The organism is Mycobacterium sp. IDUB_17 (assembly GCF_055419465.1).
Genome location: NZ_JBVAXS010000011.1, coordinates 1 through 57,671 on the forward strand (window position 1 = coordinate 1; position 57,671 = coordinate 57,671).

At 67.4% G+C, this 57,671-nt stretch carries 52 protein-coding genes, 1 tRNA gene and 1 pseudogene (1 of these 54 running past the window's edge); 30 read left to right on the forward strand and 24 right to left on the reverse strand.

The window, feature by feature from the left end:
• Positions 1-137: 137 nt before the first annotated feature.
• Positions 138-1,331, reverse strand: a complete 1,194-nt coding sequence (locus tag ACZYZ7_RS30890) for a nucleoside triphosphate pyrophosphohydrolase (RefSeq protein WP_463742484.1) — start codon at positions 1,329-1,331, stop codon at positions 138-140.
• Positions 1,332-1,333: 2 nt separating this feature from the next.
• Positions 1,334-4,972, reverse strand: coding sequence for a transcription-repair coupling factor (gene mfd, locus ACZYZ7_RS30895; protein ID WP_463742485.1), 3,639 nt, complete (start codon positions 4,970-4,972; stop codon positions 1,334-1,336).
• Between the two features lie 67 nt (positions 4,973-5,039).
• On the opposite strand from mfd, the gene ACZYZ7_RS30900 reads away from it, so the two are divergent.
• From ACZYZ7_RS30900 to lysA, 9 genes are all read left to right on the forward strand, one after another.
• Positions 5,040-5,609 (forward strand): hypothetical protein, encoded by a 570-nt coding sequence (locus ACZYZ7_RS30900; protein ID WP_463742486.1) that lies wholly within the window; start codon positions 5,040-5,042, stop codon positions 5,607-5,609.
• Positions 5,610-5,695: 86 nt separating this feature from the next.
• Positions 5,696-7,267 carry an alpha/beta hydrolase gene (locus ACZYZ7_RS30905; RefSeq protein WP_463742487.1) on the forward strand — a complete coding sequence of 524 codons (1,572 nt, stop codon included), beginning with the start codon at positions 5,696-5,698 and terminating at the stop codon, positions 7,265-7,267.
• A 56-nt stretch (positions 7,268-7,323) separates the two neighbouring features.
• The gene (locus tag ACZYZ7_RS30910) at positions 7,324-7,842 is read left to right on the forward strand and encodes an LppA family lipoprotein (protein WP_463742488.1); all 519 of its coding nucleotides are present in this window, start codon (positions 7,324-7,326) and stop codon (positions 7,840-7,842) included.
• A 121-nt stretch (positions 7,843-7,963) separates the two neighbouring features.
• Positions 7,964-11,527, forward strand: a complete 3,564-nt coding sequence (locus ACZYZ7_RS30915; protein WP_463742489.1) for a DUF4132 domain-containing protein — start codon at positions 7,964-7,966, stop codon at positions 11,525-11,527.
• A complete protein-coding gene (locus ACZYZ7_RS30920) occupies positions 11,520-12,596 on the forward strand; it encodes an ATP-binding protein (protein WP_450072982.1) in 1,077 nt (358 codons plus the stop codon). The genes ACZYZ7_RS30915 and ACZYZ7_RS30920 overlap by 8 nt, the downstream gene beginning before the upstream one ends.
• Before the next feature lie 35 nt (positions 12,597-12,631).
• Positions 12,632-14,896 carry a DUF5682 family protein gene (locus tag ACZYZ7_RS30925; RefSeq protein ID WP_450072983.1) on the forward strand — a complete coding sequence of 755 codons (2,265 nt, stop codon included), beginning with the start codon at positions 12,632-12,634 and terminating at the stop codon, positions 14,894-14,896.
• Positions 14,893-16,014: a VWA domain-containing protein gene (locus tag ACZYZ7_RS30930; RefSeq protein ID WP_450072984.1), complete on the forward strand. Its 1,122-nt coding sequence runs from the start codon at positions 14,893-14,895 to the stop codon at positions 16,012-16,014. Before ACZYZ7_RS30925 ends, ACZYZ7_RS30930 begins: the two co-directional genes overlap by 4 nt.
• Positions 16,011-17,909, forward strand: a complete 1,899-nt coding sequence (locus ACZYZ7_RS30935; RefSeq protein WP_450072985.1) for an SWIM zinc finger family protein — start codon at positions 16,011-16,013, stop codon at positions 17,907-17,909. Before ACZYZ7_RS30930 ends, ACZYZ7_RS30935 begins: the two co-directional genes overlap by 4 nt.
• 93 nt (positions 17,910-18,002) lie before the next feature.
• Positions 18,003-19,343, forward strand: coding sequence for a diaminopimelate decarboxylase (gene lysA, locus ACZYZ7_RS30940; RefSeq protein WP_450072986.1), 1,341 nt, complete (start codon positions 18,003-18,005; stop codon positions 19,341-19,343).
• 39 nt (positions 19,344-19,382) lie between these two features.
• On the opposite strand, the gene ACZYZ7_RS30945 is transcribed toward lysA, so the two are convergent.
• The 3 genes from ACZYZ7_RS30945 to ACZYZ7_RS30955 form a co-directional block, all read right to left on the reverse strand.
• Positions 19,383-19,706, reverse strand: a complete 324-nt coding sequence (locus tag ACZYZ7_RS30945) for an ArsR/SmtB family transcription factor (protein ID WP_450072987.1) — start codon at positions 19,704-19,706, stop codon at positions 19,383-19,385.
• The gene (locus ACZYZ7_RS30950) at positions 19,699-20,148 is read right to left on the reverse strand and encodes an SRPBCC domain-containing protein (RefSeq protein ID WP_450072988.1); all 450 of its coding nucleotides are present in this window, start codon (positions 20,146-20,148) and stop codon (positions 19,699-19,701) included. The genes ACZYZ7_RS30945 and ACZYZ7_RS30950 overlap by 8 nt, the downstream gene beginning before the upstream one ends.
• 129 nt (positions 20,149-20,277) lie before the next feature.
• On the reverse strand, positions 20,278-20,871 hold the full coding sequence (locus tag ACZYZ7_RS30955; RefSeq protein ID WP_167858178.1) for a TetR/AcrR family transcriptional regulator: 594 nt from the start codon (positions 20,869-20,871) through the stop codon (positions 20,278-20,280).
• Between the two features lie 85 nt (positions 20,872-20,956).
• Between ACZYZ7_RS30955 and ACZYZ7_RS30960 the strand changes: the two genes are divergently transcribed.
• The 8 genes from ACZYZ7_RS30960 (at position 20,957) to pth (ending at position 27,074) form a co-directional block, all read left to right on the forward strand.
• Positions 20,957-21,028 (forward strand) — tRNA-Gln (locus ACZYZ7_RS30960).
• Between the two features lie 87 nt (positions 21,029-21,115).
• Complete coding sequence (glmU, locus tag ACZYZ7_RS30965) at positions 21,116-22,576, forward strand: bifunctional UDP-N-acetylglucosamine diphosphorylase/glucosamine-1-phosphate N-acetyltransferase GlmU (RefSeq protein WP_450072989.1); 1,461 nt, start codon at positions 21,116-21,118, stop codon at positions 22,574-22,576.
• Positions 22,577-22,781: 205 nt separating this feature from the next.
• Positions 22,782-23,762, forward strand: coding sequence for a ribose-phosphate diphosphokinase (locus ACZYZ7_RS30970; protein ID WP_135457833.1), 981 nt, complete (start codon positions 22,782-22,784; stop codon positions 23,760-23,762).
• Complete coding sequence (gene arsC / locus ACZYZ7_RS30975) at positions 23,763-24,101, forward strand: arsenate reductase (glutaredoxin) (RefSeq protein ID WP_135457834.1); 339 nt, start codon at positions 23,763-23,765, stop codon at positions 24,099-24,101. It begins immediately after the preceding gene.
• Positions 24,098-24,742, forward strand: coding sequence for an LpqN/LpqT family lipoprotein (locus ACZYZ7_RS30980; protein WP_450072990.1), 645 nt, complete (start codon positions 24,098-24,100; stop codon positions 24,740-24,742). Before arsC ends, ACZYZ7_RS30980 begins: the two co-directional genes overlap by 4 nt.
• A gap of 40 nt (positions 24,743-24,782) precedes the next feature.
• Positions 24,783-25,655, forward strand: coding sequence for an oxidoreductase (locus ACZYZ7_RS30985; protein ID WP_450072991.1), 873 nt, complete (start codon positions 24,783-24,785; stop codon positions 25,653-25,655).
• Positions 25,656-25,824: 169 nt separating this feature from the next.
• Positions 25,825-26,478: a 50S ribosomal protein L25/general stress protein Ctc gene (locus ACZYZ7_RS30990; RefSeq protein ID WP_450072992.1), complete on the forward strand. Its 654-nt coding sequence runs from the start codon at positions 25,825-25,827 to the stop codon at positions 26,476-26,478.
• Between the two features lie 20 nt (positions 26,479-26,498).
• Positions 26,499-27,074, forward strand: coding sequence for an aminoacyl-tRNA hydrolase (pth, locus tag ACZYZ7_RS30995; RefSeq protein ID WP_135457840.1), 576 nt, complete (start codon positions 26,499-26,501; stop codon positions 27,072-27,074).
• A 7-nt stretch (positions 27,075-27,081) separates the two neighbouring features.
• On the opposite strand, the gene ACZYZ7_RS31000 is transcribed toward pth, so the two are convergent.
• Both ACZYZ7_RS31000 and ACZYZ7_RS31005 read right to left on the reverse strand, forming a co-directional pair.
• Complete coding sequence (locus ACZYZ7_RS31000; RefSeq protein WP_450072993.1) at positions 27,082-28,167, reverse strand: hypothetical protein; 1,086 nt, start codon at positions 28,165-28,167, stop codon at positions 27,082-27,084.
• A gap of 69 nt (positions 28,168-28,236) precedes the next feature.
• A complete protein-coding gene (locus ACZYZ7_RS31005; protein ID WP_135457844.1) occupies positions 28,237-29,271 on the reverse strand; it encodes a 4Fe-4S binding protein in 1,035 nt (344 codons plus the stop codon).
• A gap of 108 nt (positions 29,272-29,379) precedes the next feature.
• Here ACZYZ7_RS31005 and ACZYZ7_RS31010 point away from each other — a divergent pair, with 108 nt between their 5' ends.
• Entirely contained in the window at positions 29,380-29,907 is a 528-nt protein-coding gene (locus ACZYZ7_RS31010; RefSeq protein WP_450072994.1) for a DUF6611 family protein, read from the forward strand.
• Positions 29,908-30,305: 398 nt separating this feature from the next.
• Here the strand turns inward: ACZYZ7_RS31010 and ACZYZ7_RS31015 are convergent, their stop codons facing one another.
• From ACZYZ7_RS31015 to ACZYZ7_RS31025, 3 genes are all read right to left on the reverse strand, one after another.
• Positions 30,306-30,737 (reverse strand): DUF4189 domain-containing protein, encoded by a 432-nt coding sequence (locus ACZYZ7_RS31015; RefSeq protein ID WP_135457847.1) that lies wholly within the window; start codon positions 30,735-30,737, stop codon positions 30,306-30,308.
• 259 nt (positions 30,738-30,996) lie between these two features.
• Positions 30,997-32,631 (reverse strand): fatty acyl-AMP ligase, encoded by a 1,635-nt coding sequence (locus tag ACZYZ7_RS31020; RefSeq protein ID WP_135457849.1) that lies wholly within the window; start codon positions 32,629-32,631, stop codon positions 30,997-30,999.
• Between the two features lie 310 nt (positions 32,632-32,941).
• Positions 32,942-33,910, reverse strand: coding sequence for a 4-(cytidine 5'-diphospho)-2-C-methyl-D-erythritol kinase (locus ACZYZ7_RS31025; protein WP_167857966.1), 969 nt, complete (start codon positions 33,908-33,910; stop codon positions 32,942-32,944).
• Between the two features lie 55 nt (positions 33,911-33,965).
• Here ACZYZ7_RS31025 and ACZYZ7_RS31030 point away from each other — a divergent pair, with 55 nt between their 5' ends.
• Positions 33,966-34,826, forward strand: a complete 861-nt coding sequence (locus ACZYZ7_RS31030) for a serine/threonine-protein kinase (RefSeq protein WP_463742490.1) — start codon at positions 33,966-33,968, stop codon at positions 34,824-34,826.
• A gap of 58 nt (positions 34,827-34,884) precedes the next feature.
• Here the strand turns inward: ACZYZ7_RS31030 and rsmA are convergent, their stop codons facing one another.
• The 3 genes from rsmA to ACZYZ7_RS31045 all read right to left on the reverse strand — a co-directional run bounded on the left by rsmA (position 34,885) and on the right by ACZYZ7_RS31045 (position 37,841).
• Entirely contained in the window at positions 34,885-35,784 is a 900-nt protein-coding gene (rsmA, locus tag ACZYZ7_RS31035) for a 16S rRNA (adenine(1518)-N(6)/adenine(1519)-N(6))-dimethyltransferase RsmA (RefSeq protein WP_450073028.1), read from the reverse strand.
• Positions 35,781-36,908 carry a transglycosylase family protein gene (locus tag ACZYZ7_RS31040; protein ID WP_450072996.1) on the reverse strand — a complete coding sequence of 376 codons (1,128 nt, stop codon included), beginning with the start codon at positions 36,906-36,908 and terminating at the stop codon, positions 35,781-35,783. The genes rsmA and ACZYZ7_RS31040 overlap by 4 nt, the downstream gene beginning before the upstream one ends.
• A 78-nt stretch (positions 36,909-36,986) precedes the next feature.
• Positions 36,987-37,841, reverse strand: coding sequence for a TatD family hydrolase (locus tag ACZYZ7_RS31045; protein ID WP_450072997.1), 855 nt, complete (start codon positions 37,839-37,841; stop codon positions 36,987-36,989).
• Between the two features lie 24 nt (positions 37,842-37,865).
• On the opposite strand from ACZYZ7_RS31045, the gene metG reads away from it, so the two are divergent.
• The 5 genes from metG to ACZYZ7_RS31070 all read left to right on the forward strand — a co-directional run bounded on the left by metG (position 37,866) and on the right by ACZYZ7_RS31070 (position 44,307).
• The gene (metG, locus tag ACZYZ7_RS31050) at positions 37,866-39,413 is read left to right on the forward strand and encodes a methionine--tRNA ligase (RefSeq protein ID WP_135457862.1); all 1,548 of its coding nucleotides are present in this window, start codon (positions 37,866-37,868) and stop codon (positions 39,411-39,413) included.
• 1 nt (position 39,414) lies between these two features.
• Positions 39,415-40,764: an NADP-specific glutamate dehydrogenase gene (gene gdhA, locus ACZYZ7_RS31055; protein ID WP_135457864.1), complete on the forward strand. Its 1,350-nt coding sequence runs from the start codon at positions 39,415-39,417 to the stop codon at positions 40,762-40,764.
• 101 nt (positions 40,765-40,865) lie between these two features.
• Positions 40,866-42,056 carry an NAD(P)/FAD-dependent oxidoreductase gene (locus ACZYZ7_RS31060; RefSeq protein ID WP_463742491.1) on the forward strand — a complete coding sequence of 397 codons (1,191 nt, stop codon included), beginning with the start codon at positions 40,866-40,868 and terminating at the stop codon, positions 42,054-42,056.
• Entirely contained in the window at positions 42,056-42,979 is a 924-nt protein-coding gene (sigJ, locus tag ACZYZ7_RS31065) for an RNA polymerase sigma factor SigJ (protein WP_463742492.1), read from the forward strand. The genes ACZYZ7_RS31060 and sigJ overlap by 1 nt, the downstream gene beginning before the upstream one ends.
• 89 nt (positions 42,980-43,068) lie before the next feature.
• The gene (locus ACZYZ7_RS31070) at positions 43,069-44,307 is read left to right on the forward strand and encodes an aminodeoxychorismate synthase component I (protein WP_463742493.1); all 1,239 of its coding nucleotides are present in this window, start codon (positions 43,069-43,071) and stop codon (positions 44,305-44,307) included.
• Here ACZYZ7_RS31070 and rsmI read toward each other — a convergent pair.
• Positions 44,277-45,113: a 16S rRNA (cytidine(1402)-2'-O)-methyltransferase gene (rsmI, locus tag ACZYZ7_RS31075; protein ID WP_450073001.1), complete on the reverse strand. Its 837-nt coding sequence runs from the start codon at positions 45,111-45,113 to the stop codon at positions 44,277-44,279. The two genes, ACZYZ7_RS31070 and rsmI, sit on opposite strands and share 31 nt — an antisense overlap.
• A gap of 24 nt (positions 45,114-45,137) precedes the next feature.
• Here rsmI and ACZYZ7_RS31080 point away from each other — a divergent pair, with 24 nt between their 5' ends.
• Positions 45,138-46,688, forward strand: coding sequence for a dolichyl-phosphate-mannose--protein mannosyltransferase (locus ACZYZ7_RS31080; protein WP_135457874.1), 1,551 nt, complete (start codon positions 45,138-45,140; stop codon positions 46,686-46,688).
• Between the two features lie 108 nt (positions 46,689-46,796).
• Here ACZYZ7_RS31080 and arcA read toward each other — a convergent pair whose 3' ends face one another.
• Positions 46,797-48,002, reverse strand: coding sequence for an arginine deiminase (gene arcA, locus ACZYZ7_RS31085; protein ID WP_450073003.1), 1,206 nt, complete (start codon positions 48,000-48,002; stop codon positions 46,797-46,799).
• A gap of 33 nt (positions 48,003-48,035) precedes the next feature.
• Here arcA and soxR point away from each other — a divergent pair, with 33 nt between their 5' ends.
• Complete coding sequence (gene soxR, locus ACZYZ7_RS31090; protein ID WP_450073004.1) at positions 48,036-48,467, forward strand: redox-sensitive transcriptional activator SoxR; 432 nt, start codon at positions 48,036-48,038, stop codon at positions 48,465-48,467.
• Positions 48,468-48,501: 34 nt separating this feature from the next.
• Positions 48,502-49,098 (forward strand): alpha-ketoglutarate-dependent dioxygenase AlkB, encoded by a 597-nt coding sequence (locus tag ACZYZ7_RS31095; RefSeq protein ID WP_135457879.1) that lies wholly within the window; start codon positions 48,502-48,504, stop codon positions 49,096-49,098.
• Positions 49,099-49,104: 6 nt separating this feature from the next.
• On the opposite strand, the gene ACZYZ7_RS31100 is transcribed toward ACZYZ7_RS31095, so the two are convergent.
• Positions 49,105-49,779 (reverse strand): DUF5642 family protein, encoded by a 675-nt coding sequence (locus ACZYZ7_RS31100; RefSeq protein ID WP_135457881.1) that lies wholly within the window; start codon positions 49,777-49,779, stop codon positions 49,105-49,107.
• 29 nt (positions 49,780-49,808) lie between these two features.
• Positions 49,809-50,492, reverse strand: a complete 684-nt coding sequence (locus tag ACZYZ7_RS31105) for a DUF5642 family protein (protein ID WP_286175127.1) — start codon at positions 50,490-50,492, stop codon at positions 49,809-49,811.
• A gap of 153 nt (positions 50,493-50,645) precedes the next feature.
• Here ACZYZ7_RS31105 and ACZYZ7_RS31110 point away from each other — a divergent pair, with 153 nt between their 5' ends.
• Positions 50,646-50,912 carry a hypothetical protein gene (locus ACZYZ7_RS31110; RefSeq protein WP_463742494.1) on the forward strand — a complete coding sequence of 89 codons (267 nt, stop codon included), beginning with the start codon at positions 50,646-50,648 and terminating at the stop codon, positions 50,910-50,912.
• A gap of 145 nt (positions 50,913-51,057) precedes the next feature.
• Positions 51,058-51,751 (forward strand): annotated as a pseudogene (gene lpqN, locus ACZYZ7_RS31115) (envelope biogenesis lipoprotein LpqN).
• Here the strand turns inward: lpqN and ACZYZ7_RS31120 are convergent.
• From ACZYZ7_RS31120 to ACZYZ7_RS31135, 4 genes are read right to left on the reverse strand one after another with little or no spacing between them, the layout of a single operon-like run.
• On the reverse strand, positions 51,741-52,577 hold the full coding sequence (locus ACZYZ7_RS31120; protein ID WP_463742495.1) for a shikimate 5-dehydrogenase: 837 nt from the start codon (positions 52,575-52,577) through the stop codon (positions 51,741-51,743). The pseudogene lpqN and the gene ACZYZ7_RS31120 overlap by 11 nt on opposite strands.
• Entirely contained in the window at positions 52,574-53,575 is a 1,002-nt protein-coding gene (locus tag ACZYZ7_RS31125; protein WP_135457889.1) for a GNAT family N-acetyltransferase, read from the reverse strand. Before ACZYZ7_RS31125 ends, ACZYZ7_RS31120 begins: the two co-directional genes overlap by 4 nt.
• 32 nt (positions 53,576-53,607) lie before the next feature.
• Complete coding sequence (gene modA / locus ACZYZ7_RS31130; RefSeq protein WP_463742511.1) at positions 53,608-54,375, reverse strand: molybdate ABC transporter substrate-binding protein; 768 nt, start codon at positions 54,373-54,375, stop codon at positions 53,608-53,610.
• An 11-nt stretch (positions 54,376-54,386) separates the two neighbouring features.
• Positions 54,387-54,794, reverse strand: a complete 408-nt coding sequence (locus ACZYZ7_RS31135; RefSeq protein WP_135457892.1) for a TOBE domain-containing protein — start codon at positions 54,792-54,794, stop codon at positions 54,387-54,389.
• Between the two features lie 143 nt (positions 54,795-54,937).
• Here ACZYZ7_RS31135 and ACZYZ7_RS31140 point away from each other — a divergent pair, with 143 nt between their 5' ends.
• On the forward strand, positions 54,938-56,395 hold the full coding sequence (locus ACZYZ7_RS31140) for an aldehyde dehydrogenase family protein (RefSeq protein WP_463742496.1): 1,458 nt from the start codon (positions 54,938-54,940) through the stop codon (positions 56,393-56,395).
• 15 nt (positions 56,396-56,410) lie between these two features.
• Here the strand turns inward: ACZYZ7_RS31140 and ACZYZ7_RS31145 are convergent, their stop codons facing one another.
• From ACZYZ7_RS31145 to ACZYZ7_RS31155, 3 genes are all read right to left on the reverse strand, one after another.
• Positions 56,411-56,965 carry a hypothetical protein gene (locus ACZYZ7_RS31145; protein WP_463742497.1) on the reverse strand — a complete coding sequence of 185 codons (555 nt, stop codon included), beginning with the start codon at positions 56,963-56,965 and terminating at the stop codon, positions 56,411-56,413.
• Positions 56,962-57,237, reverse strand: coding sequence for a hypothetical protein (locus ACZYZ7_RS31150; RefSeq protein ID WP_463742498.1), 276 nt, complete (start codon positions 57,235-57,237; stop codon positions 56,962-56,964). The genes ACZYZ7_RS31145 and ACZYZ7_RS31150 overlap by 4 nt, the downstream gene beginning before the upstream one ends.
• A 139-nt stretch (positions 57,238-57,376) precedes the next feature.
• On the reverse strand, positions 57,377-57,671 hold the 3' portion of the coding sequence (locus tag ACZYZ7_RS31155; protein WP_463742499.1) for an SDR family NAD(P)-dependent oxidoreductase. 443 nt of this gene lie beyond the right edge of the window; 295 of the gene's 738 nt are visible here — the last part of the coding sequence; its start codon lies off the right edge, out of view; the stop codon is at positions 57,377-57,379.

Here is a 57,671-nt window from a genome sequence, read left to right on the forward strand (position 1 = left end):
ACCCCAGCCCAACGCCTCGCCACCCTCCTCAATCAAGCTGCGTAGCCACGTTGCACTAGCCACTTGACTTTGAGGGCTCGAATTCGCCCTGGCGTTACGCGCGCGGCAGACTCGACTTGGCAGCGACGCGTCCGCCGTCAGTCGCGGGGGTGATCGTCCTCGTCGGGTTCAGACTCCGACTCGCCCTCGTCAGCCGATTCATCCTCAGCCGCTTCATCCTCGGCCGGGCCCTCCGCGTCGGCGTCGGACGCGGACTCAGCTTCTGCCTCTGCGTCTTCGTCGTTCGCGGCTTCCACCGCGGGCTCGGGCTCGGGCTCGGCGTCAAGCTCGTCATCCGCCTCGAACTCGTCGTCCGCATCGGGCTCAGGCTCGGGCTCGACAACCGCACCCGGCCAGTACGCCCGCCACTCGTCCTCGGTGATCGAACCCAGCGGTGTCACGTCGAGTTCCTCGGGAACGTCCTCGCCCCGCCGGCCGGCGGCCACGTCGGACTCCACCACTCGGACGGTATCCATGAACTCCAAAATCGCACTGCGCAAGTCATTCTCGGCATCAGCATCCGCCGAAACGACCACTGAGGTCAGCGCGGCAGGTACCAGGTCTGCGGGCAGCCCGGCCTGGGCCACCCGGGCCAGCACCTTCTGCGCCAGCGCCAGAGCCGGCTGCCCGGTGGGCACGTCATCCATCGACGACCCGCGGGCCTTCACCTTCTGCTCCTGAGCCTTGCGCTCCTCCCACTGAGCCAGCTGCTCGTCCAGTGAAATCGACTCTCCGGCAAGCACTGCCGGCACGCGGTTGCCGAGCTTGCGCACGAGCGAATCGGCGACGTCATCGATGTTGAACGGATGAACGGGTGCATCCTCGGCGATGCGGGCGTGGAACAGCACCTGCAGCAGTACATCGCCGAGTTCTTCGCGCAGTTCGTCGGCATTGCCGCCGCGCACCGCGTCGAACAGCTCGTAGGTCTCCTCCAGCAGATAGCGACGCAACGAATCGTGGGTCTGCTCGCTCTCCCACGGCCCGTCGGTGCGCAGCTGGTCCATCATCGCCACGGCGTCCACGAGCCGCTCCCCCGCCTGCGCCTGCGGAGCCGCGATCAACCGGTCGCCGGCCGCCAAACGGGCCTTGACCGCCGGATGCTCAGGATCCGAGGACAGCAGCACCGGGGCCGGGTTGTCTTCGTCATCGCCGTAGATGGGCCGGGCCGCGGGCAGCGTCCACGGCACCTTGATCGGCATTTCCTCGGTGTACTGCACGTCGCCGGTCAGGAATTCGATCGCTTCGACCGGGACCAGCGAGGGGCGGCGGGGATCAACCAGAACAACAGTCATGGTCATACCTCCCCAGTTACCTGCGAGAACTTCGTTATATCAACATCCGACTGGCCTTTGCCATGAAGAACCAGCACCAGACCGGCAACCATTTGGACAATGTCCAGGTCGCGGATCCGCGGCGAGCCGATTCCGTCGCTCTCGCGTGGGATCGGCACCTGCACCACCGAGGTGGTGGCCCGGTAGTGCGCACCCGGGTACATCCGCTTGAGTCGCAACTGCGCGGAGTCGGGAAGCACCAGCGGCGACAAGCGGATCGTCGACGCCGACATCGCACCGATCTCGGTGATGCCGTACTCCCGGCACAACAGTCGCAACCGCGCCACCGCAATCAGGCGCTGCGCAGGCTCGGGCAACGGGCCGTACCGGTCGACGAGCTCGTCCACGACGGCCCGGACAGCGTCCTCATCCGAAGCCGCGGCCAGCCGTCGGTAGCCCTCCAGCCGCAGCCGGTCACTGCCGATGTACTCCGGGGGCAGGTGTGCGTCGACCGGCAGGTCGACCCGTACTTCCTTCGGCTCCTCCGCTGTGGCAACGGTTTTCCCGTCGACAGCGGCTCGATACGCCTCGACAGCCTCGCCCACCAGCCGCACGTACAGATCGAATCCCACACCGGCCACGTGGCCGGACTGCTCGGCGCCAAGCACGTTGCCCGCACCGCGGATCTCCAGATCCTTCATGGCCACGGCCATACCGGCACCCAACTCGTTGTTCTGCGCGATCGTGGCGAGCCGGTCGTAGGCGGTCTCGGTCAGTGGTGAATTGGGCGGATAGAGCATGTAGGCGTATCCGCGTTCGCGGCTGCGGCCCACCCGGCCGCGCAGCTGATGAAGCTGTGACAACCCGAAGGTGTCGGCCCGCTCGACGATCAGCGTGTTGGCGTTCGAGATGTCCAGGCCGGTCTCGACGATCGTGGTGCAGACCAGGATGTCGTACTCGCGGTTCCAGAAGCCCTCGACGGTCTTCTCCAGCGTCTCCTCGTTCATCTGCCCGTGCGCGACGACGACCCTGGCTTCGGGCACCATTTGACGAATCCGCGCCGCCGCCTGGTCGATCGTGCGCACCCGGTTGTGGATGTAGAACACCTGCCCGTCACGCAGCAGCTCACGACGCAACGCCGCGGCCACCTGCTTGTCGTCATGCGGACCGACGTACGTCAGCACCGGATAACGCTCCTCGGGCGGGGTCAGGATCGTCGACATCTCGCGGATGCCGGCCAGGCTCATCTCCAGGGTGCGCGGGATCGGGGTGGCGCTCATCGTGAGCACGTCGACGTGCGTACGCATCGATTTGATGTGCTCTTTGTGCTCGACGCCGAACCGCTGTTCCTCGTCAACGATGATGAGACCCAGGTCTTTCCAGGTCACACCGGTCTGCAACAGCCGGTGTGTGCCGATCACGACGTCGACCGAACCGTCCTTCATACCCTCCATCGTGGTCCGCGACTCCGCCGGATCGGTGAACCGCGACAACCCCTTGACCGTCACCGGGAAACCGGCCATCCGGTTGGTGAAGGTCTGCAGATGCTGATCGGCCAGCAGCGTCGTCGGCACCAACACCGCCACCTGCTTACCGTCCTGCACGGCCTTGAACGCCGCTCGCACCGCGATCTCGGTCTTGCCGTAACCCACGTCGCCGCAGATCACCCGGTCCATCGGAACCGGCTTCTCCATATCGGATTTGACCTCGGTGATCGCGGTCAGCTGGTCAATGGTCTCGGTGAAGCCGAACGCGTCCTCCATCTCGTTCTGCCATGGAGTGTCTGGGCCGAACGCATGCCCGGGCGCCGACTGCCGCTTGGCGTACAGCGCGACCAGTTCACTGGCGATCTCACGAACAGCCTTGCGCGCCTTGGTTTTCGTGTTGGCCCAGTCGCTTCCGCCGAGCTTGGACAGCGACGGTGCCTCACCGCCGACGTACCGCGACAGCTGATCGAGTGAATCCATCGGCACGTACAGCCGGTCCGATCCGCCACCGCGTTTGGACGACGCGTACTCCAGCACCAGGTATTCGCGGCGGGCTCCGCCGACCACCCGCTCGGTCATCTCGACGAACTTGCCGATGCCGTGCTGATCATGCACCACCAGATCCCCGGCGGACAGCGCCAGCGGATCGACGACGTTACGTCGTTTGGCCGCAAGCCTTTTACCCTCCGACGCCGTCACCCGGTTACCGGTCAGATCGGTCTCGGTGATGACCACGAGGTTGACCCCGGGCAGGATCACACCGTCGTGCAGCGGTCCCTTGAGCACCCCGACCACGCCGGCCTTGGGTGCCGCACCCGGCTCGAGCATCGTCGCCGCAATGTCGGATTCGCCGAGCTGCTCGACGACGCGGTGTGCGGTACCGGCGCCCGGGGTGACCACCGCGGCGTACCCGCCGGTGGCGACGTGGGCGCGCAACATGGCGAAGATCTCGTCGAGACTCTGCTGACTGCGCGCCGACGGCGACGGCCGCAGGTCGAGTTCGATGGCCTTGCCGTCGGGCAGCTGGCTCAACGTCCACCACGGGTGCCCACCGGCTACGGAGTCTTCACGCGCCTGGTCGAACGGGACGAATCCCGACGCGCCCAGTGCCTCGATGTCGATGGGCGCATCCCCGCCGACCGCGGCCGTCGACCACGATGCCTCGAGGAACTCCTGCCCGGTCTTGATCAGGTCGGCCGCCCGGGTCCGCACCTTCTCCGGGTCGCACAGCAGGACCGGGGCCCCGTCGGGCAGGTGATGCGTCAACGTCGTGGGCTGCACCGGATGCAGCAGCGGCATCAGCGCCTCCATGCCGTCGACCGGGATGCCCTCGGCGAGTTTGGCCAGCATGTCGGGCACGCTTCCGGTCACGCTGTTCTCGTGGGTGGGGTGCTCGGCGGACAGGACCGCGGCACGCTCGCGCACATCGGCGGTCATCAGCAGTTCGCGGCACGGCACGGCGACCACGTTCTGCACCGGGATCTCGGGAATCGAGCGCTGGTCGGCGATCGAGAACATCCGTATCTCGGATATCTCGTCGCCCCAGAACTCGACGCGCACCGGGTGCTCGGCGGTGGGCGGGAACAGATCGAGGATGCCGCCGCGCACGGCGAACTCCCCGCGTTTGCCGACCATGTCGACGCGGGTGTAGGCCAGGTTGACCAGCCGGGTGATGACCGCCTCGAACTCCGCTTCGGCACCGACGGTGAGGGTGACGGGCTCGGTGCCCACAACGTCGGGGGCCATGGGTTGCAGCAATGAACGGGTCGTGGTGACCACCACGCGCAGCGGCGAGCCCAGTGCCGTGTCCTCGGGATGGGCCAGCCGACGCAGCAGCAACAACCGGGCACCGACGGTCTCGACACCCGGGGACAACCGCTCGTGCGGCAGCGTCTCCCAGGACGGGAACAGGGCGACAGCGTCGCCGAACACGCCGCGCAACTCGGCGGTCAGATCGTCGGCTTCCCGGCCGGTGGCGGCGACCACCAGCAACGGGCCCTGCTGGGCCAGGCCGGCCGCGACCAGCACGCGGGCACTGGCCGGCCCGACGAGTGCGAGATCGGCGGGCCGGTCGGCGGCGCGGTGAAGGACGTCCTGCAGGGACGGATCGGTTAATGCCAGCTCGACGAGACCCGCAATCGGGGTCTGAACATGGTTGTGCCCCGGTGCGGTCATGATGGGGCCATTCTACGGGCCCGGGATTTCGGCTCCGCCCCGATCTGTCCGGGGCGATCATGTAGCGATGAAGCGTTTGGCGGCGGCGCTCGTTGTGGTCCTGACGGCGGTGTTCGCGGTGATCTGGCTCACCAGCCGGCACACGTCGGACTCCCAGCACGAGTCGGTGCCGACGCATCTCGGGCCGGACGGCATACCTGACTTCGCCGCCTACCCCGCCGTCGACGCGGCGCAGTATGTCCTGCGCGAGGGCGAAGGATTTCCGGTGCAGGGGTTCCGCACGCCCGAGGGCTTCGTCTGCATGACCACCCAGCACCGGGCGATGTACGCGCTGGACTGCCGCGGGCCGTTCGTCGGCGCCCCCAACGACGCCAACCTCGCGCACCTGTTCAGCTACGGCACCACCAACGGCGCGATTCCGATGAGTTTCTCCCGCACCGAAGAGCCACTCAGCCCGGTCGACGGCATCACCGAGGACGAGGCGCCGATGCTGCCCGCAGGCCAACGCTTCGATCTGGGCAACGCCATGTGCATCCACACCGACGACATTCTGTTGGCCTGCCGGATGGCCGACCCGCAGAGGGGCAACGGGTTCATCGCCACCACCACTGACACGAGGCCCTTCGGTAGGACCTGATTTTGGCGCGTCGAGCCCCGTCCGGATGCTGCTAGCGTTCTGACAGCAGATCTTCAGACAGGAGTAGTGATGGGCGGAGCTCGCCGATGACCGTCACGATCTCCACCGTCACCGCCAGCAATCCGACCGCGTTGTCTGATGCCGCAAACCAATTGCAGGGCAAGATCGATCAGTTGGACGGGCTGATCAACAGCCAACGAAACACCCTGACTGATCTGGCCGGTGCGTGGAAAGGCACCGCTTCTGACGCGGCAATTGCCCGCGGCAACAAGAACTTGGACGATCAGACCCGCCTCCGGACCCGCCTGCAGAACACCCAGTCCGCGTTGCGGGTGGGCGGCGCCAACCTCACGCCGCTGCGCACCGAGATCCTCAACGTCGCCAAACAAGCGGTGAGCCTGGGCGCCACTGTCGCCGACGACGGCACCGTCACGGGCGCCGGAAAGCTCATGACACCCAAGCTGGCCGCGGCGTACACCGCCACACTGAAAGCCCTTCTCCAGCAATTCGATTCCGTCGACGCAGCGACGGCCAACGCCCTCAAAACTGGTTCCTCGAACGATGGCCCGCAGGCAAGCAACATATTGGGCGACCCGCCTGCATCGCCGGTCAAGCGCGATCTCGACACCCTGAAGCCACCCGACGGTGCCACCGATACCGAGGTGAACCAGTGGTGGGACTCGTTGAGCGAAGACGAGCAGAACCGCATCATCGTCGAGCGGCCAGATTGGGTCGGAAATCTCGACGGGGTGCCCGGTACGGCGCGCGACTCGGCCAACCGCAACCGGCTCGCCAAGTTGCGCAACGACACCGACCTGACCTCCGAGGAGAAGGGCACCATCGCCGCCATCGACGACGCCCTGTCCAAGAACGACCGGCAGCTTCTTGTCCTCGATTTCGACGGCGAGCACCCGAAGGTCGCGGTCGCGACCGGCAACGTCGACACCGCCGACCATGTCAGCGTCTATGTGCCGGGAACCGGCTCGGTGACCTACGACAAGCCCAACGAGGGCAATGACCTGCCGACGTACATCGAGCAGTCCGAATGGCTGAAGAGCGAGACCGAGCGGGTGCTCGACAAGGCGGGCAAGGGCAACGAGACCGTGGCCACCGTGGCCTGGCTGGGCTACGAGCCGCCGGCCAATCTGGCCCAGGCCGGCAGCGCCCACTACGCCGACGACAACGCGCCCAAACTCGCGTCGTTCATCAACGGGCTCGACAGCTCCCGCGACACCGACCCGCATCTCACCGTCCTCGGCCACTCCTACGGTTCGACCCTGGCCAGTGAGGCCCTGCAGCGCGGCACGGCCGCCGACGACGCCGTGTTCATGGGGTCGCCCGGATTGGAGACCAATCCGTGGCAGTTCTTCGGCCAGACCACACCGTCGGATCTGCACCTCACAGAGGGCCACGTGTTCGTCGAACATGCCAAGAATGACGTCGTCGCCGACCTGGGCCGATTCGGTTCCTCGATCCCGTCGAGCCTGCCCGGTTTCATCGACTTGTCCACGAACGCCGAGACCACCGCGCTGGGCTCCCGCAACGAGTCGACGGGCCACAGCAAGTACTCGTTCGTCGACACCACAGCGCTCTACAACCAGGCCGTCGTCGTGGCAGGGTTGGGACAGGACAAGAACTTTGTGAAGGTGGAGGATTGATGTGGCGTCTGGTGATCACTTTGCTGCTGGCCTTCACGTTGACAGGCTGCGGTCCGATGTTTGAGTCCGAGTACAAAGGTCCCGCCGAAGGCGATTACGGCTTCGGCACCCCTGAGGAACTCGGCACCCTGCTGGCCCGCCGTGATGCCGAAGAGGTCCTCGCCGACCGCGACAAGATGATCACCGAGATCACCACCGAGCTATCGCGGATTGTGCCGGGTTCGCGATGGCTGCCCCATCGCGAAGAGCGCAGCAGCAACTGCGGCGAGTTCGGATCCACCGACGGCGAACGCTACTTCGGCCAGAACTTCGTCTCCGAGGTCCCGGTGCCTGCCACGTTGTGGGGGCAGGCGTCGCAGGCCGTCATCGACATCGCCGCCAGGCACGGCTACACCAACGTGACCGGACGAACCGAGAACCCCGTCGGCGACGAGTCGACTGATCTCACCATCACCGACAGCGAGGACGGCAGATTGTCGTTCGGCTCGCAGACCAACGCGGTCCTGCAGGTGGTGACCGGCTGCTACCTCACCGCCGAGAACAAGCGCAAGGCACGCGAAGCCGCACCCAAGTAGCGATATGCACGCTCGACGAAACCCGTAGCGGGGCCGAAAATCTCCGCGATTGGACCCGCCCGAGCAGCCTTACGATGTTTAACTCCCGGTGGCGAACAGCGCCGCGGATGAGGGGAATTCAGTGGAGTCAAAGAGCACCGCGTCACAGGACATCCCGCCCTGGTTGGCAGACGGCGATCCCGTACACCTCGACGACGCATTCATCGACACAGCGCTCCCCACCCGCGCCCACCCACCGAGCAGCCTTCGGGAACCCGACTGGCAGGCCGCGGCAAACGTGGTCGCTGAATGCCGAGAAGCGATCGACCTGGATCAGACCGATCCGGCGATCCGCGACACGGTGATCTCGGCCATGGACCGGCAGCCGAACGAGCACACGCGGGCTGAGAACGCTGTGCTGCTGGCCGCGAGTCGCTACAGCGGCCTGCTCTATGTGATCGCGGCCAAGAACGGACTTCTTGAGGCGGTCGATACCCTGATCGAATCGCTGCGCATCAGCCGCATCCAGACCTGGGACAGTTCCACTAGAAGTCATCGCTTCCACCTGCTCAACCAGCCCAGCGACCGAAGCTACACACATGACCCGCTAGACCCTCATTTCGAGGTGCTACGTCGGTTGGCCTGCCTGGCCTCCGACGAGGAATACGCGCAGGTCGTCGCCGCTGTACGGGCGGCCGCGGTGCACATGGAACCCGTGCGCCGGGCCGCCTTTGCCCTGGCTCTGCCCGATACCCCGGACCTCAGCGACGAGCTGATCGCCGAGTTCGCCGACTCCGACTCGGAGTGGCTGCCCTGGCTGCCCTGGCTGCAGGCCACCGCGGCCGACGCGAAGCTGATCGACCGGGCCCGGCCACGAAAGCGACCCGAATACGGGGCCTTCGAGTACACCCCGCGGTACCTCAACGCCCTGGTGGTCAACCATGGCTCGGCGGCGCTGAGCACTTTGGTCCCGCACGCGTCCGTCGAAGCGGCGGGCGACGCACTGGCGCGGATCGGGTTGCCCGAGGCCATCCGGGCGCTGGCCGGTGTTGCCAGCGCCAGCAAATCCAATCAGCTACGGCTGCGCACCGCCATCGACCGCTGGCCTGCGGCCGCCGTCGCTGGGCTTGCCCAGGCAGTCGGCGACGGTGGTCGCGACGCCGCCACGTCCCGGATGTTGCTCGGCGGTCTGGTGGCTGAACATCGCGAGCTGGCGGAAGCGGTGCGCCCCTGGTTGACGGGCAACGCTGCCGGTGCCTTCGACAGCGTCACCGAGCAGATCAGTGGCCACCACGACGAGGCCGCACCCGACGAACTGCCGCAGGTGCTGGCCGATCCTCCCTGGTTGCGGCCCAAGCGGAAACAGCTTCTGGTCGAGGGTCTGGAGCCACTGCCGCTGGCGCCCGTGGCGCGCTGGCGCGACGGTGAACGCGAAAGATGGGCACGACGTTCGAGATACGGCACACCCAGCCGCCAAGACGATCCGACGTCCGGTGGCGCGAACCAAGGTCGATTACGGGGTCTGTTTCAGAAGCTGAACACGCGCGTTCGGGGCGAAGTCACCGCCGCCGAAGTGGCCGAGGTAGCGGAGGCGATGTGCAGCGCCCGCTACACCTGGAACTCGACCAGCGACGTCCCGCCGCAGCTGGTGCAGAATGTCGCCGCGGCACTGCAGACCGGCGACGTCACGGCAAGCGTCGCGGCCTTCCATGCCTGGGCCCAGGCCTACCGGGACACCACACGGTGGGCCTCGGTGGCTGTCCGCGGCGAGTCGCTGTGCGGCGACCACGCAGACGTACTCGACCGCATCACCCCCGGGTTCGGGTTACGACTGTGGAATGCGCTGGCGGGGACCGTGGAAACCGATTACGGCGAGACATACGTACTGGCCAAGCACGGAGTCGACGCGCTGCCCGGGCTGGTTTCGGTCGTGCGCCGCCGTCCCTCCGAACACCTTTCCACGGCAATCGTTTTCGGCGCGGTCGAGCTTGCCCCCTTGGCCGCGCGCGCCTTCCGTCTCTCGAAAACCCTGCGCAGCGAGGCCGACACCTGGTTGCGCACCCACCCCGAACACGCTGCCGCCGGGCTGATCCCCGCGGCCATCGGCAAACCGGGCGAGTCCAGGGACAATGCCGCAACAGCCTTGCGGGCCATGGCTGTCCAGGGACACCGCGAGCTGATCCTGTCCACCGCGGCGGCGTACCACCGCGACGACGTGACCGCAGCCGTGACGGCCATGCTCGACGAGGACCCCACCGACCTGTACCCGACGAAGCGCAGCAAGTTGCCGGCCTACTGGGCACCGGCCGCATGGCGGCGACCAAAACTGCACTCCGGCAAGCCATTACCGCTGAACGCCGTCGACCACCTCGGCACCATGCTGGCCTTCCCCACCGGGGACGGCGTCTACGCCGGGATCGGCCATGTCGTCGACGCCTGCACCGCGGACTCACTGGCCGACTTCGGCTGGGACCTGTTCTCGGCGTGGCTGGCTGCGGGTGCACCCAGCAAGGACAGCTGGGCCATGACCAGCCTGGGGTTGTTCGGCAACGACGACACCGCGCGACGGTTCACGCCGTTTGTGCGGGCCTGGCCCGGCGAATCTCAGCACAAGCGAGCCGTCGTCGGCCTGGACGTGCTGGCCGGGATCGGCTCCGATGTCGCGCTGATGATGCTCAACGGCATCGCCAGTAAGGTCAAATTCAAGGCGTTGCAGGAACACGCCCGGGAGAAGATCACTCAGATCGCCGACGACCGGGGCCTGACGACCGCCGAACTGGAAGACCGCCTGGCGCCCGACCTGGGGCTGCAACCGGACGGCACCATGCTGCTGGATTTCGGTCCGCGGCAGTTCAGGGTCGGCTTCGACGAAGCCCTCAAACCGTTTGTGCGCGACAGCGATGGGGCCCGGCTCAAGGAGCTTCCCAAGGCGCGTCGTGACGACGACGCCGAGTTGGCCACCGCCGCCACGGCCCGGTGGAGGGCACTCAAGAAGGACGCCCGCACCGTTGCGGGGCAGCAGGTGCTGCGCCTCGAGTTGGCGATGTGTGCACGCCGCCGCTGGAGCGTGCCGGTGTTCGAGCAGTTCCTGGCCGGCCATCCGTTGGTGCGGCACCTGGTGCAGCGGCTGGTGTGGGCCACCTACACCGACGCCGGAATCGACCGGTGCTTCCGCGTCGCCGAAGACGGTCAGTACACCGACGCCGACGACGAGCCGATCACGCTGGCCGACGATGCCGTCATCGGACTGCCGCACGCACTGGAGCTTCCCGAGGCCGACGCCGGCGGTTTCGGTCAGCTGTTCACCGATTACGAACTGCTGCAGCCCTTTACCCAGCTCGGCCGCGACACCTACCGACTCACCGAGGCCGAGAAGTCCAGCACCGAACTCACCCGGTGGAGCAATATCGTCGTCCCCACCGGAAAGATCCTCGGCCTGACCAATCGCGGCTGGGAACGCGGTATGCCACAGGATGCCGGCGTGATCCACGAAATGGAGAAGCCGCTGCCGGGTGGCTGGAGAGCGGTCGCCGGGCTCTCCGAAGGCCTTGCCGTCGGGGCCCTCGATTTCTTCCCCGAACAGAGCATCGACGGCGTCGTTGTCGGTACTCCCGGGAAGTGGACCGTCGACGCGAAGCCCTTCGGCAAGCTCGACGAGATCACCGCGAGTGAACTGATCCGTGACCTGGAGGGCCTACGTGGCTGACCAGAACTTGCAACGTGCCCCGGCCGAGATCGATTACGCCGCCGAGCTGGCAAGGCTGACCGCAGACACTTCCGAACCCCGGCCACCCGGCTGGAGCATGGGGCTGCGGTCTGCACGCGCCTTCGTCCTGGGCGAGCGGGCGCGTGGCATCACCGCAAAGGTCGTCGTGCCGGTCGCCGCGGTCGAACGCATGCTCGTCACCCTGGCCACCGGGCGCGGCCTGATGCTGGTCGGCGCGCCGGGCACGGCCAAGTCGCTGCTGTCCGAGTTGCTGGCCACCGCGATCAGCGGGTGTTCCACGTTGACCATCCAGGGCGGGGCGTCGGTCACCGAGGACCAGATCAAGTACTCGTGGAACTATGCGTTGCTGATCAACGAGGGTCCGAGCCTCAACGCTCTTGTCCCTGCCCCGCTGTACACCGGCATGCGCGAGGGCAAAGTGGTGCGGTTCGAGGAGATCACCCGCACCCCGCTGGAAGTGCAGGACAGTCTGCTGAGCATGCTCAGCGACCGGGTCATGGCGGTGCCGGAGCTCGCGGGTGAACACGGCATGCTCTATGCCCGCGAAGGTTTCAACATCATCGGTACGGCCAACACCAAGGACCGCGGCGTCAACGAGATGAGCGCGGCGCTCAAGCGCCGGTTCGACTTCGAAACCGTCTTTCCCATCCTCGATTTCGATGTCGAGCTGGACCTGGTGGCCCGCGCGTCGCAGACGCTGCTGGAACGTAGCGGCGTCCCGGTGACGGTGCCCGAGCCCGTACTCGAACTGCTGGTGCGCACGTTCCGTGACCTGCGCGACGACGGGGGCAGTGCGATGGACCGGCTGAGCGCGGTGATGTCGACCGCCGAGGCCGTCAACGTCGCGCATGCCGTGGGGGTCAGAGCCTGGTATCTGGGCCAACGCCAGGGCAGTCCAGCCGATCTGGCCGAGAGCATCGGCGGCACCGTGGTGAAAGACGACGCCGACGACCGGGCGAAGCTGCGGCGCTACTTCGAACAGAAGGTCGCCGAACGCCGAGGGCGGCATTGGCGGGAGTTCTACGCCGCGCGCGACCTGCTGCCGTGACCATGGCAGCCCTTGATGAGCCCAGAATTGTTGGAGTGCGCCATCATTCGCCGGCATGCGCCCGCATGGTGGTCGCCGAGATCGAGCGGCTGCGCCCGGCGCACGTGCTCATCGAGGGACCATGCGATTTCAACGGCAGGATCGATGAACTCGACGCCGCGCACCGGCTGCCGATCGCGATCTACAGTTACCTGTCCGCGCCAGGAGTGCATCGCGGCTCATGGTCGCCGCTGGCCGAACACTCACCGGAGTGGCAGGCGCTACGGACGGGCCGCCGCGTCGGCGCGCAGGTCCGGTTCATCGACCTACCCGCGTGGCACGACGCCTTCGCCGAATTCACCAACCGGTACGCCGACGACCCCGACGAAGCGTCCGAACACCGCGCCGCGGACTACACTGCGGCGGTAGCCCGCGAACTCGGCATCGACAGTCGAGATGCGTTGTGGGACCACCTGTTCGAATCCGAAGAAGATCCCGCGGTGGTGGCGCAGCGGTTGTCGGTGTGGTTCACGGGCCTGCGCGGCGACGATCCCGGATCGACGGGCAATGCCGCCCGCGAAGACCTGATGGCGCGCTGGATCGCGTGGGCCGTCCGCCGGAATGAGGGTCCGGTTCTCGTGGTGTGCGGCGGCTATCACGCACCCGCACTGGCCCAGCTGTGGCCTCGACTACCGGAATCCGAGACACCGCCGGCAGTTCCCGTCCCCGAAGCGGATTCCCGGCACGGCTCGTATCTGGTGCCGTTCAGCTTCCACCAACTCGATGCGTTCACCGGGTACGCATCGGGCATGCCGTCGCCCTCCTATTACCAGTGGGCCTGGGAGAACGGTGTCGCGGCCGCAGGGCGACAGCTCTTACACCGTACGCGAGACCGCTTGCGGAACAAGAAGTTACCGGTGTCGACCGCGTCCCTGCAGAACGTGTACACGCACGCGCACGGGTTGGCCCGGCTGCGTGGGCACCAGGTTCCGCTGCGCTGTGACTGGCTGGACTCGGTCGCGGCCTGCTGGGTCACCGAGGCGCTCGTGGTGCCGTTGCCGTGGAGCTACCCCGGCCCGCTGGCGCCCGGCACGGATCCGGTGCTGGTCGAGGTGATGGACGTGCTCTCGGGCGAGGCGGTCGGTGCCCTCGCGGCGGGTACGCCGCAGCCGCCGTTGGTGGCGGCGGTTGCCGCCGAACTGGCCGCCCACGACCTGCCCGGGACAGGTGAAGTCACCCTGGACCTGTTGTCCGACAACGACCGTCGGCGCAGCCGGGTGCTGCACCGCCTGGCGCTGCTGGACATACCGGGAACCCAGCGCCGTGCAGGACCACGATGGGCCCTCGACGCCGGCCGCGAACCCACCGAGCAGTGGCACCTCGGCGATCCGCCCAGCCGCTTGGCCGCACTCATCGAAGCCGGCGCGTGGGGGGCCACCCTGCTCGACGCTGCCCGCAACAAATGGGGCTCCATGATCAGCGGCCCCGACATCGGCGTTGCCGAACTCGCCGCTGCGGTAGACGCTGCGGCCGCGGCCGGGCTGGGCTCGGTACAGGCCGATGTGATCGGCCGACTCCGCGAGACGGTGGCCGCCGAGACCGATCTCGGGGCACTGGGCGCGGCGCTGCGGGTGCTGCTGCCGTTGGCCCGTAATCCGCAATTGCTCGGTCTCGACGACGTGCCCGGATGTCTCGACGCCGTCGAGGCGATCGCCGACCGTGCGGTGTGGCTGTTGGAGCCGCCTGCTGCCGTGGCCCCCGCACAGATCGACGGTCACCTCCGGTTGATGATCGGTTTACGAGATCTGGTGCGCGCGCAGCTGTTCGCCTCCATGGACGATCGGATCGTGGCGGTGCTGCACCGCAAGGCGGCGTCGCACCGGTCGGATCCGGCGAGCCGGGGCGCGGCGCTCGGCGCCGTGATCAGCCTCGGTTCAGCGGCCGACGCCGATCCGCTGGCCGTGCTGGACTCGGTCTCGGTGGCCCGGCTCGGCGATGCGCTGGCGGGATTGCTCGCGCTGGCCCGCGAGGAGTTGATCTCCGATGCCGGCTTCGTGGCCGGACTCGACAGGCTGATCGGCGGATTGCACGGCGACGATTTCGTCGGCGCCCTCCCCGCCCTGCGCGCCGCGTTCGCGTGGTTGCCGCCCCGGGAACGCGGCGACGTGGCCGACGCGGTGCTGGAGCTTCACGGCGCGGCCAACGTGTCGCGGCGCGTGCTGCTACGCCGTCTCGACGCGGATCCACAGGCCGTGGCCGCGGCCGCTGCCGACGAACGCCGCGCCGTCGACCGGCTGCGGTCCTGGGGGGTGTGGCCGTGATCGACGTCCCAGAACCCTTGCAGCGGTGGCGATTACTCCTGGGCGCGGCCGCCGACGGCGCGCTCGGTTCTGCCACCGGAGAGCTCGGCGCGGCCGATGCCGCACTGGAGTGGCTCTACGGCCGCGATCCGGACCGCGCCGAACGGGGTGAGCGGTCCGGCGGTCAGGGGGACTCGACGCTGAGCGTGCCGGACTGGATCGACGCCGTGCACACGCTGTTTCCGCAGGAGGTGATCGAACGGGTCGAACGCGATGCGGTCGAGCGGTTCGGCATCACCGAGGTGGTGACGCGACTGGACGTGCTGGAACGCATCGAACCCTCCGAGTCGCTCCTGCGGGCCGTCATGCAGACCAAGCACCTGATGAATCCGGAGGTGCTGGCGGCGGCGCGGCGACTGATCGCCGAAGTGGTGCGTCGGCTCCTGGCCGAACTGGACACCGAGGTGCGCCGGGCGTTCACCGGCAGCCTGGACCGTCGCCGGCGCTCACCCGTCCCGATCGCCCGCAACTTCGATTTCCGCGGCACCGTCAAAGCCAACCTGGACCGCTGGGACCCGCAGCGGCAGCGGCTCTACCTGCAGCGGCCGCTGTTCTCCAGCCGCACGCAGCGGCACACCGAACGGTGGCGGATCGTGCTGCTGGTGGATCAGAGCGGGTCCATGGTGGATTCGGTGATCCACTCGGCGGTGCTCGCCAGTTGCCTGTGGCAACTACCCGGCATGGACACCAGCCTGGCGGCGTTCGACACCCAGGTGGTGGACCTGACCGACGAGCTGGTCGACCCTGTCGAGCTGTTGATGAAAGTCCAGTTGGGCGGCGGCACCGACATCGCCGCAGCCGTGGGTTGGGCAGCCGGACGGATCAGTAGCCCGCATCGTTCGGTCGTGGTGGTCATCTCCGACTTCTACGAAGGCGGTTCGGCGCCGTTGCTGGTCCGCCGGGTGCGCGAGTTGGTGGCCGGCGGGACGAAGGTGCTGGGGCTGGCCGCCCTCGACCGCCACGCCAACCCGGCCTACAACCACGAGCTGGCCGGGGAACTGGTGGCGGCCGGTGCGGAGGTGGCCGCCATGACCCCGGGTGAGTTGGCCGTTTGGCTCGCCGAGAAAGTTCGCGAATGAGCGCCCGGGCCGATCTGCTCGACCTGACCACCGACGCGCTCACCGCGTTGGCCAACCCCGGCTTCGTCAAACGCGCACGGAAGGATCTCGACGCGGGCCGCGGGCCCATCCTCGATATCGGCGACGACGGCGCGGTCACCGCACGCTTCGACGACGGCGTCGTCACCACGCTGCCGGTGGGGACGGCCGTCCGCGATGCCGCGTGCAGTTGTCCGGCCAGCGGCTGGTGCCGGCACCGCGTGATGCTGGTACTGGCGTACCAGGACGGGCACCATGACGCCCCGAAGGAGACCAAAGGCCATTGGAGCCCAGCAGAATTCACTGATGAAAGCCTGACGCAGGCACTGGCTCCGGCGACGCTGGCCGCGGCGCGGCGGATGGCACGCGGCACGGTGCGCCTGTCGGCACCGGACGGTATTCCGACCGCCCGCCTGCCGCTGAACACCGTGCAGTTCTTCTCGCCGTCCGCGCTGGCCCATGCCCGTTGCGACTGCCGCGACGTCAGCGGCTGCGCCCACCTGGCCGTGGCAGTGTGGGCGTTTCGAGCGGCCGGGGATGCCGGCTCGACGATGGCCCGCGAAATGGTGGTCTCCCTCGGTAGTGACACGGATCGCCGACCCGAAGTCGACGGGTTCGCCGCCGACCTCGATGCGCTGATCGTTTCGCTGTGGTCGGACGGGACCTCGTCCGAGGACGCCGGTCTCGACGCCCGGCTGGGCGCCCTGACCGAACAGGCCCGTCGCGCCGGGTGGAGCTGGGTGGCCGCCGACCTGGAGGAACTGTGCAGGCAACGCGAGGCCCTGCACCAGCGTCGTACCGACGCAGATCCGGAGGCGCTGCTCACGCTGGTGGCCGAGGCCCCGGCCCGGCTGCGCGCCGCCGCGGCCGCCGGCGAACTGGATGCACCGCAACGCACCGCCGGGGAGATTCTCGGCGTCGGGGTGCCCGGCGAAACCGAGCTGGCCCACCTGCGGCTGATCTCGCTGGGCGCCGAGTCATGGCGCGACGAACACGGCGTCGGCGCCCGGGTCTATCTCGCCGATCCCGACACCGGCTCGGTGTCAGTGCTGGAACGCCGTTGGTCGGGCCTGCAACCGGCCGCCGAACGCCGGATCCTGGGCACGAGACTGCAGCGGGTGGCGCAAGGGCAGGTGGTCACGACGGGCGCGCGGCGCCGAGCTTTGGGCCTCATCGAGATCAGCGCCGAGCGGGGCCGCACCTCGCTGCACGATCTGAGCCCCGCCGCCTGGGATGCCGGGACACTGCCGCACGGTATCGGCCACGAATCGTGGCCCGCGTTCGTGTGCCCCCGCCGGCTCGGCGACGGCATCCGGGTGCTGACCGTGGATGCGGTGCACGACTGGGGCTTTGACGCTGCGGCACAACAGTTGGTGGCTGACGTGACCGGACCGGATGGCGACACCCGCTTGGTGCTGGGGCATTCAGCTGCGGCGCCGGGCGCGGTCGACGCACTCGCCGATGTCCTGGAAGCCGGGAACCTGCACCGCGTCAGCGTCCGGGTACACCGGCGTGCCGGACGGCTGATATGCGAACCGTTGGCGGTGTTGACGCAAGACCGTGCCCTGGTGCTCGCGACCGAGGCGGCCTCTGGCCGTGAGCTCCCGCCGGCCCCTCCCGACGCGCCGGCCGGGCCACTCGAACGCGCCCGCCTCGAACTCGCCGGCTGGTTGCGCCGCGGGTTGCGTCATCAGAGTCGGGCAGCGCGAGAGCGGTTGGCCGGCCTCGCGGAAGGGCTCAGCGCCGCCGGAATGACAGTCGCCGGGACCGAATTGGCAACAGCCGCTGCCGCTATCGGTGAGGACGCAGATGGTGCGGTTCGCTCGCTGCAACGAGTCGTACTGCTACTCAGTGAAATATCGGCGCCTGCAGATTGAACTCCGACGCGTTCGCGTCAGGATCCGCCCCTGCAGCGTCAAGGAACCGTCAAGCCCGATGACGCAGGCCCCGGCACGGCCGACTGTGGAGTCATGACCTTGCTGGACATCCTGCCTTCACTTCGCGGCGCCACCCGACCACGACTCGATCCGAACATCTGGCCGCTGACCACAGGGGTCGACGAGCAGGGCAGGATCACCGTCGGCCGGGTGCCGCTGACCGACATCGCCGACGAATACCGCACTCCGGCCTACGTGCTCGACGAGACCGATTTCCGGACCCGCGCCCGGCGCTACCGCGCCGCCCTCGGCCAGGCAGAGGTGGTCTATGCGGGCAAGTCACTGCTAACCACCGCCGTTGCCCACTGGGTTGCCGAGGAAGGCCTCGGACTGGATGTCTGCTCGGCCGCCGAGCTGGCGACAGCGTTGGCGGGCGGGGTCGACCCGGCGCGCATCGTGATGCACGGCAACGCCAAGTCATGCGACGAATTACGCGATGCGATCGACGTCGGGGTCGGCCGGATAGTGGTCGACTCCCCGATGGAGATCACCTACCTGGCCGGGTTGGCGCGTCGGCCCCAGCCGGTACTGATCCGGGTCACACCCGACATCGACATCCACGGTCATCGTGCGGTCACCACCGGGGTGACGGACCAGAAGTTCGGATTCGCGCTGGCCGATCGCCGCGCCGCCCGCGCCGCCGCCCGCATCCTGGCCACCCCGAACCTCGATCTTGTCGGCCTGCACTGCCATATCGGCTCGCAGATCACCGACCCCGCGCCCTATGGAGTGGCCGTGCGCCGGTTGATCGGCGCGATGGCCGACATCCGCGCCGAACACGGCCTGGTGCTGACCGAGCTCAACATCGGTGGCGGTCATGGGGTTCCGTATGTCCGCGGCGACGCAGCCCTCGACATCGGAGCGCTGGCCGCCGTCCTCGACGATGAACTGACCGCGGCGTGCGCGGCCGAACGGTTCCCGCGGCCACGTCTGGTCGTCGAGCCCGGCCGCGCCATCAGCGCACGGGCCGGGGTGACCCTGTACCGGGTGTGCGGGGTGAAGTCCCAACCCGGCGGGCGCACGTTCGTCGCCGTGGACGGCGGCATGAGCGACAACCCGCGGGTCGCCCTGTACGGAGCGAAATACACGGTGGCCCTGGCCAATCGACATCCGCTCGGACCGACCATGGTGGCCACCGTGGTGGGACGGCATTGCGAGGCCGGTGACGAGATCGTGCACGACGTCGAGCTGCCCGCCGACATCCATGCCGGCGACCTGCTGGCCGTGGCCTGCACCGGCGCGTACCAACACAGCATGGCTTCGACCTACAACATGGTGGGCCGCCCGCCCGTGGTGTCGGTGCGCGACGGCGCTTCGCGGGTGTTGGTGCGTCGGGAGACGACGGCGGACCTGCTCGCGCGGGATCAGGGATGAGCGCTTGCGCGAAGACCCAACGGCTCGGCTGAGCTGCCGTCAGGCATCCCGCTCAGCAACATCCTTGATCCTGGCGAGCCGGCGTTCCCAACCCGCCGCTATTCCGTCGAGCCGTCTCGCCACCTCGCTGAGCCGAGCACCTACCGCCTCGTATTTGATCTCACGCCCCGCCCGGGTGGCTACCACCAGGCCAACGTCGGTGAGCACTTTCAGATGCTTGGCGATGGCCTGACGGCTGATCGGGAGTTCGTCGGCCAGCGCCGAGGCCGACGCGGGCCGGCGCCCGAGTGCAACGAGAACCTGCCACCGGCTGTCATCGGCAAGTGCAGCGAAAACCTGCACCGGTGAGGCATTTTCATGCATCGGCGGCGGCCCCCACCAGATACTTCTGGGCGAGGCCGAGCTCGACCGGCCAGCCTCCGCAGTGATCGTCGAACCGGGACCGGCGGTTGGCCTCGGGCTCGTCGAGCGAGGCGAACCCGCTCTCGACGACCCGCAGGACCACGCCGGATGGCGCTGGGGTGATCCAGAATTCGACGAGGGTGAAGGAGCTGTCGAGGTCGTCGGCGTCGATGTGCCACCGGAAGGCCGCGTAGCGCGGCTCATCGAGTGAGACTGTTCGGAACGCGAACCTCCCGTGCGTGGGATCGGTGACAACGGCGACGTCGCCGTCACGATCGATGTGGTGTTCTGTGATCCGCTCTTCATTGATGTACCAGCCGGGTTCGCTCACCAGGTCCCAGACGCGTTGCGCCGGTGCGTCGATGGTGATCTCGCGCTCGATGCGGTCGTAGTCGGTGGTCATATCGGGGGTCCTTTCCGCCGGGATTGTTGCAACCCAAGAGTTGCACATAGATCCCCGGTATTGCAACCCCCGAGTTGCAGTTGGTGTTGCCTACCGACTCGCCGTCGGGCGAGCGAACGAATGAGCCCGCTACTCCTCGTGCAGGATCGGGTCGGACTCCAGGTGGGTCAGCCCGTTCCACATCAGGTTGACGACGTGGGCGGCCACCACTTCCTTCTTGGGCTCGCGCACGTCGAGCCACCACTGGGCGGTCATCGACACCGACCCGACCAGCGCCTGGGCATACAGCGGTGCCAGTTCGGGATCCAGCCCGCGCCGGGAGAAATCCCCGGCCAGGATCGAGGAGACCTGGTTGACCGCGTCGTTGAGCAGCGTCGAGTAGGTGCCCGAGGTGATCGCGGCGGGTGAATCGCGGATCAGGATGCGGAAGCCGTCGGTGCGCTCCTCGACGTAGGTCAGCAGGGCCAGCGCCACGCGTTCGACCCGCACCCGGGACCGGTTGTTGGTAAGCGACGAGGTGATGCCATCCAGCAGAGCCGACATCTCCCGGTCGACGACGACGGCGTACAGGCCTTCTTTGCCGCCGAAGTGCTCGTAGACCACTGGTTTGGAGACGTTGGCGCGCTGCGCGATCTCCTCGATCGAGGTTCCGTCATAGCCCCGTTCAGCGAACAGCGACTTGGCGATCTCGATGAGCTGCTGTCGCCGTTCGTTGCCGGTCATCCGGGCCCGGGGGGCCCGCACTTCCTTCTCGGGTGCTGCCACGCATATAAGGCTAGACCGTTCGACTAGAGTCTCTCCCGGACATTCCGTCGTGGTGTAATCGGCAGCACCTCTGATTTTGGTTCAGATAGTTCAGGTTCGAGTCCTGGCGACGGAGCTCACGATCCCGCGAACGACCGCAGAATGCCGGTGTTGACGGTTTGTCGGCGTACAGACACGGTCGCTCGGCGAGAAAGGGGCACCTGTGTCGACCACCGAGGCCGCCGTCGTCGTACTGGCAGCAGGTGCCGGGACCCGAATGCGCTCGGACACCCCGAAGGTGCTGCACACCCTGGCCGGCCGCAGCATGCTCAGCCACGCGGTACACACCGTGGCCAATGCGGCTGCCCAGCATCTGGTGGTCGTTCTCGGCCACGACCGTGAGCGCATCGCCCCCGCGGTCGGTGAGCTGGCGGAGAAGCTGGGCCGCACCATCGACGTCGCCATCCAGGACCAGCAGCTGGGCACCGGCCACGCCGTGGCCTGTGGCCTGAGCTCGCTGCCCGACGAATTCGCCGGCACGGTCGTCGTGACCTCGGGTGATGTCCCGCTGCTCGATGCGGACACGCTGGCCGGTCTCATCGAGACCCACAGTGCCGCGACGGCTGCTGCCACTGTGCTCACCACCACCGTGCCCGACCCGACCGGCTACGGCCGCATCCTGCGTACCCAGGACAACGAGGTAATCGGCATCGTCGAGCAGGCCGACGCGACCGAGTCGCAGCGGGCGATCCGCGAAGTCAACGCCGGGGTGTACGCCTTCGACATCGCCGACCTGCGCTCGGCGTTGAGCCGCTTGAGCTCGAACAACGCGCAGCAGGAGCTGTACCTCACCGACGTCATCGCGATCGTGCGGCAGGACGGCCGGACGGTGCGGGCCATGCATGTCGACGACAGCGCGCTGGTGGCCGGCGTCAACGACCGGGTGCAGCTCGCCGATCTGGGCGCTGAACTCAACCGCCGCATCGTGGCCCGCCATCAGCGGGCCGGCGTCACGATCATCGACCCGGCCACCACCTGGATCGATGTCGACGTCACCATCGGCCGCGACACCGTCGTGCGCCCCGGCACCCAGCTGCTCGGCACGACCGAGATCGGCGCCGGCTGCGAGATCGGCCCGGACTCGACGCTGACCGACGTCGAGGTAGGTGACGGCGCATCGGTGGTGCGCACCCATGGTCAGCTCGCCGTGATCGGAGCCGGAGCCACCGTCGGCCCGTTCACCTACCTGCGGCCGGGCACGATCCTCGGGGCCGACGCCAAGCTCGGCGCGTTCGTCGAGACCAAGAACTCCACAATCGGCACGGGCACCAAGGTGCCTCACCTGACCTACGTCGGCGACGCCGACATCGGCGACCACAGCAACATCGGGGCCTCCAGCGTCTTCGTCAACTACGACGGCGAGACCAAGCACCGGACCACCATCGGCTCGCACGTGCGCACCGGCTCCGACACGATGTTCATCGCCCCGGTCAACGTGGGCGACGGCGCCTACACAGGTGCGGGCACCGTGCTGCGCGACGACGTCCCGCCCGGCGCGTTGGCGGTCTCGGACAACGCCCAACGCACCATCGAGGGCTGGGTGCAACGCAAGCGCCCGGGTTCGGCTGCTGCGGCGGCAGCGGCGGCAGCAGAAGAGGCCGCGCGCAAGGCCCCCGAGGAGTAGGCCGGCCACCACCGGCCACCACCGGGGCCGAGCGTGGCGCGTGTGCACGAAATCCGTGGCAAACGCGTGCCGGAACGCCACAGTCGGCACCGCTGGGCCGGGCAATCCGACGTTTCGTGTTGGCAATCTGGTAACCCGGCTACGAACAACCAGAAACGCTACGTACGATTGCTCCGTATCGATCCCCAACCGCGAAGGCAGCCAAGTGGCCACGGACTGGACCGACAATCGAAAAAACCTGATGCTGTTCTCGGGGCGCGCGCACCCGGAACTGGCAGAACAAGTGGCCAAGGAACTCGGTATCGAGGTCACCGCGCAGACCGCCCGCGACTTTGCCAACGGCGAGATCTTCGTCCGGTTCGACGAGTCCGTGCGCGGCTGCGACGCGTTCGTGCTGCAGAGCCATCCCGCGCCGCTGAACCAGTGGCTCATGGAGCAGCTCATCATGATCGACGCGCTCAAGCGCGGTAGCGCCAAGCGGATCACCGCGATCCTGCCGTTCTATCCCTACGCACGCCAGGACAAGAAGCACCGCGGCCGCGAGCCCATCTCGGCCCGCCTGGTCGCCGACCTGCTCAAGACCGCCGGCGCCGACCGCATCGTCTCGGTCGACCTGCACACCGATCAGATCCAGGGCTTCTTCGACGGCCCCGTGGACCACATGCGCGCCCAGTCGCTGCTGTGTGGCTACATCGCCGAGAACTACGCCGACAGCGACGTGGTCGTGGTGTCGCCGGACTCGGGCCGGGTGCGCGTCGCCGAGAAATGGGCCGACTCGCTGGGCGGCGTCCCGCTGGCCTTCATCCACAAGACCCGCGACCCGCTGGTGCCCAACCAGGTCAAGGCCAACCGCGTCGTCGGTGACGTCAAGGGCAAGACCTGCATCCTGACCGACGACATGATCGACACCGGTGGCACCATCGCCGGCGCAGTCAAGCTGCTGCGCGAAGACGGTGCCAAGGACGTCATCATCGCCGCCACCCACGGCGTGCTGTCCGACCCGGCCGCCCAGCGTCTGGCCGACTGCGGTGCCCGCGAGGTGATCGTCACCAACACGCTGCCGATCACCGACGACAAGCAGTTCCCGCAGCTGACCGTGCTGTCCATCGCGCCGCTGCTGGCCAGCACCATCCGTGCGGTGTTCGAGAACGGTTCGGTTACCGGGCTGTTCGACGGGTCCGCCTAGATGGCCCGCATCTACCACAATCCGAAATGCTCGACCTCGCGCAAGACCCTGGATCTGTTGCGCGAGAACGGGATCGAGCCGGAGGTCGTGCAGTACCTCAAGACGCCGCCGACGCGTGACGAGATCAAGCAACTGATCGCCGACGCCGGCATCGACGTGCGGACTGCGGTGCGCAAGCGCGAATCCCTCTACGCCGAACTCGGTTTGGCCGACGCATCCGACGAGGAACTGCTCGATGCGATGGCCGAGAATCCGATCCTGATCGAGCGGCCGTTCGTCGTGACCGACAACGGCACCCGGTTGGCCCGGCCGATCGATTCGGTGCGCGAGATTCTGTGAAGCGGCTGCTCGCCACCGGCGCCGCGATGGCGGTCCTGGTCACCGGCTGTGGCGCCGAAACGCCTGACTACAAGTCGATCTGGACCACGAGTTCGACGACTCCGGCCGCCCCTGCGGACAACCAGCCGGTACCCCTGTGGCAGTACCTGGAGGACTCCGGCGTCGTCGGCGAGCCCATCGCACCCGAGAAGATCCCACACCTGAACGTCACCATGCCGAACCCGCCGGGCTGGCACACCTACAACAATCCCAACCTGGCCCCGGGTACCCGGATGATCGCCAAGGGGAACACCTACCCCACCGCGATGATGCTGGCCTTCACCTTGCACGGCGATTTCGACGTACCCAAGGCCCTCAAAGACCACGGCTACGCCGATGCCCAACTGGCGGAGAACTTCAAGCAGCTCAACGCATCCAACGCGGACTGGAAGAGCTTCCCGTCGGCGATGATCGAGGGCAGCTACGACCTCAACGGCAAGCGCATGCAGAGCTACAACCGCGTCGTCATCGCGAACGACGGGCTGCAGCCCCCGCAGCGCTATCTGGTCCAACTGACCGTGACGACCTACGCCGACGAGGCTGCCGCGCAGGGACCGGACATCGAATCGATCATCGCGGGCTTCAACATCGCCAAGAAGTGAACCTGCGAAGAAGTGCCGGCGCGACCGTAGGGTGGTCAGCATGAGTGGATGGACCAGCGCCGACCTGCCCTCGTTTACCGGCCGCCGGGTGATCGTCACCGGCGCCAACAGTGGACTGGGTCTCGTCACCGCCCGCGAGCTCGCCCGCGTCGGCGCCAAGGTCACCGTCGCGGTCCGCAACCTGGACAAGGGCACCGCAGCCGCGGCGACGATGACCGGCGGGCAGGTCGAGGTACGCAAGCTCGACCTACAGAACCTGGCCTCAGTGCACGAGTTCGCCGACACGGTCGAGAGCGTCGACGTGCTGATCAACAACGCCGGCATCATGGCCGTCCCGCTGAGCCGGACCGTCGATGGCTTCGAGAGCCAGATCGGCACCAACCACCTCGGCCATTTCGCGCTGACCAACCTGCTGCTGCCCAAGATCGCCGACCGGGTGGTGACGGTGTCGTCGCTGATGCATCTGTTCGGGCAGATCAGCCTGCGGGATCTCAACTGGAAATCGCGGCCGTACTCGGCGTGGCTGGCCTACGGGCAGTCCAAACTGGCCAACCTGATGTTCACCTCCGAGTTGCAGCGCCGGCTGACGGCATCGGGCTCGCAGGTGCGTGCGCTGGCCGCCCACCCCGGGTATTCGGCCACCAACCTGCAGGGCCAGACCGGCAACAAGTTCGGCGCCCGGCTGATGGCGACCGCCAACCGGGTCTTCGCCAGCGATCCGTCGTTCGGCGCCCGTCAGACGCTGTTCGCGGCGTCCCAGGACGTCCCCGGTGACAGCTTCATCGGGCCGCGGTTCGGCCAGTTCGGCCCCAGCCAGCCGGTCGGGCGCAGCCCGCTGGCCAGGCGGGTGGACACCCAGAAGGCACTGTGGGAGCTGTCTGAGCAGCTGACCAAGACCACGTATCCGCTGTAGCTCGCCGGCGCCGATTTTTGGGAGCGGCCCGGTTTTTGCTACCCTGACCTGGCGTCACGGCGAGGGTGGACCTTTTGGACCACCGTTATCGGCGGGAACTTCTTCAAGTGTTGTGACCCTTGCCGTGCTGACGATCTGACCGCAGTACCGCAATTAGAGGAGCAACATCATGGCCAAGGCCGCAGCCAAGAACGTCCCCAACAAGCTCACCGCCGCCGTGCGTACCCGCACCGGCAAGGGTGCCTCGCGCCAGGCACGCCGCGACGGCAAGGTCCCCACCGTGCTCTACGGCCACGGCACCGAGCCCCAGCACCTGGAGATCAGCGCCCGTGAGTTCGCCGCGGTGCTGCGCCACTCGGGCACCAACGCCGTGCTGACCCTCGACATCGAGGGCAAGGAGCAGCTGGCGCTGACCAAGGCGCTGGACATCCACCCGATCCGCCGCAACATCCAGCACGCCGACCTGCTGGTCGTGCGCCGGGGCGAGAAGGTCCACGTCGAGGTCACCGTGACCGTCGAGGGCGACGCCGTTCCGGGTGCCCTGGTCACCCAGGACGCCAACACCATCGAGATCGAGGCCGAGGCCCTGTCCATCCCCGAGCACCTGACCGTGTCGATCGAGGGCGTCGAGGCCGGCACCCAGATCCTGGCCGGCCAGATCGAGCTGCCCACCGGCGTTTCGCTGGTGTCGGATCCCGAGATGCTCGTGGTCAACGTCGTCGAGGCCCCGAGCGCCGAGGACCTCGAGTCCGAGGGTGCCGGCGAGACCGCTGAGGCCCCGGCCGCGGAGCCGGCCGCCGAAGCTGCCGAAGCCGCCGAGTAACCAGGTAGGACACTGCCTCGATGGCCGAGCCGCTGCTGGTGGTGGGCCTGGGAAATCCCGGGCCCGCCTACGCCAAAACCCGGCACAATGTCGGGTTCATGGTGGCCGATGTACTGGCCGCCCGCATCGGCTCGGCCTTCAAGGTGCACAAGAAATCCGGTGCCGAGGTGATCACCGGCCGGCTCGCCGGAGCTCCGGTGGTGCTGGCCAAGCCTCGGTGCTACATGAACGAGTCCGGCCGTCAGGTCGGGCCGTTGGCCAAGTTCTATTCGGTGCCGCCGGGTCGGATCGTGGTCATCCACGACGAGCTCGACATCGACTTCGGCCGGATCCGACTCAAGGTCGGTGGCGGCGAGGGCGGCCACAATGGGCTGCGTTCGGTGGCATCAGCCTTGGGCAGCAAGGAATTTCAACGGGTCCGCATCGGAGTGGGCCGCCCGCCGGGTCGTAAGGATCCGGCGGCATACGTGTTGGAGGCCTTCACCGCCGCCGAACGCGCCGAACTGCCGACGATCTGCGAGCAGGCCGCCGATGCCACCGAGCTTTTGATCGCTCAGGGCCTGGAGCCGGCCCAGAACACCGTGCACGCCTGGTGATCTTGCATCACCAGGTGAACGGCTTCTCCAAAGTGAGCGTGCGCTCCGCCGGCGGGTACCAGCCCTGCGGCGCATGCTGGTCGCTGTGCAGATAGCACTGCACCCGCACCTCTGCGCTACCTGGACGAAATGTGAGCAGCCGGCTGATCGGCAGGGTCGTGATCGGCATGTGATGGCGACTCAATGACGCCACATTCATGAAATAGGTTCCGCCCCAAGCCTGCTCGATATGGGTCTTGCCGCCGTGGGAATCGTCGGGATTGGTGTGGGTGTGACCGGCCAGCCACAGCGCGACCGCACCCGGGTGTTCGGTGAGGTACCGCTCGAAGGCCCCGGAGTCCGGCTTGCCGCCGACCCAGTACAGGTAGGACGCGCCCTGCGGCGTCCCCTCCAGGAACGGGCGATGGTAGTGCTCGTGGAGCTTTCCGTCCGCGTCGCGGCGCACCCCCTCCCACTCCCCTGACGCCACCGTCGTGTCCTTGAGCACGTAGTGGTGCACCGTGATGATGATCGAATCACGGTTCTGTTCAACCATGTTCGCCCACCAGTCGAACGTCTCGGCGGAGACCACCCCACCGGGGTTACCGCCGAGCGTGCCCCGGCCCACGGCCTGCGACGGCTCGTTGCGGTCGCTGAGCATCAGGAACAGCAGGTTGCCCACCCGGAACGAATAGCGTTCCCAGGTACCGCTGACCCGATATCTCCGGGCCGCGGCGTCGACACCGGAATGTGCGGGGTGCGCGCCCAGCGGATCGATCCATTTCTGCCACCACCAGGCGTCGGGTTCGGAAAGACCGCTGCGGTCATGGTTTCCGCACACCGAGTACACGTCTTCACGCCGGTGTTTGCGCAGCGCCGAGAGCTGCCGACGGACCTCCTGCCCCTCGGCATCGTCGGGCAGGCTGTGATGCGCGCCGGACATGTCGCCGACGTCGACGGCGATGTCCCAGCCGAACGGCGGACCGCCCTGCGCTCCACCGAATTCCGACTGTCGGATGGCCTCGGCGAGGCTCTCCCGGCCGAACTGCCTGTCGGTCCCGACGTGGGCATCACCAAATGCCCACAGCCGAAAGTCACCCTGCTGTGTCGCCATCGTCGCGCCACGTTAGCCGCCGAGGGATGACCGGCCGGGCGTTGTACTCACGGTGATTCCATCGGCCGGTCACAGACCCCGGATTCCGCTGTCCACCACCTTGACGGTCTTGTGTGGATACCGCTTCTCGGCGTGGGCCTTGGCCGCCGAGTTCGGCAGAACATACAGCGTTTCGCGCTTGTCCTGCAGGGGTTTGAGCACCCGGTCCATGAACTCCTTGCGGTCATCGAGGTAGGGCTCGATGACGTCCTCGCCCGCCGGACATACCGCCAGGCAGTAGGCCGCCTTGTAATTGGCCTTGAACGACAGGCTCTGCCACATCGACGCATTCTCGGAATCGCTGACCCGGGACCGGAAATCGGCGGCATCGCTGCTGTCGGCGATGGTCTGCGCCCAGTCGGTGAACCCGCCCATGAACTCGCGGTAGTTGTGCACCGAGCAGGCGACGAAGTCGAACTCACCGTCCTTGCCGATCGCCCCGACCGGGCAGGCCGCCACGCACAGCTTGCATTCCAGGCACGGCGAATAGTCCAGCGGCACGCCGTAACTGCTGATCGGCGCACCGACCAGAATCGTCGCCAGCAGGATGAAGTTGCCGAATCTGGGGTGGATCACGTTGCGGTGGATGCCCATCACCCCCAGCCCTGAGGCCACCGCGACCGGCTTGTGCGCCACCACCCAGATCCGCCCGGGGAACCTGTCCATCTCCATCGGAAAGGTCGCCGACGGGTTCACCGCACGATGGCCGGCATCCTCCAGGGCCCGGGTGATCCGGTGCGCCGCCTCGTTGATGATCTCGCCGCTGCGATGGAACTCCTGGTTGGCCACGCTGCGGGTGGACGAACGTACGTTGTCGCGGTTCATCTTCACCACCAGCGAGATGTAACTGCGAACCCCCGGCAGTGCGGCCTCGACGTGTTCGCGCTCCGAGGCCAGCGCGGGGTCGTCCGCACTGGCGAAAGCCACGTCGTCGGCCCCGGCGTCCAGGCACAATGCCCGCAGCCAATCGGCGTCGATTACGTCCGGAACAGCTGTGTCCGCACGGGCCCGCACCGCGCGGACAGTCGGGTGGTCGGCCAGGCGAGGTGGGAGTTTCGGCGTCATCAGGCTGAGTATAGTTATCTATACTCAGCACGCAAGAATCCAGCTCGTGGGCGTAAAGAAACCGTTCGGGCGCGATGCGGGCACCTACGTAGCGGGTACACCCGAGGTATGGACGGCAACCGGCTACTGCACCCGCTTCTCGACGGCTCCCGGGCGTGGGGCTGTGTGCAGGTCAGGCCCGGCCGTTTCGGCATCACCTACTACCGCTTGGTGGTGTACCCGCCCGGCCTGAGTGCCGCTGAACGCCGCCTCGTCCGGCTGGCACGGGGCTGGCCGCTGTGGGGAATGTTCGTGTGGCTGCTGTGCCAGCTGTGGCTGGGCGGGCAGATGTCACCCTGGCCCGCGTTCGGGATTTCCACCGCGGTGTTCCTCGCCGCGGGAGCCGTTGCGCTCGGCCTGGCCGGCAGCGCGTTCCACGGCGTGCGAACGCTGTGCGCCACGACGATGGCCGGTTACGACGATCCTGGATCTGCGGCCGCCCGCGAGCGCCTGGTCGTGCTGGCCGCCGAACTCCTACATGCCGACGAGTGCCTCGCCCGCGGCGAGATCACCGCCGTCGACCACGAGATGATCTGGTGGCGGGTCTACAACCGGATGCAAGCCGACAAGACCGCAAATACCCAGCGCAGCAAATGATGTCGGACATGCTCGACGGCGCCATAACGACTACGAGCGGGCGCGTCACGAATGACACGCCCGCTCGCGGGTGCTTGGTACCGACTCGGCGAATAACTAGCGGCGAGCCCCAGGCATCCCCAACCACGGGAACACCGGCTGATTGGCCGGCGGCGCCGTCGTTCCTGGTCGCGCCTTGATCGAGGTGCTGCCATTGGTCGTGCAGATCGTCTTGGTGGCCGTGTCCTGGCAGGTCGGCCGAGCACTGGCAACCGGTGCCGAAACGACCGATACGGCAGCCAAACTCGCCATCAAGAATGCAAACTTGCCGCGACCAGTCATCTTGTCCTTCCCTTTCCGGGCTACGACCGCTACACCCGAACTGCGATGCGCCGAACGCGCCGACATCCGCCCGCTCATCACGGGCAGGCCGATACGACGACGGGGGAATCCGCATCGAGCGGGGTGTTGTTCGCCGCCGCCCGGTTGAATGCGTCCTGGCGGGCAGCCTCGACCGTCGCCCCGGCACCGCCGGCCACCGCGTGGTTGCTAGGGCTCGCGACGGACACGATGCAGAGGTTGTCGTTGGTCACCTCGTCAGCGGTGCACTCCACACCTCCCGCGCTCTGGCAGGCCGCGATCACCGCCGCCGAGGCCTCTTCGCTCGTATCACCGGTAGCGGTGAAACCCGCTATAGTGTCGATGAATTCGCCGGTGCCGACGGCAGCAAAAATGTCTTCGGGGTCCTCGACGTAACCACCGGGGCCACCCGCCCACGCGGTGCCCGCGGTAATCCCGGCAGCAATAACGCCTGTGCCGAGGATCGCCGAAACCCATCGGGATTTGACCATTCCGGTCCTCTCTTCAAAGTGCTTTCTGCGACAGAATACGCAAACATTGCATTAACGATGAGCAAATTGACTGTGCTGTCATGGCTTTTGATCGACGTCGCAGGTACCCGCAGTGCCCACATTGCGAAATGCACGCCGAAACCCGGTGTGTCGAGAGAGGCTCAACTCAGAAGTGCGCGAGGGTGCGCAAAATGTTGCGCCGCCAGCGGCGTGTCGACCAGCAGACACGCACGCTCGCGGCGCAGGAAGCCAGAAAAGGCTAGGTGACCAGGGAGACCGAGTTGGCGCGGCGCAGCTTGCCCGACGGGGTCTTCGGAATGCTGCCCGGCCCGAGCACCACGACGTTGCGCGGACGCATGTCGACCTCGGAGACCACCTCGTGGGCCACCTGATGCTCGATGCGGCGCACCTCGGCCGGGTCCTGCCAGGCGTTGGACTCCACGGCGACGGCGAAGGTCTCACGCGAGTGCCCGGCGTCCAGACGCACCGCCACGGCGCAGCCGGGGCGGACGCCCTCAACGCGACCGGCGGCGCGCTCGATGTCGGTCGGGTAGATGTTGCGCCCGGCCATGATGATCACGTCCTTGACGCGACCACACACGATGACGTTGCCCTCTTCGGTGATGTAACCGAGATCGCCGGTGTCGTACCAGCCGTGCTCGTCCTGGGCCGGCAGGAAGCCGCCCATGGTGATGTAGCCGGGGGTCAGCGATTCGCCGCGCAGCTCGATGACGCCGACGCCGCGGGCCGGCATCACGTCGCCGTGCTCGTCGACGACACGGGCCTCAAGGTCTTTCAGCAGCGGGCCGAGTGAGGCCAGCCGCCGGGTGTTGCCCTTGGTTGCGGGCACGGCACGGCGCAGCGCGGCCAGCAGGTCGGCATCGACCTCGTCGACCACCAGGCCGGCGTCGCACGGGGAGAACGACACCGCCAGGCAGGTCTCGGCCATGCCGTAGGCCGGCAGGATCGCCGACGAGGGAAGGCCGAACGGCTTGCCCGCGTCGAGCAGGTCCTCGACATCGGCAGGCTCCACGGGCTCGGCGCCCGAGAGCGCGAACCGCAGGGTGGACAGGTCGTACTCGCCGGGCTTGGCCTGACGGCGCAACCGCTTGGCGAACAACGCGTAGGCGAAGTTGGGCGCCGCGGTCATGGTGCCCTTGTACTTGGTGATGAGCTTGGCCCACAGCAGGGTGTCACGCAGGAAGTCCATCGGCGTGACCTTGACGAGCTCGGCGCCGAAGTACATCGGGATGGTCAGGAAGCCGACCATGCCCATGTCGTGGAAGCAGGGCAGCCAGCTGACCATGACGTCCTTGTCGACGTCGTACTGCGCGCCGATGAACATCGCCTCGGCGTTCGAGTGGATGTTGCGGTGCGTGATCTGCACGGCCTTGGGCGAGCCGGTGGAGCCGGACGTCAGCTGCATCAGCGCCAGATCGTCCTCGCCGGTTTCCACCGGGTCGATCGGGTCGGCCGCCAGCAGGTCGCCGACCTTGAGCACCTTGATGCCCTTTTCCTCCAGCACCGGGATGGCGACCAGGAACGGCTCGGAGACGATGACGGCGTCGGCCTCGATCATGCCGATCACGTTCATGGTGTCTTCGGCCCACACCGCCAGGTCCGTGCGCGGAGTCGGCTGGTGCAGCATGGTCAGGCTCGCGCCCCGCATCCACACGCCCTGGGCGGTCGGCGCGATCTCCACCGGGAAACCGGCCAGCACACCGACGGCGTCGCCGTGGCCGATACCAGCGGCCGCCAGGCCGCCTGCGATGCGGCGGGAGCGCTCGTGAACCTCACCCCAGGTGTGGCGAACCGGCTCATGCGGCTCACCGGTCACCATCCCGCGCTTGCTCTCACGAGCATTGCGGAACATCTTCTCGGTGAATCTGCTCACGACGACCTCCTTGGCTTCCGCGGCCCCGGCACCAGCGACAGTGCGCCAGGTGCAGTTGCCCGGTTATCCATGCTCCGCCCGCTGCACACCGCTTTTGGGTAGGCGCGCGCACACGATTGGGGAGCAGTTATGTCTCGAAAAGGTGATGCCCCAGAACCGGGAATACAGCTTCGCGGCCGCCCACCGTTACGGGCGGCGGGCGCACAAGTCGTACCCGATGCAAGATCGCTAGCATTCACCGTCGCTCATCTTAAGAGACCCTTAAGTAACTGGCCAAACCCTCGCGTTAATTGAGGTCTGCGTCACAGTGTCAGGCCGAGGTCGACGGCTCCGGGACGACCCGGGCACCGCTCACCGGACCGCTGGCCACCCGCACTGTCCGGCACACCCCCGCCCCGGCCAACTCGGCGCCGACGTCCACCGCCGACGTCGAGGACGGGCACAGGAACGCGCACGTCGGCCCGGATCCGGACACGATGCCGGCCAGCGCGCCGGCCTCCACCCCGGCACGCAACGTCCGGCGCAGGTCCGGGTACAGGCTCAGCGCCGCCGGCTGCAGGTCATTGCCCAGCAGTGCGGCGAGTTCGGCCGGATCACCGGACGCCAGCGCGGCCAGCACGGGCTCGGGCTCCTCGGCCCTGGGCGGGCCGCCGGTCGAGGTGTCCGCACGCAGCCGATCCAGCTCACCGAACACCTTCGGGGTGGACAGACCCTTGTGTGCGAACGCCAACACCCAGTGGAAGGTACTGCGGGCCAGGACCGTGGCCAGTTCCTCACCGCGCCCCGTGCCCAGCGCCGTGCCGCCGTGCAGCGCGAACGGCACGTCACTGCCCAGCCGAGCGGCCAGGGCGTGCAGATCGCGCCTGGGCACCCCGAGCTCCCACAGCGTGTTCATCGCCACCAGCACCGCGGCCGCGTCGGCACTGCCGCCGGCCATGCCACCGGCCACCGGGATCGACTTGTCGATGCTGATCGCCACGTCCGGCGACCGGCCCACATGCTCGGCCAGCAGCTCGGCCGCGCGCCAAGCCAGATTGCGCTCGTCGGTGGGCACCGACTCCACGCCCTCCCCCTCGACGGTCAGCGACAACATATCGGCGTTGCGCACCGTCACCTCGTCCAGGAGCGACACTGCGTGGAACACCGTGGTGAGGTCGTGGTAACCGTCGTCGCGCACATCGCCGACGGCCAGGTGCAGGTTCACCTTGCCGGGGACGCGCACGGTGACAGAACCGGTGGGGACCCACTCGGATGCGGTACTGCCGTCGGATGCTGACACGGCCACGACACTATCGCCGCTCACCCGCGGTTGTCGGTGAACTTAAGCTGAGACGGTGCCCTCACCCGAGGTGATCGTCGCGGGATACACCGCGGTGAAAGTCGTGGGGACCGGCGGCTCAGCCGTCGTATACCTGGCCCGCGACCCCGACGGGGCCACCGTCGCGCTCAAGGTTCTCGATGATCAGCACCGCCAACCCGCCCACCTGGCCCGGCTGCAACGCGAGTTCGACTTCGCCCGTCAGCTCACCCATCCCAACATCGTCACGGTGTATGCCGCAGGCCCGGGCTGGCTGGCGATGGAGCTCCTCGGCGGCACGGCGAACCACCTGCCCGGCATACCCGAGCGGCTCACCGCGTTGACCCAGATCGCGGGGGCACTCGACCTCGCCCACCGGCGCGGAATCGTGCACTGTGACGTCAAACCCGCCAATATCCTTGTCGATCAACCATTCTCGCGGGCAGTGCTGATCGATTTCGGCGTGGCGCACTCGATGGCCGAGGACGTCGCCGCGCGCCTGTCCCACGATCGCTCACGGATGAGCCTCGACCCCGCCCGGCGCATCACCCGTCAGGCGTTCCAGCCGCATCTGAACATCCAAGCGTCACTGGCCTATTCGGCGCCCGAACTGCTCGTCGGGAGGACGCCGTCGGCGGCGACGGACCAGTACGCACTGGCCTGCACGACGGTCGAACTGCTGACCGGGTCGCCCCCGTTCACCGCGGATACCGCGGTGGCCCTGATCGATCAGCAGCTGTACAGCCGTCCGCCACGAATATCGCAGCGCTGCAGCTGGATTCCACGTGGGGCGGACTCGATCATCGCCAAGGCGATGGCCAAGGAACCGGACCGGCGCCACGCATCGTGCTCGGAGTTCGTCAGGCTGGTGATCGAAGCGATCGAGCCTCCGACGTGAAGAAGATCGCGAGATTGTCGAACAATCTCGCGATCTTCTTCACGTTCAGCGCAGGTGGCTAGTGTGCCGCCTCAACTTCGGCCGCGGCCTCACCCTCAGCCTCTTTGGCCCGCTGCAGCAGCCGGACGAAGTCCGCGATGCCCAGCGTCTCACCACGGCGCGACGGGTCGATACTGGCGGCCAGCAGCCGCTCGGCCGACTCGTTGCCCGAGCCCGCCCAGTCCGCGAATGCGTTGCGAGAGGTCTTGCGCCGCTGCGCGAATCCGATGTCGATGAGCTTGAACACCTCATCGCGGAACTCGGCGTCGGTCGGCCACGGCGATGTCTCGTACCGGTCGATGCGGACCAGTCCGGAGTACACCCGCGGGATCGGCCAGAACACCGTCGGCGACACCATCCCGTGCCTGCGCACGTTTCCGTAGAAACGCGCCTTGGCACTGGGTACGCCGTAGTCCTTGCCGCCGGGGTCGGCCGCGAGGCGCTCGGCCACCTCGGCCTGGACCATGACCATCACCGTCCGGATCGACGGGAACTCGGCCAACAGGTGCAGCAGTGCGGGCACCGCCACGTTGTACGGCAGGTTCGCCACCAACGCGGTCGGCTGCTCGGTCAGATCAGACGGCATCAGCGTCAGGATGTCCTGATTGATCACCGTGAGCCGGTTGATCTCGCTGTGGGAATGATCGGCGATGGTGGCCGGCAATTGCTTGGCCAGCACCGGATCGATCTCCACGGCGGTCACCCTGGCGCCGCGGTCCAACAGGGGCAGAGTCAACGACCCGAGACCGGGTCCTACTTCGAGCACATGGTCGTTCCGGTGAATCCCGGAGGCCGACACAATGCGCCGAACGGTATTGGCATCGTGAACAAAGTTCTGGCCAAAGGCCTTGCGTGGCCGAAAGTCGATTTCTTTCGCCAAGCGTCGTATCTCGGTCCGCCCGAGGAGTCGAATAGTCAGCGCGCCCCAATCCTCCCACTACACACTGGCCAAGCTCCCCAACCCTGCCGGGCCTGCGTCACCGTAGCAATCGCAATCTGCTCTTCTCTAGTCGCCAGATCGGCTCTCGGAGCATACCGCAGACCACCCTGTCGCTCCCAGGTGTTCTGGTCGAATTGGACCCCGCCAAAAAATCCGTTACCAGTGTTAATGGCCCAGTTACCTCCGGCTTCGCACTGCGATAGCGCGTCCCAGGCAGCCCCATTGCTAACCGGCGGAACTTCGGTGCCCGGCTTTGCTCCGACCCTCAGCACGCCGTCGCGCGCCGGATCGATCACGACATTGGCTACTGGCAGCCTGCCGGTCTCCACACCGTTCACCTTGGCCACCGCGTAGGTCACGTCCTGGGTGCCCGGGGCGCCGGCGTCCTCGACGACCTTGCGGCTCATGTTCAGCTCGGGGTCTTCGATGCGCTTGTTGCCCGGGGCCAGCTCCACCCGCTCGGTGACCTTCTCGATACGCATGCGGGTCACCTGAAGCTGCATACCCTCGGTGACCGGGGTCGATGCCGCCGGAACCACGGTGTCGTTCTGCTCCAGGGGTGCCCCCGCAGCGGCGAGCAGACCGGCCACGTTCGGGGCAGCCAGATGCACAGTCTGGACGTTGCCGCCGTCGTCGATCCGCACTGTCTTGGCACTCACCACGGGCAGTGCCATACCGCCCAGCGGCACCCTGCTGCCGCGGGACGCCGCGGCCGGTGCCTTGTCGGTCATCTTCAGCTGCGCCAGGGCCTCATCCACGGTCGAGGCGGTGGTCCAGACCTGCTTGCTGTCGTTACCGTCCAACGACAATTGCAGCGGCCGGCTGCGGCGCAGGACGATGGTGTCGGCCTGGTTCACGGACTCGTCGGCGGCGGGGTAGAGATCGTCGCGGTCGCCTACCGAGAATCCGTTCTCCTCGACGACATCGATCACCCGGGACTTCATCGTCGTCACGGTCATCGGTGCGCCGTCGACGCTCAGCGTGACGGTCTTGTGCGATCCGACGGCGTAGCCCCCGGCCGCGGTGAGCGTGACCAGTAAGGCCCCCACCACGCCTCGCAGCAGCGGTGATCGGGATTCATGAAGTTTGTTCAGAGCGTCCACAGTTCTCGCTTTTCGGCTCGGACGGCATGCATCACCGCCGGCGGTTGAGCTTTGATCACAAGACGGTAACGAATCGGCCTACGACCGGCAACTCCCGTTAAGTCCGTACACCCGCGCCGCAGTGGCCGCGGTCTCGGACGCGACCTCTTCGGCAGGTCGGTCCAGCAACTCTGCGAGTGCCCGCACAGTGTATGGCAGGCAGTACGGCTCGTTCGGTGCTCCGCGGAACGGGTGCGGGGTCAAAAACGGCGCGTCAGTCTCGACCAACAGCTGACCGGGAGGGATCAGCCGGGCGGCTTCCCGCAGCTCAGCGGCATTCTTGAAGCTGACCGTGCCCGAAAGGCTCAGCACCCAGCCGGCTTCCACACAGGTGTGAGCCATCTCCGGTCCGGAGGAAAAGCAGTGGAAGATCACTGTCTCGGGCGCCCCTTCGGCGCGAAGCACGTCGAGAACCTCGGCGTCGGCGTCGCGGTTGTGGATCATCAACGGCTTACCGGTGCGCTTTGCCAGGTCGATGTGCCACGCGAAACCCTCGCGCTGCTCGGCCGGCGTCGCACAGCCGTCCAACCGGCCCGGCCAGTACAGGTCCATCCCGGTCTCCCCGACCGCGACCACCCGCGGATGGGCGGCCAGCCGCTCCAACTCGGCCCGGGCCACATCGTCGAGCACGTTGGCCCGGGTGGGATGCAGCGCCACCGCCCCGAAAACTCGCTCATCAGCTTCGACGGCCGTGGTCACCCAGCGTGCCGAGTCCAGATCATCGGCGATGGTGACCGCCTGGACCACCCCGACGGCGGCCGCGCGGTCCATGATCGCGCGGACATCCTCAGCGGTCTGGGCACCGCAGGCGTCGAGGTGAGTGTGTGCGTCGACCAGCGGACCCAAAGGCTCCGGGGCTGGCGGTTTCTCCCTGGCGGTGCGTTTCGAACCCACCGCAACACAATAAGGTGGGACCAAATGAGTGAGCCTTTCTACATAACTACGGCCATCGCCTATCCCAACGGTGCGCCGCATATCGGGCACGCCTACGAGTACATCGCCACCGATGCGATCGCCCGGTTCAAGCGACTCGACGGCTTCGACGTGCGCTACCTGACCGGTACCGACGTCCACGGCCAGAAGATGGCCGAGACCGCCGCTGCCGAGGGCATCTCGGCAGCAGAGCTGGCCAACCGCAACTCCGACGTGTTCCAGCGGCTGCAGGAGAAGCTCAACATCTCCTTCGACCGGTTCATCCGCACCTCCGACGCCGACCACTATGAGGCGTCCAAGGCGATCTGGCGCGCGATGTTCGAGGCCGGGGACATCTACCTGGGCACCTACTCCGGCTGGTACTCGGTGCGCGACGAGCGCTTCTTCGCCGAGGACGAGACCACCGAGGGACCCGACGGCACCCGCACCGCGATCGAGACGGGCACACCGGTCACCTGGACCGAGGAGCAGACCTACTTCTTCCGGTTGTCGGCCTATGCCGAGCGCCTGCTGGCCCACTACGAGGCCCACCCCGAATTCATCGGACCCGATGTGCGCCGCAACGAGATCGTCAGCTTCGTCTCCGGCGGACTGAAGGACCTGTCGATCTCGCGGACCACGTTCGACTGGGGCGTGCCGGTCCCCGACCATCCCGACCACGTGATGTACGTGTGGGTGGACGCACTGACCAACTACCTGACCGGGGTGGGATATCCGGACACGGCGTCAGAGACCTTCGGCAAGTACTGGCCCGCCAAGCTGCACATGATCGGCAAGGACATCATCCGGTTCCACAGCGTGTACTGGCCGGCGTTCCTGATGTCGGCCGGGATCGCGCTTCCCGAGCGGGTTTTCGCACACGGCTTCATCAACGTCAAGGGCGAGAAGATGAGCAAGTCGGTCGGCAATGTCGTCGACCCGATCGCACTCGTCGACACGTTCGGACTCGATCAGGTGCGCTACTTCTTCCTGCGCGAGGTGTCCTTCGGCCAGGACGGCAGCTACAGCGAGGAAGCCATCATCGGCCGGATCAACGCCGACCTGGCCAACGAACTGGGCAACCTGGCGCAACGGTCCCTGTCGATGGTGGCCAAAAACCTCGACGGCGTGGTGCCCGACCCGGGAGCGTTCACCGACGACGACACGGCCATGCTGAGGGCCGCCGATGCCCTACTCGAACAGGTGCGCGCGCACTACGATGTGCCGGCGATGCACCTCGCACTTGAATCGATCTGGTCGGTACTCGGCGCGGCGAACCGCTACTTCTCCGCCCAGGAGCCCTGGGTTCTGCGCAAGTCCGACGATCCAACCGACCAACAGCGATTCGGTACGGTGCTCTACACGACGCTCGAGGTAGTGCGAATCGCGGCGCTGCTGACGCAGCCGGTGATGCCGGACTCGACGGCCAAGCTGCTCGACCTGCTGGGCCAGCCGACCGACGCACGCGACTTCGACTCCATCGGGACCCGGCTCAAGCCAGGTACCGAATTGCCCGCGCCCACCGGGGTTTTCCCCCGCTACCAGATGGACTGAGATGGCTGTATTACACGAGAAACTGCAGGCGATCTACGAGGAAGTCGCGCAACGTAACGCCGGCGAGAAGGAATTCCACCAAGCCGTCTACGAGGTGCTGACCAGCCTCGGGCCGGTGGTGGCCAAGCACCCCGACTACGCCGACGGCGCCATCATCCGCCGCCTGTGCGAGCCCGAACGCCAGATCATCTTCCGGGTGCCCTGGCTCGACGACTCCGGTACCGCGCAGATCAACCGGGGCTTCCGGGTCGAATTCAACTCGGCACTCGGACCGTTCAAGGGCGGCCTGCGGTTCCACCCGTCGGTCTACCTCGGCATCGTGAAATTCCTGGGCTTCGAGCAGATCTTCAAGAACTCGCTGACCGGCCTGCCGATCGGCGGCGGCAAGGGCGGATCGGACTTCGACCCCAAGGGCCGCTCCGACGCCGAGGTGATGCGGTTCTGTCAGTCCTTCATGACCGAGCTGTACCGCCACATCGGCGAGTACACCGACGTCCCGGCCGGCGACATCGGCGTCGGCATGCGCGAAATCGGTTACCTGTTCGGCCAATACAAGCGGATCACCAACCGCTACGAATCCGGCGTTCTCACCGGCAAGGGCCTGACCTGGGGCGGATCCCAGGTCCGCACCGAGGCAACCGGATACGGCACGGTGTTCTTCGTCGACGAGATCCTGCGGTCGAGCGGGCAGTCCTTCGAGGGCAAGCAGGTCGTGGTGTCCGGTTCGGGCAACGTGGCGATCTACGCGATCGAGAAGGTGCACTCGCTCGGCGGGACCGTGGTGGCCTGCTCGGATTCCAGCGGCTACGTACGCGACGACAAGGGCATCGACCTCGACCTGCTCAAGGAGGTCAAGGAGCTGCGCCGCGGCCGCATCGAGGATTACGCCGAGGCCCGCGGCGGCGCGGCAGAGGTCGTGACCGGGCGCAGCGTGTGGGAGGTGCCGTGCGACATCGCGTTGCCGTGCGCCACCCAGAACGAGGTCTCCGGCGTCGACGCGACCATGCTGATCAAGTCCGGCTGCCAGATCGTGGCCGAGGGCGCCAACATGCCGTGTACCCCCGAGGCCGTGAAGTTCTTCGAGGAGGCCGGGGTGCGGTTCGCCCCGGGCAAGGCCGCCAATGCGGGCGGCGTGGCCACCAGTGCGCTGGAGATGCAGCAGAACGCCTCGCGGGACTCGTGGAACTTCGACGACACAGAGGCGCGGCTGGCCGAGATCATGCGGCGCATCCACGACCGGTGCCTGACCACCGCCGACGAGTACGGACAGCCGGGCAACTACGTGGCGGGCGCCAACATCGCCGGCTTCATCCGGGTGGCCGACGCGATGCTCGCTCTGGGGCTGGTCTAGCCCTTCGAGTGATGTAGGCCACATCGCGCGGGTCTGCTGTCACATATCGGGGATGCGCGGTGTCTTGAGGGCACAAGCCTTTGAGAACAGGAGACGCTCCCATGACCGAAAGAACTGCGCAGAACACCCGAGTGGTCGTGATCGGCGGCGGTTACGCCGGGGTGCTGGCGGCCAACCGACTGCAGGGCACTCCGGGAGTGGCTGTCACGCTGCTCAATCCGCGGCCCGAGTTCGTCGAGCGCATCCGGCTGCACCAGCTCGCGGTCGGCAACCGCGGTGCCACCACGGCCTACGACGAACTGCTGGGCAACGGGGTCCGGCTGTTGGTCGATGGCGCCGAGTTCATCGACGCCGACATCCGTCAGGTGCAGTTGGCCTCCGGCGAGGTGCTCGACTACGACTACCTGGTCTATGCCGTCGGCAGCACCGCCGGAGTGCCCGCCTCGGTGCCCGGGGCCGCCGAATTCGCCTATCCGCTTTCGGAACTCGAGCAGGCCCAGCGGCTGCACGCCCGCCTGCAGGATGTCCCGATGTCGGCCCCGGTGGTCGTCGTCGGCGGCGGCCTGACCGGGATCGAGGCCGCGGGCGAGTTCGCCGAGCAGGGCCGCGCGGTGACCCTGGTCACCGACGTGGTCGGGGCGTCACTGGGCACCGGTGCCCGTCGCTCGGTCGTCAAGGCGCTGACCAAACTCGGTGTCTCGATCGTCGACGGACCCGAGATCCTGGTGACCGGGGTCGAGCCCGATGCCGTCACGCTGGCCGACGGGAACCGGCTGCCCAGTGCGGTCACGGTGTGGACCACCGGGTTCGGGGTTCCCGGGCTGGCCGCGGCCAGCGGGCTGCGCACCGACGAGCTGGGCCGGTTGCTCACCGACGAAACCCTGACCAGCACCGACGACGCGCGCATCGTCGCGGCCGGAGACGCGGCCTCACCGTCGGGGGTTCCGCTGCGGATGAGCTGCCAGTCGGCGGGCCCGATGGGGGTCCAGGCCGCCAACACCGTGCTGGCCCGGATCGCGGGCGCCGAGCCCAAGGTCATCAACCAGGCCTTCGCCGGACAGTGCGTGAGCGTCGGCCGGAGTTACGGCACGGTGCAGCTCTGCCACTCCGACGACAGCCCGCGCCGCGCCTTCATCGGCGGGCGCACGGCCGCCTTCTTCAAGGAGCAGGTGTGCCGCGCGACCGTGACGTTCTTGCGCAAGGAGGGCGTCAAGCCGGGGTCGTACTTCTGGTTCAAGGGCGACAACCGGGCACGGCAGCTCGCCGAGGCACGCAAGGAGAGTTTCGCCTGATGAACACCCCCAGTGCAGGTAACTCGAACGAACACGCCGAACGGTTCACGCTGCTGCGGCCGTTGTTGTTCACCATCGCCTACGAGATCCTCGGTACGGCAACGGAATCCGACGATGTCCTGCAGGAGAGTTACCTGCGCTGGGCCGAGGTCGATCTGGACACGGTGCGCGATACCAAGGCGTTCCTGGCCCAGCTCGTCACTCGCCAGGCGCTCAATGCCCTTCGGGCCCAGTCGCGACGCCGTGAGGAGTACGTGGGTCCGTGGCTGCCCGAGCCGCTGCTGCTGGCCGACAGTATCAGCGGCGTGGGCGATCCCTCAGCGGATGTGGTTCTGGCCGAGTCGGTTTCGATGGCGATGCTGGTGGTGCTCGAAACGCTGACACCCGATGAGCGCGCGGTGTTCGTGCTGCGCGAGGTGTTCGGGTTCAGCCACGACGAGATCGCCTCGGCGATCGGCAAATCCGCGAGCGCGGTGCGCCAGATGGCGCACCGTGCCCGCAACCATGTGCAATCACGGCGCAAGCGGTTCGAACCCGTCGATCCGCAGGTGTCGACCGAGATCACCCAGCGGTTCTTCACCGCGGCGACGACCGGCGACATGAACGTGTTGCTGGAATTGCTCGCGCCGGACGTGGTGTGGACAGCAGACAGCGACGGTAAGCGCAGCGCCGCCCGGAGGCCGGTGTCCGGGGCCCAATCGGTGGCCAAGCTGGTCATGGGCCTGATGCGGTTTGTCGCGCAGGGCGGCCACTTCGAGCCCACGACGTACAACAACGCCCCCGCGTTCAAGATGTACCTCGAAGACAGCTTCGAGGGCGTTGTCACCGTCGAGGTCACCGACGGCAAGATCACCCACTTCTACGCGATGCGCAATCCGGACAAGCTGACCGGTGTCGACGTCCCGCGGGTGATCAGCCGCTGAGTTCCCCCGCGGCCAGACGCAAAACTGCCCATTTTCACGCGGGAATGGGCAGTTTTGCGTCTGCTCGCGGGAGGAAGCAAGCTGATGGCATGCGGATCGAGAGGCTCGGCGCGCTGGGGGATGCCCCGGCGGTGCTGCGTGGTGTCGCCGCCGCCGCATGTGCCGCGGGCCTGGCGCCGCCGGCCGCAGTGATCGGCGACTGGTTCGGCTCACGTGCGGTGATCGCGCCCTCGGTACCGGTGGCCCCCGTGGCGCCGGCGGCTGTCTTCGATGTGGCCCAGGACGCCTCGGGACCGGCAGGCAGTGTGGGTGGCGGATGGTTCGGCTACCTCTGCTACCCGGACCCGGGTGCCGACGGCGCACCGCCGCGCATCCCGGTGGCGGCCGGCGGCTGGTCGGACTGCGTGCTGCGCCAGGACGCCGACGGCCTCTGGTGGTTCGAAAGTCTCAGTGGTGCAGCACTTCCCACCTGGCTCCGAGCACTGGAGCCGGCGGCTGCGCCACCACACGCCTCCACCCTGACCTGGGTGGCCCCCGATCGCGCTGATCACCGTCGGGGCGTGCTGGCCTGCCTGGAGGCCATCGCGGCGGGCGAGGTGTATCAGGCCTGTGTGTGCACCAGGTTCACCGGCCGCATCGACGGCGAGCCGATCGATTTCTTCACCGAGGCAGTGGCCCGGACTGCGCCTGCGCGGGCCGCGTATGTGGCCGGGGACTGGGGTGCCGTGGCCTCGCTGTCACCGGAATTGTTCCTGCGCCGGGCGGGCACCGCGGTGGCCTCCAGCCCGATCAAGGGCACGCTGCCGTGCTCGGCCGATCCGGCCGCACTGCTGGCCTCGGTCAAGGATGTCGCCGAGAACGTCATGATCGTCGACCTGGTCCGCAACGACCTGGGACGCGTCGCGACCACCGGCAGCGTGACGGTGCCCGAACTGCTCGCAGTGCATCCGGCGCCCGGGGTCTGGCACCTGGTCTCGACCGTCACCGCCGAGGTGCCCGCGCACCTCCCGATGAGCGCGCTGCTGGACGCCACCTTCCCGCCGGCCTCGGTCACGGGCACCCCGAAGCGGCGGGCCCGCCAGCTGCTGCGTCAGTGGGAACCTGCACGACGCGGAGTTTATTGCGGCACAGTCGGTTTGGCTTCGCCCGTGGCGGGCTGTGAGCTCAACGTAGCGATCCGCACCGTGGAGTTCGGCCCCGACGGGTCGGCGGTTCTCGGGGTGGGCGGCGGTATCACCGCCGATTCCGAAGTCGACGCGGAATGGGAGGAGTGCCTGCACAAGGCTGCCTCGATCGTTCAGCCGCGGGCACGCAGTACGGCGTCATAGAGCTCGCGCCGTGACGGCGCCCCCGGGTTCGCCGCGATCACCTGGGCGCAGGCGTCCTTGACCCGGATCCCATCGGCCGCCAGTTCCTCGACCTCGGCCACCAGATCGGGCAGTTCGACGGTCGGGGTGCCCCCGGCCAACACCACGGTGATCTCCCCCAGCACGCCGTCGGCGGCCCACTCCGCGAGCTCGCCCAGACTGCCGCGGCGGATCTCCTCATGCGTCTTGGTCAGCTCACGACACACCACGGCGCGCCTCGACGGGCCCAGCACGTCGACGGCGTCGCGAAGTGTCTCGGCGAGCCGGCGCGGGGATTCGAAGAACACAGTGGTGCGCGGTTCGGCGGCCAGCGTCTGCAGCCAGGCCAGCCGGGCGGCGTGCTTGCGCGGGGCGAAGCCCTCGAAGCAGAACCGGTCGGAGGCCAGCCCGGACACCGCCAGCGCCGTCGTCACCGCACTCGGGCCCGGCAGGCAGGACACCGGCAGATCCGCCTCGGCGCAGGCCGCCACCAGGCGGTAGCCCGGGTCGTTGATCAACGGCATACCGGCGTCGCTGACCACCAGCACCGTCGCACCCGCCGCGATCTCCTCCACCAGGCCGGGCACGCGGCTCGCCTCGTTCTGGTCGAAGAAGCTCAGGATCCGGCCCGTCGGCTGGACGCCCAGCGACTGGGCCAGACCACGCACGCGTCGGGTGTCTTCGGCCGCCACGATGTCGGCCGTCTGCAGTGCCTCGACCAGCCGCGCGGACGCGTCGTCGGGCCGGCCCAGCGGCGTGGCGCCGATCAGTAGTTTGCCGGGTGTCACGACCGACAGCCTACGATCGCTTGCGTGACCGCCACCGCCACCGAATCGCCGACGGCTGGTCGCTCGGTCCCGTTGATCAGCCCGGCGCCGCTGATCCCGGCCCCGGATTTCGGGCCGACGGACCGGCTACAGGGCTGGCTCATGACGGCCATCATCACCGCACTGGCCGCCATAAGTCGATTCCTGAACCTGGGCTCGCCCACCGATGCCGGCACCCCGGTCTTCGACGAGAAGCACTACGCGCCGCAGGCGTGGCAGATGCTGCACAACCACGGGGTCGAGGACAACCCGGGCTACGGGCTCGTGGTGCATCCGCCGGTGGGCAAGCAACTGCTCTCGATCGGCGAGGCGCTGTTCGGCTACAACGGGCTGGGCTGGCGGTTCTCCGGGGCGATGTGCGGTGTGGTGATCGTGCTGCTGGTGGTGCGGATCGCGCGCCGGATCAGCCGCTCCACCCTCGTCGGCGGCATCGCCGGACTGCTGCTGATCGCCGACGGGGTCAGTTTCGTCTCGGCCCGCACGGCGCTGCTGGACGTGTTCCTGGTGGTGTTCGTGGTCGCGGCGTTCGCCTGCCTGATGGTGGACCGCGACGACGTGCGCCATCGCATGCACGTCGCGTTCATGGAGGGCCGCATCGCCGAGACGCCGTGGGGTCCCCGGCTGGGCGTGCGGTGGTGGCGGTTCGGTGCGGGCGTGCTGCTCGGTCTGGCCTGCGCCACCAAATGGTCGGGGCTGTACTACGTGGCGTTCTTCGGCGTCATGACGCTCGTGCTCGACGCGATCGCGCGCAAGCAGTACCACGTGCCGGCACCGTGGCGGGGCATGCTGCGCCGTGATGTGGGGCCGGCCGCATACGTGTTCGGGTTCATTCCACTCGCCGTATACCTGGCGTCGTACGGGCCGTGGTTCGCCTCGGAGACCGGCATCAACCGCTACGAAGCCGGCCAGTCCATCGGCGAGAACGGCATCATCCCGCTGCCCGACGCCCTGCGGTCGCTCTGGCACTACACCTATGCCGCTTACCATTTCCACGCCGGGCTGACCAACGCCGACGGCAACCACCACCCGTGGGAATCCAAGCCGTGGACCTGGCCGATGTCGCTACGGCCCGTGCTCTACGCGATCGACAACCACGATGTGGCCGGCTGTGGCGCACAGTCCTGCGTCAAAGCCGTGATGCTGGTGGGCACTCCGGCGATGTGGTTCATCGCGGTGCCGGTGCTGGGGTGGGCCCTGTGGCGGGCCCTGGTGCGGCGGGACTGGCGCTACGGCGTGGTGCTGGTCGGTTACTCGGCCGGCTTCCTGCCGTGGTTCTTCGACATCGACCGGCAGATGTACTTCTTCTACGCCACCGTGATGGCACCGTTCCTGGTGCTGGCGATCGCACTGATCCTCGGTGACATCCTGTACCAACCCAGACAGAACCCCGAGCGTCGAACGTTGGGGCTGCTGGTGGTGTGCTTCTACGTGGCGCTCGTGATCGCGAATTTCGCGTGGCTGTACCCGATCCTGACGGGCATCCCGATTTCACAGTCGACCTGGAATCTGGAGATCTGGCTGCCGAGCTGGCGGTAGGTGTGCGTTGAAATTGCGGCCGTCCATCGCCGTTTTCTACGCCAGGGTTGCAAAAGCCTGGTCTAGCGACCGTGGTGTAGAAAACGGCGTCCACTCAAACGGCAATACCTAGAGCAGGTCCCGCGCCGCCGGGCACGACATGCAGCGTGGCCCGCCGCGGCCCGTGCCCAGCTCCGAAGCCTCGATCGGCAGCACTTCGATACCCGAATCAGCCAACCGGGCATTGGTTTCCGAGTTGCGTTCGTAGGCCACCACCACACCCGGCGCCAGGGCCAGGGTGTTGTTGCCGTCATCCCATTGCTCGCGTTCGGCGGTGACGGGATCGAGCCCGGTGTCGATCACCCGAAGCTGCTCGATCCCCATCGCCTCGGCGGCGGCCTGCACAAAGGGCACTTCATCATCGATCCGGATCCCGGCCTCGGTGCGGTGAATGGTGAACGCCGACAACGAGTCCACGATGTTCGGGTACATCACCACCGCGTCGACGTCGACCATGGTGCACACGGTGTCCAGGTGCATCTGGGCACGCTCCTGGCGGATCGGCACCGCCAGCACGGTGTGGGCCAGGTCGTCGTCGAACAGGCTGCGCGCCAATGCCTCCGCGCCGGCCGGTGTGGTCCGCTCCCCCACCCCGACGGCCACCACGCCAGGTCCCAGCAGTAGCACGTCGCCGCCCTCGACGGGCGCCGAGCGCGACTCGTAGGCCCGCCGGACGCCGAGGAACCGCGGATGGTGCGCATAGATCAGGTCGGTCAGCGAGGTTTCGCGTACCCGGGCCGGCAGCGCGAGCGAGGTGATGGCCACCCGCGGGCCGATCCAGAACGACGAATCCCGGGTGAACAACAAATTGGGCAGCGGCTCGATCACGAAATCGCCGCCGTGGTGCATCAGGCGCACCAGTGACAGTTCGGCCCCGTGGAAGGGCACCTCGTTGAAGGTCATGCCGGCCATCAGGATGTGCGCCAGATCGGCGGGCGGCAGGGTACGCAGATAGGCCGAAAGTTCCTGGGCCAATGGCACACCCAGCCGTCGTGCGTCGACGGCTGCGGAGATGCCGTGCATCCGTGCGGCACCGCTGGCCAGCGCCTCGGTCAGCAGATCGGCCAGGAGCATCACCTCCACGCCGCGGGAGCGCAGCACGGCCGCGAAGGCATCGTGCTCACGTTGCGCCTTGGCCACCCACGGCAGGCCGTCGAACAGCAGTGCGTCATTGTTGCGTGGGGTCAGCCGCTGCAGCTCCGGGCCCGGACGGTGCAGGATGACGGCACGCAGTGTGCCTACCTCAGAGTTGGAACCGAACGCGGCAGTCTCCACGTCATGACGTTAACTCAACTATGGTTTAGGTGTATGGAGACGCACGAGTTAACTCCTGGCGAGATGTCGCTGCGCAGCGGCGTGGCGGTGTCCGCACTGCACTTCTACGAGCGCGAGGGCTTGATCGCCAGTCGCCGCACATCGGGAAACCAGCGCCGCTACGCGCGCGAGACACTGCGTCGCGTGGCATTCATCCGGATGTCGCAGCGCCTGGGCATACCGCTGGCCCGCATCCGCGAGGCACTGTCCAGCCTGCCCGATGACCGGGTTCCTACCAGCAAGGACTGGGCCCGACTCTCGGCCGGTTGGCGTCAGGACCTCGACGACCGCATCCTGCACCTACAACGGTTGCGCGACAACCTGACCGGCTGCATCGGCTGCGGTTGCCTGAGCCTCAAGACCTGTCAGCTGACCAACCCGGGCGACGTCCTCGCCGAGAGCGGTCCGGGCGCATCTCGCCTCTAACGCACTCGAACGTCTGTGCGATACACTCGCGCGCATGGAGCTGGCGTTGCAAGGCTCACTGTTCGAGCACGCTGAACGTCGTCGACTCGGCAACGACGCCTGGGTTGAACTGCGCTCGGGCTGGTTGCCCGACGCCGACTCGCTGTTCGAGGAGTTGATGGACGGGATCCCCTGGCGGTCCGAGGAACGCGAGATGTATGACCGGGTGGTGGCGGTGCCGCGGCTGGTCAGCTTTCACCACCTGCTCAACGAACCGGTGCCACACCCCAGGCTCAAACAGATCCGCCGCAGGCTCAACGACACCTTCGGCGGTGAGCTCGGCGAACCGTTCACCACCGCGGGCCTGTGCCTGTACCGCGACGGCAACGACAGCGTCGCCTGGCACGGCGACACCATCGGGCGCAGCCGCACCGAGGACACCATGGTGGCCATCGTCGGGCTCGGCGCGACAAGGGTTTTCGCATTGCGCCCACGCGGCGGCGGTCACGCCCTGCGGCTACAGCACCGCCACGGCGACCTGCTGGTGATGGGCGGATCGTGCCAACGCACCTGGGAGCATTCGATACCGAAGACCACCAGCCTGGTCGGGCCGCGGATCAGCATCCAGTTCCGTCCGCACGACGTGCGCTGAGGGTCTCTAGCCTCTTACATCGGCCACGGCGGCGCTGAGCAGATCGCGGGCCCGCTTGTCGTCCACCGGCGCCACCGGCTTGCCCGGCTCCACCAACGGGTTGGCCGTGACGATCACCATGAACGTGTCGAAGCTGGCGACATAGTTGTACAGCTCGCCGGTGCGGGGCTGGCCACCCACCACGGTCTGCACGATGCGGTGGGTTCCGGTCGTACGAGCCCCGTCGATCTGCGGGGCCTCGACCACATCCACCTGCCCGCGCATGCCCGGGCCCAGGAATTTCACCTGTTTGCACGCATCGCCCGGGTCGTTCAACGGGACCGGCTCAGAGGTCTCCACGGCCATCACGATGAACCGGTTGCCCGCCCCTTCGGCCGTGGTGGCGGCCATGTTGCCCTTCAGCCCCTCCGGCAATGACTGCCCCTCGGCGAATTTCGCACAATCGGCAGGGTCGACCTTCACCCCGGGCGGCATCTTCTGCGGCGCCAGCATTTTCGGGTCGATCCCGGTCGGGGCCACATCGGTGACCTTGAATTCCGGGCCGAAGGTGGAGCGCACCTTGGCGACGTTGGCGATGTCCGCCTGGGCGGAATTCGACTGGTCCGATTGACCGCAGGCGACCAATCCGGAGGCGCAGGCGAGAACGCCGACGCTGGCGAGTAACACGTTGCGGTTCCACATCGCTCGTCAACATACCCGGCACCGCCGACTCAGCCGCGTAACGCCGAAACCGTTTTCACCAGCAGGTCGGAGGCGAACGCGGGGCCGAGCGCGGGATTCGGTGAGCCGGGGTCGGTGATCACACTGACGAAGACGTGGTAGCCGCCGCCCAGATCCGCGGTGAACGTGTCGGCGTGGGATCGGGTTTCGGTGCCCCCTTCGACGGTCGTGGTGACGGCGGTGGACATCCCGGCGGTCACCGCACCCTCGATCGGCGGGGCCGTGACGGCGGTGACGGTTCCGACGGAATGCCCGCCCGACACACTCCACTGCTCACACTGTGGGTCGCGGCGCAGTTCCACGGGTACACCCGGCCCCAGCTTCGCGACGCCCGCATACACGATGCCGCCGGGCCCGGAGGCCGACCAACCCCGGGTCGGCTCGATTTCGCGGGCAGCCTGCGCCCCGCAAGCCGCCGGGTCGGCCGTCCACTCCGGGCCGAAACCCCACAGCGATACGGGGGTCGCCTGCGGTTCGATAGCCACCACCTCGTAGCCGGGCGGCAGGTCCTGGCGCGCCCGGTCGATGCGGGCAGGGTTCACCGTGACGGCACCGCCGGAGGCCTGGGGCGTTGACGACGCCGGCGTCGGTCCTGGTGCCGACCGCGGTCCGCATGCCACCCCGCAAGCCAGGGTGCAGACCAGCAGGACCGCCGGGACGACGAAAAGGCGCACGGGTTTTGATACCACAGCCCGGGTTTGCTGTCGAGAACGGCCGGGGCGCTGTTTGTCAACTGATTTCTGGACGTCGACATCGCGACAAGTGTTGGGATACAGCGGAATTTAATGGTCGCAGGTCTGGTTGCCACCCACGGGACGTGCAGGACGATGAGGGGCAGAACGGTGTACGGATTGGCGGGGGCGGCGCTGGCCGGCGGGGCACTGTCGGCCCTGGCTCTGGGTTTTCCCGCCGCCACACTGGCCGCGCCGTCGGGGGTCGGATCCGCGCAGGACACGGCGGACGAACTGGAACGCCAGGGCTTCGACGTCGTGATCTACCGCGCCGGGACTGCTCCGCTGGACCGGTGCACCGTTTCGTCGGTGCGCCCGGCCCAGATCCTCGAACGAACGGTGTACCTGTCCGCGAATTGCTGAAGGCGTCCACCGTGAGCGACCCGAACATTTCACTGCGCAAAAGATTGCGGCGGCGGACTGCGCCTTCTGCCAGCTATGACCCAGGAAAGCGTTTATCGTGCAAATCAGTTGCGCCTCACCGGGGCGTCCAACCGATTGGAGACCGATGACCACCTCAATGAGGGCCGGCGGAATCGCCATCGCTGCCGTCGCTGGGGGTCATGCTGACCGGCTGCGGCGGCAAGACGGTGTCCGGTACCGCGATCGAGGCGACCGGGGCCGGCGAGACCAGCACCGAACCGACGAAGGCCGGTGACACGGGCAGGCCGACGGCCGGGCACCAGTACACGATCGTCGACTACATCCGTGACAACAAGATCACCGAAACCCCGGTTCACCGGGGTGATCCGGGCACACCCCGGTTCGATCTGCCGATTCCCGAAGGCTGGGCGGACGCGACCTCGTCGGCTCCCGAATGGGCATGGGGCGCAATCGTATCCACCGATCCGGAGTTCGCCGCAGATCCGCCGTCGATCATCGCACTGATGTCCAAGCTGACCGGCAACGTGGACCCGGCCAAGATCTTGGAGTACGCCCCTAACGAGATCAAGAACCTGCCGGGCTACGAGAACCAGGGCGACGGTTCGGCGGGGGAACTGAGCGGATTCGAGGCGTACCAGATCGGCGGCACCTATGTGAAGGACGGCGCCACCCGCTTGATCGCCCAGAAGACCGTGGTGATCCCCGGGGCCGATGGGCTGTTTGTGTTGCAGTTCAACGCCGATGGCACCGAGGATCAGATGGGCCCGCTGATGGACGCAACTGCGTTGATCGACGAGCAGACGGTCATCACGCCATAGCCGACTGCCGCGAGAAGGCCGAAGCCGCGGCCACCTGCTCAGGCGTCGGCCGCACTCCCGTGTAGCGCTCGAACTGCTCTGCGGCCTGCAGCGCGATCACCTCTGCGCCGGTGATGACCGGCAGGCCCGCAGCCCTGGCCGCGGTGATCAGCGGGGTTTCGGCGGGCATGGCCACCACGTCGACCACGGCACCTGCTGCCTCGATCGTGGCCGGCTCGAATGCGCTGCGATGTTCGTCGGGCCCGTCGGCCATCCCGATCGGGGTGACGTTGACCAGGATGGGCGCCGTCAATGTGCCGACCTCTGGCGCATAGTCGTAGCTGAGTGCCTCAGCCAGCGCGCGCCCGGCTTCGGCATTACGCGCGACGACGGTCCCCTTACGAAATCCCTTGTCCCGCAATGCTGCCCCGACCGCCTTGGCCATGCCGCCGCTACCCCGGATCAATACCGCATCGGCCGGGTCCAACCGCTCGACGAGTTCTTGCACGGCCAGATAGTCGGTGTTGGAGGCGACGAGGCGGCCGCCGGGCACCGACAGGTCGTTGACGATCGTGTTGACCGCGTCGATCGCGAGGGCCGACGGTTCGATCTCGTCGACGAGGGCGATGACGTCCTTCTTGAACGGCATCGACACCGAGCATCCCCGGATGCCCAGCGCCCGCACGCCTCCGATCGCCGCGGCGATATCGGTTGTGGTGAAAGCCTTGTAGAGATAGTCCAGGCCGAGTTCGTCGTAGAGGTAGTTGTGGAAGCGGGTGCCGATATTGCTGGGCCGGGCCGCCAGCGAGATGCACATCAGCGTGTCCTTGCTGAGTGGTGGCCTCACTGGCTCACCGCCCGGATCACCTGACGGGTAACGTCTTTGATCTTCGCGGCCAGCTCGGGTTCCAGACTCAGCGTGTCGACCGCGGGCACCGGGACGTCGGTGAGCACCACCCCGAGATCCTCACGCTCCCACACCGCTCCGAGCCGATCCAGGATGCGCCGCATGGCGTAGTTGTCACTCAGCACCCGCGCGGTAAATCGTTCAATTCCAAGGTAGTCCGCTGACACCACCAGCGCGTCCATCAGGAAGGTGCCGATGCCGCGACCCTGATAGTCGTCGCCGACGGTGAACGCGACCTCGGCCGTCGTCGCATCGTGGCCCTCGCGGACCACGCGGGCATCTGCGACCACCGGCCCCAGTGCGCCCTCGGTCATCACCCAGACGAAATGATCGGCGTAGTCGACCTCGAACAGATACTCCAGTAGAGCCTTGGTCGGTTTGCGCACGGATTGGAAACGCCGGTAAAGGGTTTCGCTGGAGAACTCGACGGGCCCGTTCATGGTCCGCTCGACGTCACCGGGCAGAACCGGCCGCAGATAGAACCAGTCGCCGGTGCGCACCTGCACCGGGATGGGCGTGATGAACCCGGCGAGGCGTTGGCGCGCGATGCGCACCAACCGGTCGAACATCCCCGGCAGGTGCAGCAGGACCTCGAACGCCTCGCGGTCACCCACCCAGCCCGTGACCGGGTCGAGAGCCGTCACCGTGGCCGTGCGCGCCGCATCGCGCAGTAGCGCGATCTCACCGATGATCAGACCCGGTTCCAGGTCGGCGACGACGGCCTGTCCGTCGGGCCCGTCATGAACCACCTGGGTTCGCCCGGAGGCGATCAGCATGAACGTCAGCGCCGGGTCGCCCTGCCGGATCAGCACCTGCCCCGCCGGGGCCGACAGCGGCTGCAGCAGGGTGGTCAACGGCGCCAGTACGGACGGCCGGCATCCGGCGAAGAATTCCAGTGCCGCCAGGTCGTCGGCACTGATCTCGGTCAGATCGGCCACGGTCCCAGGCTACGGCGCCGCCACGGGCTCGGTCAGGGCTTGGCGAATCCGGCCTTGGCGAGCGCTTTTTGACCGGCCTCCCCGGTCACCAGGTCGACGAACCGCTGCGCCAACCGCGCGTGCCCGGACTCCTTGAGCACGGCCATGGGGTACGTGTTGACGGCCTGGGCCGCTTCGGGGAAGGCAACACTGCTGACCTTGTCCCCGGCTCCGGCGGCGTCGGTGACGTAGACCAGGCCGGCGTCGGCCTGCCCGCTGGTCACCTTGCCCAGCACGTCGGTGACCGAGGTCTCCTCACTCACCGGCGACAGCGTCACCCCGGTGGCCTTCTCGACCTTTTCGGTCGCGCCGCCGCAGGGCACCGGCGGGGCGCACACCACGACGCTGGTACCCCGCTTGGCCAGATCGGCAAACGACTTGATGCCCTTCGGGTTTCCCGGCGCGACGGCGATGGTCAGGGTATTGGTGGCGAAGTTGACCGGGCCGCCCTCGACGAGGCCCGCGGCCACCGCCTTGTCCATGTTCCGGGTGTCGGCCGAGGCGAAGACGTCGGCGTCGGCACCCTGGGTGAGCTGGGTGACCAGGTCCGATGATCCGGCGAACGAGAACTCCACCGAGCTCCCCGGGTTGTCGGTCTTGAACTGCTCGCCGATCTCGGTGAACGCCGATTTCAACGAGGCCGCGGCGAACACCGTGATCGAGCCGCCCTCGGTGTTGGAGGGCGCCGCGGCTTTCTCGGCCGAGGTGCAGCCGCCGATCAGGGCGGTCGCGGCCATCGCGCTGAGCGCCAACGCACACATCCGGACTCTGTTCACGATTGTCCTTTCGGGGTTTCCACGATCACGGTCGTGGCCTTGACCACCGCGACAGCGACGCTGCCGGGGGCAAGGCCGAGCTCACGTACTGACTGGCTGCTCATCAGTGACACCACGGTGAACGGCCCGCACTGGATCTCCACCTCGGCCATCACCCCATCGGCGACGACGTTGGTGACCAGTCCGGCGAAGCGGTTGCGCGCGGAGCTGCCGATGCCGAGCGGATCTCGGGGCGCCGCAGCGGCGTTGGCGCGCGCGAACGCGGCCAATGCGGCCCCGTCGATCACCTTGCGCCCGGAACCGTCGAGATGCGCCGGCAGCGACCCGTCGTCGATCCAGCGTCGCACGGTGTCGTCACTGACCCCGAGCAGTTCGGCCGCCTCGCGGACCCGAATGTCTGGCACCGCGACAGCGTATCGACACGACATCGGCTCAACAACCGCAAACACAGGAGTATTGCCCGCTTCAATCCGCATGTGCGGTCTTGACCGCTCCTCACTTCGACTGCTAAGCAGGTGCTCAGCATTTCGACGACGAAGGGGACACTATGGCACTGCAGACGGTTTTGGACGAACTCCGCAACCGACCCGGCACAGGCGAGACCATTCCGGTCATCGACCCCGCGACCGAGGAGCAGATCACCGAGTTCCGCGACTGCGGGGCCGACGCGGTCAACGAGGCCGTCGCCGCCGCGAAAACCGCCTACGAGTCCGGGGTTTGGACTGACATCCCGGCCCGTCAGCGCGCCAAGGTGCTGTGGAAGCTGGGCGACCTGATCGACGAGCACGCCAAGGCATTCGCCGAACTGGAGTCTCTTGACGCCGGGATGCCCCCGATGCAGGCCGAGATGATCGTCTCCACCTGCGCGGAGTTCTTCCGCTACTACGCGGGCTGGTGTACCAAAATCAACGGCAGCAGCTACCAGGTGCAGATGGAGGGCGGCGTCAACAGCAACTACTCCAACCTGCACGCCTACACCACCAAGGAGCCGTATGGCGTGGTAGGCCTCATCTACCCGTGGAACGGCCCGCTGTTCAACGCCTGTGCCAAGATCGCTCCGGCCCTGGCCGCCGGCTGCTCCAGCGTCGTCAAGCCCGCCGAAGAGACCCCACTGTCGGCGGTGCTGCTGGAACGCCTGATCGGTGAGGCCGGGGTGCCGGACGGCGTGGCAAACTTCGTGATCGGCTACGGCGCTACCGCTGGTGCCGCGATCACCGCGCACCCCGACGTCGAGAAGGTGGCATTCACCGGCTCGACCGAGGTCGGCAAGCAGATTATGCGGGACTCGGCGGACAACCTCAAGAAGGTGACCCTGGAACTGGGCGGTAAGTCGCCGGTGCTGATCTACGAAGATGCCGACCTCGACATGGCAATCATGATGGCCTCGATGGGCATCTTCGTGCACTCCGGGCAGGGCTGCGTGTGCGGGTCACGAATCTTTGTGCAGCGCAGCGTTTATGAACGCGTAGTGCAGGGCATCGCGATGATTGGAGACAACCTGGTGCTGGGCGGCCCCAAGGACGAGGGCTCGATGATCAGCCCGCTGGTCAGCCAGAAGCAGCTCGACCGCGTGCTGGGGTACATCGACCAGGGCAAGCGCGACGGCGCCGAAATCGTTTCCGGTGGATACCGATTGGACCGCAAGGGCTACTTCGTCAAGCCCACCGTGGTCACCAACATCGACCCCGCCACCAGCCGCCTGTACAAGGAAGAGATTTTCGGCCCCGTCGTCACCATCCTGCCGTTCGACGACGACGACGAAGCCATCGCGATGGCCAACGACACCAGCTACGGCCTGGCCGCCACCGTCTGGACCGCCAACCTGGCTCGCGCGCACAGCCTGGGCAAGCGTCTGCAGGCCGGCATGGTGGGGCTGAACTGCCAGTTGACCTTCGACCACAACGTGCCGTTCGGAGGCTACAAGCAGTCAGGCATCGGCAAGGAGTTCGGTTACGAGGGCATCGACGGCTACCTCAAGACCAAGTCGATCTGGGCGCAGCTGTAACTGAACAACCCTCGGTCACAACGAGAAGCGGATGGCGGCGAGCTCAAGGGCCTTGCCCTCGAGCCGCTGGCCCAGATAGATCTCGGCCTGGACGAGCCGCTCGCAGTACCACCGGATGTCCTCGGCATGTTCCCGAGACGCCGTGTAGCGCACGGCCATGGTGCTGACGTCGATGCGGCGGGTGTCGCGCACCGTGAGGTCCTCGGACACCTGGAACCCGCTCTCCTCGGCAGCCGTGATGGCCTCGAGCACCTGCCCCACGGCGAGGCGGATGTCACGGCAGCCGTTCTCGGCGATCTCGGAGGCCTCCCGCTGAATGTCCCCCTGCTTGCGGACCACCACGGCGTCGGCGCTGACCTGTTCACCGGCATCCTCACTGGCGGTACCCGACCACTCCGCCCCACCGGGCGCGTGAACGTTTCGCCGATGCCACTCGAACAGCTCCTCGGATTCGGCCGCCAGCTGACGCCAGCGTGCGGCAGCGTCCGCGAGATAGCTTGTGTCCCAGGCTTCTAACTGAGAACGGGTCAGCGCCCTACCAGGCTGACCCGCGACGGGCAGATCATTCACATCAACTCCGCCAGGCCCCCGGCGTGTTGTTCGTCGATCGCGGCGTATCGATGTGCAGCCGCAGACAGGTGCCCCGCCTGCGCACTGACGCGACCCGATTGGGAGGCTCGCGCGGTGATCACCGCGTCATCCATCGCCGAGACACCAGTACTGCTCGGGTAGCCCCCGGCATCCGGACGGGTAGGCGATACCCCCAATTCGGCAGCGATCAGCTCGCTGCTAGTGGCCCCCGCACGTAGCGCCCCCGGGTCCACTCCCAGATCGTTTGCCATAGCAATCCCCCAACTGGCCAATCTGCTCCCCGAGGCTAACCGATCTGGCTGGGTTGCGCCCAGGGGCTGAGCAAGTATGCCATTGCAAACTGGCGTCGACCAAGACCGGGCTCGTCGCCTTCCGGCCACCGGACGGCCATCAACCAGCCATCGTCAAGCCCCCACTGACACTAAGGACTTGGCCAGTAATGAAGCTGGCATCGTCGGAGGCGAAGAAGAGCGCAGCCTTGGCGACCTCCTCCGGTTTCGCGACCCGACGGAACGGGATGGCTCTGATCAGTCCGTCGCGAACCTTGTCCGGAAGCGAATCGAACAGCGGGGTATCGGTCGGTCCAGGGCAAACACAGTTGACGTTGATCCGATGACGGGCCATCTCGCGCGCGAGCGACTTGGTGAACGCGATCACCCCACCCTTGGTGCCGGCGTAGACGGTC

What these genes read in the sequence shown, in the direction of transcription:
- ACZYZ7_RS30890 (WP_463742484.1), bottom strand. Translation starts at nt 1,331, where the DNA reads ATGACTGTTGTTCTGGTTGATCCCCGCCGCCCCTCGCTGGTCCCGGTC.
- mfd (WP_463742485.1), bottom strand. Translation starts at nt 4,972, where the DNA reads ATGACCGCACCGGGGCACAACCATGTTCAGACCCCGATTGCGGGTCTC.
- ACZYZ7_RS30900 (WP_463742486.1), top strand. Translation starts at nt 5,040, where the DNA reads ATGAAGCGTTTGGCGGCGGCGCTCGTTGTGGTCCTGACGGCGGTGTTC.
- ACZYZ7_RS30905 (WP_463742487.1), top strand. Translation starts at nt 5,696, where the DNA reads ATGACCGTCACGATCTCCACCGTCACCGCCAGCAATCCGACCGCGTTG.
- ACZYZ7_RS30910 (WP_463742488.1), top strand. Translation starts at nt 7,324, where the DNA reads ATGTTTGAGTCCGAGTACAAAGGTCCCGCCGAAGGCGATTACGGCTTC.
- ACZYZ7_RS30935 (WP_450072985.1), top strand. Translation starts at nt 16,011, where the DNA reads ATGAGCGCCCGGGCCGATCTGCTCGACCTGACCACCGACGCGCTCACC.
- lysA (WP_450072986.1), top strand. Translation starts at nt 18,003, where the DNA reads ATGACCTTGCTGGACATCCTGCCTTCACTTCGCGGCGCCACCCGACCA.
- ACZYZ7_RS30945 (WP_450072987.1), bottom strand. Translation starts at nt 19,706, where the DNA reads ATGCATGAAAATGCCTCACCGGTGCAGGTTTTCGCTGCACTTGCCGAT.
- ACZYZ7_RS30950 (WP_450072988.1), bottom strand. Translation starts at nt 20,148, where the DNA reads ATGACCACCGACTACGACCGCATCGAGCGCGAGATCACCATCGACGCA.
- ACZYZ7_RS30955 (WP_167858178.1), bottom strand. Translation starts at nt 20,871, where the DNA reads ATGACCGGCAACGAACGGCGACAGCAGCTCATCGAGATCGCCAAGTCG.
- arsC (WP_135457834.1), top strand. Translation starts at nt 23,763, where the DNA reads ATGGCCCGCATCTACCACAATCCGAAATGCTCGACCTCGCGCAAGACC.
- ACZYZ7_RS30985 (WP_450072991.1), top strand. Translation starts at nt 24,783, where the DNA reads ATGAGTGGATGGACCAGCGCCGACCTGCCCTCGTTTACCGGCCGCCGG.
- ACZYZ7_RS30990 (WP_450072992.1), top strand. Translation starts at nt 25,825, where the DNA reads ATGGCCAAGGCCGCAGCCAAGAACGTCCCCAACAAGCTCACCGCCGCC.
- pth (WP_135457840.1), top strand. Translation starts at nt 26,499, where the DNA reads ATGGCCGAGCCGCTGCTGGTGGTGGGCCTGGGAAATCCCGGGCCCGCC.
- ACZYZ7_RS31000 (WP_450072993.1), bottom strand. Translation starts at nt 28,167, where the DNA reads ATGGCGACACAGCAGGGTGACTTTCGGCTGTGGGCATTTGGTGATGCC.
- ACZYZ7_RS31005 (WP_135457844.1), bottom strand. Translation starts at nt 29,271, where the DNA reads ATGACGCCGAAACTCCCACCTCGCCTGGCCGACCACCCGACTGTCCGC.
- ACZYZ7_RS31010 (WP_450072994.1), top strand. Translation starts at nt 29,380, where the DNA reads ATGGACGGCAACCGGCTACTGCACCCGCTTCTCGACGGCTCCCGGGCG.
- ACZYZ7_RS31015 (WP_135457847.1), bottom strand. Translation starts at nt 30,737, where the DNA reads ATGGTCAAATCCCGATGGGTTTCGGCGATCCTCGGCACAGGCGTTATT.
- metG (WP_135457862.1), top strand. Translation starts at nt 37,866, where the DNA reads ATGAGTGAGCCTTTCTACATAACTACGGCCATCGCCTATCCCAACGGT.
- gdhA (WP_135457864.1), top strand. Translation starts at nt 39,415, where the DNA reads ATGGCTGTATTACACGAGAAACTGCAGGCGATCTACGAGGAAGTCGCG.
- ACZYZ7_RS31060 (WP_463742491.1), top strand. Translation starts at nt 40,866, where the DNA reads ATGACCGAAAGAACTGCGCAGAACACCCGAGTGGTCGTGATCGGCGGC.
- sigJ (WP_463742492.1), top strand. Translation starts at nt 42,056, where the DNA reads ATGAACACCCCCAGTGCAGGTAACTCGAACGAACACGCCGAACGGTTC.
- ACZYZ7_RS31070 (WP_463742493.1), top strand. Translation starts at nt 43,069, where the DNA reads ATGCGGATCGAGAGGCTCGGCGCGCTGGGGGATGCCCCGGCGGTGCTG.
- soxR (WP_450073004.1), top strand. Translation starts at nt 48,036, where the DNA reads ATGGAGACGCACGAGTTAACTCCTGGCGAGATGTCGCTGCGCAGCGGC.
- ACZYZ7_RS31095 (WP_135457879.1), top strand. Translation starts at nt 48,502, where the DNA reads ATGGAGCTGGCGTTGCAAGGCTCACTGTTCGAGCACGCTGAACGTCGT.
- ACZYZ7_RS31100 (WP_135457881.1), bottom strand. Translation starts at nt 49,779, where the DNA reads ATGTGGAACCGCAACGTGTTACTCGCCAGCGTCGGCGTTCTCGCCTGC.
- ACZYZ7_RS31110 (WP_463742494.1), top strand. Translation starts at nt 50,646, where the DNA reads ATGAGGGGCAGAACGGTGTACGGATTGGCGGGGGCGGCGCTGGCCGGC.
- modA (WP_463742511.1), bottom strand. Translation starts at nt 54,375, where the DNA reads ATGTGTGCGTTGGCGCTCAGCGCGATGGCCGCGACCGCCCTGATCGGC.
- ACZYZ7_RS31140 (WP_463742496.1), top strand. Translation starts at nt 54,938, where the DNA reads ATGGCACTGCAGACGGTTTTGGACGAACTCCGCAACCGACCCGGCACA.
- ACZYZ7_RS31150 (WP_463742498.1), bottom strand. Translation starts at nt 57,237, where the DNA reads ATGGCAAACGATCTGGGAGTGGACCCGGGGGCGCTACGTGCGGGGGCC.